Below are 55,297 nucleotides of genomic sequence, written 5' to 3' on the forward strand. Positions count from 1 at the left end.
GCGCAGCGACTTCACCTCGGTACCGGTCAGCACCAGACCGGCCTCGTAGGTGTCGATGATCGCGTAGTCGTGCCGCGCCTTCTTGTTCTGCGCGACGATCTTGCGCTTGCCGCCCTTCTCGCCGTCCCTGGCCTTGGCTGCCGACCCGCCCTTCTTGGGCTGGGCCTCCTTGGGTACGTACATTCCCTTGCTCATAGTGCCGTCCATTTTCGCACTACGGAGGGGGTCGGCGGGAAGCAGATTTCGGGGGCGGGGGCTACGTGGGTCCCAGTCCGCTCAGTACCGTCCCGGCCCGCTCCAGGGCCTGCTCCTCGACCTTCAGATCGGGCTTGATGCCCTGGCCGTCGACCTCGCGGCCGGAGGGGGTGCGGTAGTGCCCGACGGTCAGTTCGGCGACGGAGCCGTCGGGGAGCCGGCTCGGCATCTGCACCGAGCCCTTGCCGAAGGTGCGCGAGCCGACCACGACCGCGCGGCCGCGGTCCTGGAGGGCGCCGGTGACCAGTTCGGCCGCGCTCATCGTGCCGCCGTCGACGAGCGCGACCAGGGGTCTGGTGGTGTCGCCGCCGGGCTCGGCGTGCAGGGCGCGCTGGTCGCCGTCGACGTCGTAGGTGGCGACCAGGCCGCCGTCGAGGAAGGCGGAGGCGGCGGTGACGGCCTCGGTGACCAGTCCGCCGGAGTTGCCGCGCAGGTCGAGGATGATCCCGGCGCCGTCGGGGGCCTCGCGGACCGCGCTGCGGACGGTGTCGCCGGAGCCCTTGGTGAAGGAGTCGACGCGGATGACGGTGACCGCTCCGGCCAGCTTGTCGACGGTCACCGAGTGGGTGGAGAGGGTGGCCCGGCGCAGCGTGAGGCTCCACGCGCGCGTGCCGCGCTCCAGACCGAGCCGCACCTGCGTACCGGCCGCCGCGTCGGTGGCGTCACCGCGCAGTAAGGAGACGACCTCGGTGACGGGCAGCCCGTCGACCTTCTCGCCGTCGACGCTGCGCAGCCGGTCCCCGGCCCGGATCCCGGCCGAGGCGGCGGGCGATCCCTTGCCCACCTTGCTCACTTCGATACGGCCGTCCCGCTCGCGCCGCGCCCACAGGCCGACGCCGGTGTACCGGCCGTCCAGGGCCTTCTCGAACTCCTCGTACTCGCCCTCGGAGTAGATCGCGCCCCAGCGGTCGCCGCTGCGGCTGACCGCGCGCTCGGCGGCCTCCACGGGAGACTTGCCGTCGGCCATCGCCTCGGCGGCCGCGGCCGCGACCTGCTCGTGGCGGACGCTGGTGCTCGAACGGGCGGCATCGGAGGCGGACTTCCGTTCGGGTCCGGGCAGGGAGTCGGTCGCCGCCCCGGCGACCAGCACGCAGGCGAAGACCAATGTCAGGGCGGCCCCGCGGCGGATGCGACGGGGCTGGCAGAACAGGTCACGACCTGACATGCCGGTGAGTCTAGGACAACGCAAGGGGCCGTACGGTCCGTTGACCGGACGGCCCCTCTTGGTAAGAGTCACACCTTCAGGTACTTGCGCAGCGCGAAGAACGCGGCCAACGCGGGCATCAGCAGACTCGTGGCGAGGATGAGCGGCAGCTTGGTCAACACCGCGTCCCAGCCGATGAAGTTGATCAGGTTCAGCTTCTCGGACAGCGCGAGTCCGTGATCGATGATGAAGTACCGGGCCACCACCAGGAATCCGCAGGCGACGGCGCCGCCGATCAGTCCGGCGACCGCGGCCTCCATGATGAACGGCGTCTGGATGTAGAAGCCCGAGGCACCGACCAAGCGCATGATCCCGGTCTCGCGCCGCCGGCTGAACGCCGAGACGCGCACCGTGTTGACGATCAGCATGAGCGCCACGACCAGCATCAGCGCCATCATCGCGAGGGCGGCGATGTTCATGCCCTCCAGCAGCCCGAAGAGGTTGTCCAGGATGCCCTTCTGGTCCTGCACCGACTGCACCCCGTCGCGCCCGTCGAAGGCGGTCGCGATGACCTGGTACTTCTCCGGGTCGGTAAGCTTGATGCGGTACGACTCCTGCATCTGGTCCGGGGTGAGGGAGCTGGCCAGCGGGGAGTCGCCGAACTGCTCCTTGTAGTGCTTGTACGCCTCGTCCTGCGACTCGTACGTCACCGTGTCGACGACCGGCATCTTGTCGAGGTCGGCGAGGATCTCCTTCTTCTGGTCCTTGGTCACCGCGCCCTTGGCGCAGTTCGGGTCGGACTCGGCGTCGCTCTTGTTGCAGAGGAAGATCGAGACGTTGACCTTGTCGTACCAGTAGCCCTTCATCGTGTTGACCTGGTCGTTCATCAGGAGCGACCCGCCGAACAGCGCGAGTGACAGGGCGACGGAGACGATGACGGCGAAGGTCATCGTCAGATTGCGGCGGAGACCGACACCGATCTCTGACAGTACGAACTGGGCGCGCATGGCGTCTGCTTCAAGCCTTTCCGTGGAACTAGCTGCGGTCTCAGTGCTGGTAGCCGTAGACGCCGCGGGCCTGGTCGCGGACGAGGCGGCCCTTCTCCAGCTCGATGACGCGCTTGCGCATCTGGTCCACGATGTTCTGGTCGTGCGTCGCCATCACCACGGTGGTCCCGGTCCGGTTGATCCGGTCGAGCAGTTTCATGATGCCGACGGAGGTCTGCGGGTCGAGGTTGCCGGTGGGCTCGTCGGCGATCAGCAGCTTGGGCCGGTTGACGAAGGCCCGCGCGATGGCGACGCGCTGCTGCTCACCACCGGACAGCTCGCCCGGCATCCGGTCCTCCTTGCCGCCGAGCCCGACGAGGTCGAGCACCTGCGGCACGGACTTGCGGATCTCCCCGCGGGACTTGCCGATGACCTCCTGGGCGAAGGCCACGTTCTCGGCGACCGTCTTGTTCGGCAGCAGCCGGAAATCCTGGAACACCGTCCCCAGCTGGCGGCGCATCTGCGGCACCTTCCAGTTGGACAGGCGCGCGAGGTCCTTGCCGAGAACGTGCACCTGACCGTGGCTGCACCGCTCCTCGCGGAGGATCAGCCGCAGGAAGGTGGACTTTCCGGAGCCGGAGGACCCCACGAGGAACACGAACTCGCCCTTCTCCACTTCCAGGGACACATCCCTGAGTGCGGGGCGGGTCTGCTTGGGGTAGACCTTGGATACGTTGTCGAATCGGATCACGGATGCACCACGGGTCGCCGGGGGTAGATGAGCGTGACCATACGCGAGTCGGGTGCGGGAGTGCAGGCAGCGGTCGGGGTTGCGCCGGGGTTGTGCGTATTTGTTCCTGCCTGACGAGGTGCGGGAACCGCCCTCCGGGAGCGGGCCGCGCGCCATGTGGGGGAACCTGGCACAGTAGATAAGGGGAACGTTCTGCATCCCCGAGGCGTTCTCCCACTGCAACCACTGACAAGAAGGGCGAGGCGCATGACGTACGACCGGCTGGTGTGCGCGAACTGCGCGGCGCCCGTGAACGAGGGCCGCTGCCCGGTCTGCCGGGCGAACCGCGAGCGACTGCAGCAGGAGAACCCGCTGCTCGCGAATCTGACCCCGATGACGCTGATCGCCCTGCTCGCAGTGCTGATCGCGGCCGTGGCGCTGCTGGCGCACCAGACCGTGTAAGTACACCGCAGGACGTCCGAAGGGCCCGGAGCGCTGATCGCTCCGGGCCCTTCGTCACACAGTGTGTGCGCGGACGGCTACCGTCAGGCAGCGGCCCCGCCGCGGCCGCCGACCAGGCGCGGGAGCACCCGGAAGCCGATACCGCCGGCGATCATCGTCGCGGCGCCGATGATCAGGAAGGTCGTCTGCGCGGCACCGGTGTCGGCGAGCTCGTCGCCGCTGCCCTGGGCGGTGGTGTCCGCGCCCTCACCGGTCTCGGTCAGGGACGAGGAGCCCTGCTGCTGCGGAGACTGGCCGCCGTCGGGGTCGGCGTTGTTGCCGCCGCCGTTGCCGTTTCCGTTGCCATTCCCGTTGCCGCCGCCGTTCCCGTTGCCCGGGTTGGAGGGCTCCGTGGTGGGGTCGACCGGGTCCGGGTCATCGGTGGGCTCGGTCGGCTCGGGCTCCGTCGGCTCCGGCTCGGTCGGCTCGGGGATGACGGTCGGCTCGGTCGCAGTCGGGGTCGGCTCCGGCTCCGGGGTGGTCTCCGTCGGGTCGGGCTCCGGCGTGACACAGACACCCAGGTCTTCGCAGACATCGGCGGATGCGACGCCGGCGGCCGAGAGCGTGGCACCGGCCGCGATCACGGCACCGGCCGCGATCCGGGCGACACGGATCCGCGTCTTCTTGGTCATGTGGTTGCTACCCCCAGTAGCTCATCGTCAGTGAGGCGGCGCTCGGAGCGGTGATCGACGGAGGGTGGTAGCAGAACAACTCACGCCCCCCGGTTCACATGCGCCCCAGAGATACGCATGCCACGCTTTACCCTTCCGATTTTTCAAAGCAACGTCAAGGCCGTTGCGTACGCGATGTCCAAGTACGGGTTCTTTGCCGGGGGTTGGAGCCTGTGAGTGTGATGTAAAACCCAGACATCGCGGAACAGATGGGGAAGCGGCGGGGAAAGACAAAGGCAACTGCCGCCTCGGGGGTGGCAGTTGCCTTTGTCGACAAAACGCTTCGCTTACTTCTCCTGCTGCTTGCGCCAGCGAATTCCGGCCTCCAGGAAGCCGTCGATCTCACCGTCGAGCACGGCCTGCGGGTTGCCGACCTCGTACTCGGTGCGCAGGTCCTTGACCATCTGGTACGGGTGCAGGACGTACGAACGCATCTGGTTTCCCCAGGAGTTGCCGCCGTCGCCCTTGAGCGCGTCCATCTTGGCCTGCTCCTCCTGGCGGCGCCGCTCAAGCAGCTTGGCCTGGAGGACGTTCATCGCGGTCGCGCGGTTCTGGATCTGCGAGCGCTCGTTCTGGCAGGAGACCACGATGCCGGTCGGCAGGTGCGTGATGCGCACGGCCGAGTCGGTGGTGTTGACGCCCTGGCCGCCGGGGCCGGAGGAACGGTAGACGTCGATGCGCAGCTCGGACTCGTCGATGTCGACGTGGTCGGACTGCTCGACGACCGGGAGGACCTCCACACCGGCGAAGGACGTCTGTCGGCGGCCCTGGTTGTCGAAGGGCGAGATCCGCACCAGGCGGTGTGTGCCCTGCTCGACGGAGAGGGTGCCGTACGCGTACGGCGCCTGCACGGAGAAGGTGGTCGACTTGATGCCGGCCTCTTCGGCGTACGACGTCTCGATGAGCTCCGTCTTGTAGCCGTGGCGCTCCGCCCAGCGCAGGTACATGCGCTGGAGCTGCTCGGCGAAGTCGGCGGCGTCGACGCCACCGGCCTCGGCGCGGATGTTCACGAGGGCCTCGCGGGAGTCGTACTCCCCGCTGAGCAGGGTCCGTACTTCCATCTCGTCCAGCGCCTTCTTCACGGAGGCGAGCTCGGACTCCGCCTCGGCGCGGGTGTCCGGGTCGTCCTCCTCCTCGGCCATCTCGAAGAGCACGGCGAGATCGTCGATCCGCGAGCGCAGGGCTTCGGCCTTCCTCACCTCCGCCTGGAGGTGGGAGAGCTTGCTGGTGATCTTCTGCGCCTCGTCCGGGTTGTCCCACAGGGACGGCGCGGCCGCCTGCTCCTCGAGCACGGCGATGTCTGCCCTCATCTTGTCGAGGTCCAGAACGGCCTCGATCGACTCCATGGTCGAGGAGAGGGACTTGAGCTCTTCGGATACATCGACGACTGCCACGCCTCCAGCGTAACGGCTACCGCAACCGACCAGAGCCGACCGGTGCCACCGCAGTACCTCCGTAGCTGCGGGCAGTCGTGCCGCCGCCCTCACCCCGCAGCTGCGGGCAGTCGCGCCGCCGCATCCCCGTAGCTGCGGGCAGTCGTGCCGCTGGGGCGGCACGGGTGGGCGCAGCGGCACCCCGCGAGCGCGGGTAAGCGAAACCCCCGCCCCGCAGACCACCGGCGCAGGTCAGCTCACGGCGACGCCGGCGCCGAGTTCTTCGTGTCCCGCGGAGTCGCGTCCGCGTCGTCGTCCGACACCGCCACCCACGTACCGACCCCCACCGCCGCGACCAGCACCACAGCCGCCGTAGCAAGCGTCAGACGCCGCCGCCGCGTGGCCGCCCGATTACGGGCCGACCCCGGCCGGGGCGCACCCGCCGCCCGCGGCACCCGCGCCGTCCCGTGCGCACCCCCCGCCAGCTCGTCCGGCCCAGGAACCCGCATCGACGTATGCGTGTCCCGATTGGAGTCCGCCGGCTTCGCCCCCGGCACCAGCGGCACCGCCCCCCGCCGCACCGGCCCCGCGGCGGCCGGAGCCGACGGCACCGGCTCCTCCTCCACCGGCTCGGTGTCCGGCTCGTCCACGTCCAGCGGCGGCATCCCCGCCAGCAGCGGCAGCAGCTCCCGCAGCCGCGCCCCCAGCTCCGAGGCGCGCAGCCGGGACGCCGGGCCCTTGGCCAGGCACTGCACGATGAGCTGCCACAGCTCGTCCGGGATACCGGGGAGGGGCGCGACCGTCTCGGTCACATGGCGGCGCAGCACCGCCCCCGGATGACCCCCGCCGAACGGCGTGAACCCCGCCAGCAGCTCGTACAGCACGGTCGCCAGCGCGTAGATGTCCACCGCGGCCCGCGGCGGCAGCCCCTCCACGATCTCCGGCGCCAGATAGTCCGGCGTACCGATGATCTTCGTGGCCCGGGTCCGCTTGGGAGAATCGATCAGCTTGGCGACGCCGAAGTCGGTCAGCAGCGCCGGATGCGCGCCGCCCGGTCCCAGCGGCCCCTGCATGTCCAGCAGCACGTTCTCCGGCTTCACGTCCCGGTGGACGACCCCGGCGGCGTGCGCCGCGGCCAGCCCGTCGGCGACGTCCGCGACGATCGCCACCGCGGCCTCCGGCGCCAGCCGCTTGTCGCGGTCGAGCCGGGTACGCAGATCCGTGCCCCGCACCAGGTCCATGACCAGGGCGAGGTCGTTGCCGTCCACGACGAGGTCCCGGACCGAGACGACGTTCGGGTGCTCAAGCCCCAGCAGGGCCGTCCGTTCCTGCACGAAGCGTCCGACGAGCTCCTGGTCGGAGGCGAGATCCTCGCGCAGCATCTTGATGGCGACGGGCCCCTCGGGCCCCTCGCCCAGCCACACCGTGCCGGCGCTGCCCCGCCCGAGGATCTGGTGGGCGGTGTACCGGCTGCCGATCTTCCGTGCCAAGGCTGCTCCTACAGACGCGTGTTGCCGATAAAACTACGCGTCCGACGAGCCAACCTTCACCGCGGAGACGGAAATCACCCGCCAGGAGTCGACAAATCCACAGACTCACCGCAGGCAGGAGCCACGAGTGGCTACTTCCCCAGCGCGCTTCCGAGGTCGCCGATCCAGCCCGTCACTGTGCCGAACCAGTCGGAGAGCTGCGCCCAGTAGCCCTTTGTGGTGCCGATCCACTCCTGCAGCGGGCTCAGCTCCCACACCAGCCAGCCCGCCACGAACAGGATGATGATCGTGAACAGGCAGCCCTTGAGGCATCCGAGCCCGGGGATCCGCATCGGGTTGGCGCTGCGCTGCCGCGGCTGCCGGGGCTCGCGCTGCGGCGCCTGCGGCTGCTGCGGGGGCGGCGGCGCGTACCGCTGGGGCTGCGGCTGCTGGGGGCGCGGCTGCGGGGCGTACTGCTGCGGCTGCGGCTGTCCCTGCTGCGGATAGCCGTATCCGGGCTGGGGCTGCGGCGGCTGGGCCCGGCGCTGCGGCTGCGGCGGCTGCTGCTGCGGACGGGCGACCTGCCGCTGCGGGCGGCGCCGCAGCGGGTCCTGGTCGGGGTCGAGGTACTGGACCTGTGTCTGCTCGTTGCGGTCGCGCGCGGCCCGCAGCTGGCTCTGCCAGGGGTGCGGCTCCTCCGGCGCGGGCGGCCCCGGGGGTACCGGCGGCATGACCGCGGTCGGGTCGGCGGCGCCCCGGTTGGGCAGTACGGCGGTGGGGTCGGCGGCGTTGTTGGGGCCGCCGGTGTGCGGCAGGACGCTGGTCGCGGCGTTCGGGTCGAAGGAGCCGGCGCCCTGCGGCAGCACCTGCGTCGGGTCGGCCGAGCCCGGCACCGCGGCGGGCGCCGGGTCGGGCGCGAGCAGCGCGCCCACGTTCTCGGCGGCGGCGATCTGCGCGGAGGAGGCGTGCACGCCGATGCCGTCGGCGACGACTCTGAGGCCGCGCGCGAGATTCTCGGCGCTGGGCCGCCGGTCCGGGTCCTTGGACAGGCAGCGCTCGATGACCGTCCACAGCGGGTCGGGGACGGTGGAGGGGCGGCGCGGCTCGGCGCTCAGGTGCTGGTGGAGCACTTCGAGGGCGGAGCTGCCGGAGAACGGCGGACGTCCGGTGACCAGCTCGTACAGCAGGATTCCGGCGCCGTAGACGTCGACCGCGGAGGTCTGCGGGCGGCCCTCGGCTGACTCGGGCGCGACGTACGCGGGCGTGCCGACGAACTCATGGGTGCGGGTCAGACCCGGGGAGTCGGCCAGACGGGCGATGCCGAAGTCCGTGAGCATCGGGTGCATCTCGCCGCCGTTCTGCTTCAGCAGGACGTTGGCGGGCTTCAGGTCGCGGTGGACGACGCCGTCGGCGTGGCTGGCGGCCAGCGCGTCGGCGATCTGCGCGGTGAGCAGGGCGGCGGCGACCGGGGTGAAGGGGCCGTTCTCGCGCAGGTAGCGGTGCAGGTCGGGACCGTCGATGAGGTCCATGACCAGGGCCAGCAGTTCGCCCTCGACGACCAGGTCGCGGACCCGGACGATGTTCGGGTGGGTCAGCCGGAGCAGGACGGACCGCTCCCTCAGGAACCGCATCACGATGTCCGCGTCGCCGGCCAGCTCCTCCTTGAGGACCTTGATCGCGACGGTCTCACCGGGCTGACCGGGCACGGCCGCCTCGGCGCCCGCGGTCTCACGCTGGCGGGCTCGCCAGACAGTGCCTGTGGCACCGCGTCCGAGCGGCTCCTCAAGCAAGTACTTGCTGCCGACTGGCCGCACGTCACGCGCTCCCTGCTGATTGCCTGAAAGTGTTCCGATGTTCCGAACCACTGTAGTGCCGGGCCCATCGAAACAAAGGTTCGCAGGGAAGACGCTCGGTCCGTTCCGTTTGGTTGCCGAAGGCGGGCGTGACCGATCTCAAGTGATCGTCGGCAGGACAGGGATCAGGCATTTTTACGGGCAGAGCCGACCAATCAAGATCACTATTACCCGGGCGGCGGGCGAGCTGTCAGTGGCAGGTGCGAGGATGCCCTTCAGTACTGGCCGATGTGCTCGTGTGGCGGTGGGGGTAGTCCGCGGTGGGGGACCGCGGGGCGTCGTCCTCCCTACGCGGGTGCCCCGCGCAGAAGGGACCGCTGACGGCGATGCAGATCCGGCTGACCGTCGTAGACCCGCTGGGCCCGTCCCCCGCCGCCACGCGGGGCCGCGCCGGGAGCTGCGACGTGCTGGTCACAGCGCCCGCCGGCACCGCACTGGCCGCGGTGGCGTCGGCCCTCGCCTCGGCGGTCTCGGCGGACGGCTCCGCCCGCGCGGGCGAGTCCGAGCGCGGCGGCCCGGTGGTGGTGTACGCGGGCGGGGAGCGGCTGGACGGCGCGCGGTGCGTGCTGGGCGAGCCGCCGCTGATCGACGGCGCGGTGCTCTCGCTGGGCACCCCGGCCGAGCCCGAGGCACACCCCGAGGTCGACGACGCCCCGACCCAGCTCCATGTGGTGGCGGGCCCCGACGCGGGCGGCGTCCATCTGCTGCACGGCGGGCAGATCCAGGTCGGCCGCTCCGCCGACGCCGACGTCCCGCTCGACGACCCGGACGTCTCCCGGCTGCACTGCGCGGTGACGGTCGCCGCCGACGGCCGGGTCTCCGTCGCCGACCTGGGCTCCACCAACGGCACCACCATGGGCGGCACCCGCATCGGCTCGCGCCCGGTCCGCTTCCCGCCCGGCGCCCTGCTGCGCATCGGCGAGTCGGCCCTGCGGCTCGCCCCGGCGGGCGGCCCCGGCGCCCGGGTGCCGACGGTGCCCGACGGCGAGGGCCATCTGCGCCTCTCGCCCGCCGCCGAGCGCGCCGAGTCCCCCGAGGGCCCCGACGGCGAGACCCGGCACGGCTACGGCTCGGCCGGCTGGGGCGCCTCCTCGGCGGCGCCGGGGGCGCAGCAGCACGGCCCCGTGGTGCCCGGCCAGGGCGGCGCCCCGCGCATAGAGAGCAGCATCCCGCCGGGGGCCGGGGTCCCCGGCCAGCGGGGCGGGGAGACGCACGGGGGCGGGTTCGCGGCGGGCGCGGCGGCCTCCGGCGGCCGTGGGACGGACGGAGCCGGCATCGCGGGTGCGGTGGGTTCCGGTGCGCCCGGGTCCGGCGGGCACGCGCGTGGCGGCGCGGCAGGTTCCGGCGCGCCCGGATCCGGCGGGCACGCGCGTGGCGGCGCGGCGGGCTTCGGCGCGCCCGGGTCCGGCGGGCACGCGCGTGGCGGCGCGGCAGGTTCCGGTGCGCCCGGGTCCGGCGGGCACGCGCGTGGCGGCGCGGCGGGCTTCGGCGCCTCCGCGGCCGACGCGCAGGCGCGTGCGCGCGCCCCCGAACCCGGCGGCACCCGCAAGGACACCCCCCTCCACGGCACCGACGCCCCCCAGCCCGCCCGCAAGCGCGGCGGACTCGGCGCCTGGGCGCGCCGCCTCACCGGTGGCCGCCAGGAGCAGAGCCCGCCCGAGACCTACGCCGACCAGGGCGCCGAAGCCGCCCAGACCCCCGTGTCCACCGCCGCGCAGCACCTCCCGGAGACCTGGCCGGACCCCGCCGCGCTGCTGCTGACCGCGCTCGGCCCCGGCCCCCGGCTCTGGGAACGCGGCCCGGAGCACCCGGAGGCGCTGACCGTCCGGCTCGGCACCGCCGACCGCGCCGCCCCCGACGGCACCGGGCTGCTGCCCGCCGTCCCCGTGACCGCCGATCTGCGCGAGGCGGGCGCCCTCGGTCTCGCGGGCCCCCGCGCGCGGCTGACCGGCCTGGCCCGCGCGGTGCTCGCCCAGCTCGCCGCCCTGCACTCGCCGGACACCCTGGAGATCGTGCTGCTCGCGGCGGACCGGACCCGCCCGCTGGAGGAGCGCGCCCAGGACTGGTCCTGGCTCGGCTGGCTGCCGCACGTACGTCCGGCGCACGGCCAGGACTGCCGGCTGCTGCTGGCGTACGACCGGGAGCAGGCCACCGCCCGCGCCCAGGAACTGCTCCGGCGCCTCGACGACCTTCCCGAGCCGCCCCCGGCCGCCCCGGCGCCCGCCCGCCGCCCCTCCTGGGCCAAGGCCGACCCGGCCGAGCGCTTCCCGGGCCCGTACACCGTGCTCGTGGTGGACGGCGACCCCGGGGGCGCCGATGTACGGGAGGCCGTGGCACGGCTGGCCGCGCAGGGGCCGCGGGCCGGGATCCATGTGGTGTGCCTCGCCGAGACGCCGCCCGCCTCCCCGGCCTCGCCGGTCGCCGACACCTACCGCGAGGCCTGCGCCGTGGCACCGGCGTTCCGGGAGTGCGGCACGGTCGCGCTGCTCAGTGGCGATGTGGCGACCGCGCTGCGGCTGATGCGGGTCGCCCGCGCCGACGCCCCGCACGCGGAGCCGGCCCCGGTCGCCCCCGGCACCGTGGCCACGGTGGACGCCGTATCGCTGCCCTGGGCCGAGCGGTTCGCGCGGGCCCTGGCCCCGCTGCGGCCGGACACGGCCGGAGGGGAGCGGCAGCCGCGGGTGTCCGCGCCGCTGCCCCAGGCGGCCCGGCTGCTGGACGAGCTGGGCCTGGCCCGCGCCACCCCCGCCTCCCTGATGGCGCGCTGGGCGGACGCGGCCGACGACACCGAGGCGCTCGGCGGACGCGCGTGTGCCGTGCTCGGCGCCGGTCCTCGCGGCCCGGTCTGCGCGGACCTCGCCGCCGACGGACCGCATCTGCTGATCGAGGGCCCCGCGGGCAGCGGACGCACCGAACTGCTGCGCGCGCTGGTCGCCTCGCTCGCCGCCGCCGACCGCCCCGACCGGCTGACCATGGTCCTGCTGGACGGCCGGGACGGCACGGGCGGCAACGGCACCTCGGACGGGCTGCGGGTGTGCACGGACGTCCCGCACGTCACCACCCACCTCACCGCCAACGACCCGGTGCGGATGCGGGAGTTCGCCCAGTCCCTGAGCGCGGAGCTGAAGCGGCGCGCCGAACTGCTGGGCCGCTCCGACTTCACCGAGTGGCACGCGAGCCGGCTGCTGACGGACCGGATGGTCGCCCAGCGCTCGGCCGGACCGTCCGGCCGTTCCGGCGGCGCCGCGGATCTCGACGCCCCGCCCAGCTCCACCCTGCGCCTGCGCCCGGCCGCGTCCCGGCAGAAGACGGAGGCCGCGCCGCCGCTGCCCCGGCTGGTGGTGGTCGTGGACGACCTGGACGCGCTGGTCTCCCCCGCGCTGGGCTCCCCCGGCCGCCCGGCCGCCGGATCAGTGATACGCGCGCTGGAGGCGGTGGCCCGCGAGGGCGAGCGGCTCGGCGTGCATCTGATCGCGGCGACGGGCCTGGACGGCCGCACGGCCGCCTCGGAGACCGCGCGCCTGGCCACGCTGCGGGTCGCGCTGGACGCCCCGGCCGCCGGACCGGACGAACCGGCGCCCGGCCGCGGCCGGTTGACCTGGGCGGACGGCCGCAGCACCGCCTTCCAGGGCGGCCGGGTGACGGGCCGTATCCCGCGCACCGCGACCCTGCGCCCCACGGTCGTCCCGCTGGAGTGGCACCGCATGGGCGACCCGCCCGCCCGCCGCCCGGTCCGCGAGCTCGGCAACGGCCCGACCGATCTGGCCCTTCTGGCCAGCGCGTTGGAACGGGCGGCCAAGGAGGTCGCGGCGGCCGAGGTGCCCTCGCTGCTCTGAGCGCCCGCCGGAGCGGGAGTCGAGCCCCAGTCACGACGTGGTCACGATCGGCCACTTGACACTGCGGGCGCTCTTGCCGACCCCGGACACCGGGCGTAGACCAGAGCGCATAACAGGACAGCGCTGAACGTTCGACGAGGCAACGAAGCACGAAGAACGGGGCAGTGATGCGCAGCAAACGCACGATCCGGATCGCCATGGCCACGGTCGGCGCCCTCGCGCTGGCGCTCACCGGCTGCGGCGGAGACGACGACAACGGCGACGGCGGGGACAACGGCACCGACAACGGTTCCGCCTCGACCGTCCAACTCCCCAAGCTCGACGGGCAGACCCTGGAGGTCGCGGCCGTCTGGACCGGCCCCGAGCAGGACAACTTCACCAAGGTGCTGGACGAGTTCGAGAAGCGCACTGGCGCCAAGGTGAACTTCGTGCCCACCGGCAACAACACCTCCACCTTCCTGGGCACCAAGATCGAGGGCGGTCAGCCCCCGGACGTGGCGTTCCTGCCCCAGGTGGGGGTGCTCCACCAGTTCGCCGAGAAGGGCTGGGTCAAGCCCCTCGGCCCCGAGGTCCAGGAACAGCTGGACAAGAACTTCTCCACCGGCTGGAAGGAACTGGGCGCCTACGAGGGCAAGCAGTACGGCGTCTATGTGAAGGCCGCCAACAAGTCGCTGATCTGGTACAACACCGCCGCCTTCGAGGCCGCCGGGATCTCCGGGGAGCCGAAGACCTGGAAGGAGTTCATCGAGACCGCGCAGACGCTGTCCGACGCGGGCTCCCCGGCGGTGTCCATCGGCGGCGCGGACGGCTGGACGCTCACCGACTGGTTCGAGAACGTCTATCTCTCGCAGGCCGGCCCGGAGAAGTACGACCAGCTGGCCAAGCACGAGATCAAGTGGACCGACCCGTCCGTGAAGGACGCCCTGACCACACTCGCCGAGCTGTGGGGCAAGGACGAGCTGATCGCGGGCGGCCGTTCGGGGGCGCTGCAGACGGAGTTCCCGAAGTCGGTGACGCAGACGTTCTCCGGTGACACCCCGGCCGCCATGGTCTTCGAGGGCGACTTCGTCACCGCGAACATCAACGCCGACACCGACGCGAAGGTCGGCACGGACGCCAAGGTGTTCCCGTTCCCGGCGGTCGGCGACGAGCCCCCGGTGGTCAGCGGCGGCGACGTGGCGGTGGCGCTGAAGGACGGCGAGGGCGCGCAGGCGCTGATGACGTTCCTGGCCTCGACCGACGCGGCCGAGATCTGGGCGGCGCAGGGCGGCTTCATCTCCCCCAACAAGGAGATGGACCAGGGCACGTACAAGGACGACGTGACCCGCGATATCGCCAAGGCGCTGATCGCGGCGGGCGACGACTTCCGCTTCGACATGTCCGACCAGGCGCCGGCGGCGTTCGGCGGCACCCAGGGCGTGGGCGAGTGGAAGCGGCTGCAGGACTTCCTGAAGAACCCGAGCGATGTGGCGGGCGCCCAGCAGCAGCTGGAGGCGGACGCCGCCAAGGCGTACAAGACCGGCTGACGCGCCATGTCGGCCGTCGCGAACGAGAGTGCCGGCGCTCCGCCGGCACCGCGCAAGAGCGTGACGGGCACCAGGGTGTGGGTGGCGGTGCTGTTCCTGCTGCCCGCCCTGGTGCTGCTCGGCGCGCTCGTGGTCTACCCGATCGGGTACTCGGTCTGGCGCAGCCTCTTCGACGCGGGCGGGGACGGCTTCGTCGGCCTGGACAACTACGTCGACGTCTTCCGCGACGACGCCACGCTGACCGCCGTGCGCAACACGGCGATCTGGGTGGCGGTGGCGCCCGCGCTGGTGACCGCGCTGGGCCTGATCTTCGCGGTGCTCACCGAACGGGTGCGCTGGGGAACGGCGTTCAAGCTGATCGTCTTCATGCCGATGGCGATCTCGATGCTGGCGGCCGGCATCATCTTCCGGCTGGTGTACCAGGCGGACCCGGACCAGGGCGTGGCGAACGCGGTCGTAACCACGGTGCACGACACGTTCACGGACTCCTCGGTCTATCCGAAGGCCCGCCCCAACGCCCAGGTCAGTGACCTGAAACCGTCCGGCAACGGGTCCTTCACCAGCACCGGAACCGTCCAAGCGGGCACCCCGGCGCTGCTGCCCATGGTGGGCATCGCGCCCAACCGGCTGCCGGGCGAGCCGGAAGACGCCAGGGCCGCCACCGGCGACGGCGTCACCGGCACGGTCTGGCTGGACTTCAAGCTCGGCGGTGGCGGTGAGAAGGGCCGGGTCGACTCGGGCGAGAAGGCGCTGGAGGGAGTGAAGGTCGAGGCGGTCAAGGACGGCGACGTCGTCGCCTCCACGACCACGAAGGCGGACGGCACCTTCACGCTGCCCGACTCCGCCGAAGGGGCTCAACTGCGACTGCCGGGCTCGAACTTCGCGGCGCCCTACAACGGCGTCGACTGGCTCGGCCCGACCCTGGTCACCCCGGCGATCATCGGCGCGTACGTGTGGATGTGGGCGGGCTTCGCGATGGTGCTGATCGCGGCGGGGCTCGCCGGGGTCGACCGGAACCTGCTGGAGGCGGCGCGGGTCGACGGCGCCAACGAGTGGCAGGTGTTCCGCCGGATCACGGTGCCGATGCTGGCCCCGGTCCTGGTCGTCGTACTGATCACCCTGATGATCAACGTGATGAAGATCTTCGACCTGGTCTACATCATCGCCCCGCAGCCCACCCAGGACGAGGCGAACGTGCTGGCGCTGCAGTTGTTCCTGTCGTCCTTCGGCGGCGGCGGCAACTACGGGCTCGGCAGCGCGATCGGCATCATCCTGCTGCTGCTCGTGGTGCCGGTGATGATCGTCAACATCCGCCGGCTCAGGAAGGAGCGCGAGCGGTGAGCGCACTCGACACGCCCGTGCGCGGCAAGCGGTCCTGGGCGTCCCGGCTGGCGAGCGGGGCGGCGGGCGGCGCGCTGCGGGTCTTCCTGCTGCTGATGGCGCTGTTCTGGCTGGTGCCGACGTTCGGTCTGCTGGTGTCCTCGTTCCGCGAGCCGACCGACATCGCCGCCTCCGGCTGGTGGAAGGTGTTCTCGGCCCCGGCGCAGCTCACCACCGAGAGCTACCGCACCCTGCTGGAGAACGAGGACATCACCAACTCGCTGTTCAACACCGTCTGGATCACCGTCCCGGCGACCCTGCTCGTCGTCATCATCGGCGCGATGGCCGGATACGCCTTCGCGTGGATGGACTTCAAGGGCCGCGACTGGTGGTTCATGGTGGTGATCGCGCTGCTGGTGGTGCCGGTCCAGGTGGCGCTGATCCCGCTGTCCCAGCTCTTCGGCGACCTCGGGATCTTCGGCTCGATCACCGGAGTGGTGCTCTTCCACGTGGCGTTCGGGCTGCCGTTCGCCATCTTCCTGCTGCGCAACTTCTTCGCGGAGATCCCCCGGGAACTGCTGGAGGCGGCGCGGCTGGACGGCGCGGGCGAGGTCAGGCTGTTCGCGACGGTGGTGCTGCCGCTGGGCGCCCCGGCCATCGCCTCGCTGGGCATCTTCCAGTTCCTGTGGGTGTGGAACGACATGCTGGTGGCGCTGGTGTTCTCCGACTCCGGCTCGCAGCCGCTGACGGTGGCGCTCCAGCAGCAGGTACGGCAGTTCGGCAGCAACATCGAGGTGCTGGCGCCCGGCGCCTTCATCTCGATGGTCATCCCGCTGGCGGTGTTCTTCGCCTTCCAGCGGCAGTTCGTCTCCGGTGTGATGGCGGGCGCCGTGAAGTAGCGCGTACGAGGGGGGCCGGCCGGGTCGCTCCGGCCGGCCCCTCGGCGTGCCGTCCCCCGGATGCCGCAACGCTGCGTAACCAAGTCACCCCATCGGCCGTTCCGGGGCCAGGGCCTGCGGCCCGCCCGTCCCTGCTGACCGCGCCGACCCATGGATGTTCCCGTTGCCCAGGTTCAGTGTCATCGTCCCCGCGTACAAGGTTCAGGCGTACCTGCACGAGTGTCTGGAGTCGGTGCTCACGCAGTCGTACACCGATCTGGAACTCATCGCCGTGGACGACGCCTCACCGGACGCCTGCGGGGCGATCGTCGAGGAGTTCGCGGCCCGCGACGCGCGTGTACGGCCGGTGCGCCTCGCCCGCAGACAGGGCCCCGGCGCGGCCCGCAACGCGGGACTGGCCGAGGCGCGCGGCGACTACGTGCTCTTCCTCGACGGCGACGACACCCTCACCCCGGGCGCCCTCCGGGCGGTCGCCGACCGGCTGAAGGAGACCGGCGAGCCGGACGTCCTGGTCCACGACCACGCCGAGATCCCCTGGACCGGCGAGCCGCCCCGCTCCCCGGCCCGCGCCCAGTTGACCGAGCGGGGCCCGGCGCCGTTCCGCCCCGAGGACCGGCCGGGGCTGCTGCGGCTGCCGACGGCGCCCTGGACCAAGACCTGCCGCCGGGAGTTCCTGGAACGCGAGGAGCTGGCCTTCCCGCCCGGCAGTCACGAGGACACCCCCTGGACGTTCCACGTGCTGCTCACCGCCGAGTCGGTGGCGACCCTGGACCGGGTGTGCGTGCACCACCGGCTGCGCCGCGAGGGCGGCGCCCCGAGCCGCCGTCACTTCGACGTCTTCGAGCAGTACGAGCGGGTCTTCGCGTTCCTCGCCGAGCGTCCCGAACTCGCCCGCTGGCGGCCGGTGCTGTTCCGGCGGGCGGCCGACCATCTGACGGCGCTGTTCGCGCGCGGCGATCTGCTCCCGCGCGGCAGCCGCGCCGAGTTCCTGCGGCTGGCCCGCGATCTCCTGCGCCGCCACCGGGCGCCGGGCACCCCCGTCCCGCCCCTGCGCGAGCGGCTGCGGCACGCCCTGGTCCGGCTGGGCCTGCACCGCACCTACCGCGCCCTGCGCACAACGGCCGTCCTGGGCCGCAGGACCGGCAAGGGCGCCGTGAAGCTGGCGGGCGCCCTGCGCGCGGCGGCCCTGCGCCTGCACTACCGGATCCAGTTGCGGCTGCCCCTGCACCAGGACCGGGCGGTGTTCCGCGCGTACGGCGGCGCGGGGCACGGCTGCAATCCGGGCGCGCTGGAGGAGGCGTTCCGCACCCACGCCCCGCATCTGCGCACGGCGTGGATCGCCCACCCCGAGCACCACCACACCGTCCCGGTCGCGGCCCGCCGGATCACCCCGGGCTCGGCCGCGTACTGGACGGCGCTGGCCCGCTCCAAGTACGTCGTCGACAACGAGCCGCGCCCGCTGGTGAAGCGGCCGGGCCAGATCGTCGTGCAGACCTTCTCCGGCACCCCTCTCAAGCACATGGGCCTGGACCTGCTCGAACGCCCGGCGGCGGGCGCGGGCACCGACGTCGGGGAACTGCTGCGGGCGGCCGGCACCTGGGACTACGTCGTCTCCGCCAACCGGCACTCCACGCTGGTCCGGGAGCGGGTCCTGCCGGGCTCGTACAAGACACTGGAGTACGGCCAGCCCCGCAACGACGTGTTCCAGCAGGCGACCAAGGCGGACGTGACCCGGCTGCGCGAGTCGCTCGGCATCCCCGAGCACGCGGTGGCGATCCTGTACGCGCCGACCCACCGCGACTACCGCCGCACCCAGCTCTGCCCGCTGGACCTGGACGAGGTGGCGCGCAGGCTGGGCCCCCAGTTCGTGATCCTGGCCCGCGCGCACCGCCGGCACGGCGGCCCGCTCGCCCCCGAGGCCCTCTCGCCCCGGATCGTCGACGTCACCGGCCACCCGAGCGTGGAGCAGCTCTGCCTCGCCTCGGACGCCCTGGTCACCGACTATGCGTCGGTCATGTTCGACTACGCGGGCCTGGACCGCCCGATCGTGCTGCACCTGGACGACGAGGAGGCCTTCGAGGCGGCCCGCGGCACCTACGTCGACCTGCGCGCCTTCCCGCCGGGCGCGATCGCGCGCAGCGAGGACGAACTGGTCGACATCTTCACCACCGGCCACTGGCGCGGCTCCCGCTCCACCCAGCTCCGCTCGGCGTTCCGGGCCCGCTTCTGCCCGTACGACGACGGCCGCGCCGCCGAACGCGTCGTACGCCATGTGGTGTTCGGCGAACACGGGCTGCCGCCGGTCGTACCGCCCGCCGAGCGGCATCCGGTGCCCTCGGCGGCGGCCCGTACGCACGCGCCGCTGCCCGCGGTGCCGCGGCCCGCGGAGCCGCTGACGCTCACCGACCGGCTCTGACCGCCGTACGCACCGTTCTCACCAGGGGAGTTGCCATGCCCTCCAGCCCGTCGCGGCCGACCCCGAGCCGGCCCACCACCTGGCGTCCGGCAGGCCGGCCCGGCGGCCGGGGGGCCGTATGAGGCCGCGCACCTGGGTGCTGCTGCTGGCCGCGCTGTTCGCGGTGCTGCAACTGGCCAACGTCACCGGCCGGGACACCCCCGACTCGCGCAACTACCTCTCCTACGCGCTCGTGCTGCGCGGCGACAGCAAGCCGGAGGCGGCCGAGGCGACCATCGCGCACTACTGCGCGAGCCGGGCGTCGATCGCGCACCGCAGGCAGAACGTGAACGTGGTCCGCTTCCACCGTCCCGATCCGGCGCCGCTGGTCGAGGCGCGGTGCCGGGAGAAGGAGCTGTCGGAGGTCGAGCGGCGGCTGGAGGCGGGCGAGTCGTCCGGTCCGACGGTGCCGTTCTCCTCCGAGCGGTTCATGCGGATCTTCGAGGTGCGGCCGGGCTATCCCCTGTTCCTGGTGCCGTTCGTGACGCTGTTCGGGGTGATGTGGGGGCTGTGGGCGGCCGGGGTGACGGTCGCGGTCGCGGGCGGGGTGCTGGTCTTCCTGATCCTGCGCGCGATGAACCTGCCGGTGCCGCTGGCGCTGACCGGTCAGGTGCTGTACTTCGCCCTGCCGAGCGGGGCGATCGCGATGCGGCCCATGACGGAGGGCCTGCTGATGGCGCTGACACTGGCGGCCGTGTGGGGCTGTGCGCTGGTGCTGCGCGGGCGGCGGGCGGGGCTTGCGCTGGTCGCGGGTTCGCTGGCGGCCCTGTTCACGGTGAAGCACTCCCAGGCGCTGTTCCTCGGGGGGTGCCTGGCGGCGGCGGGCGCGGCGGTGACCGTGGCGCGGTGGCGCAAGGGCGGGGCGCCCGGCCGGGACCTCGCGGCGATCGCGGGGATCGCGGGGATCGGCCTGGGAGCGGCGGTGGGCACGTCGGTGCTGGCGCGGCTGCTCGGCTATCCGACGGTCGCGGAGAGCCTCCAGGACCTGCTCGCCGACCACTTCACCCGGCCGGACCGGGAGCGGCCCTGGGCGGAGTTCTGGCAGTTGTCGGGGAACTTCTGGATGGAGTGGGCGCGCCGGCAGTTCTGGGAGCCGTTCTTCCTCGCCGCGGTGGCGGCGGGGGTGTGGGGGGCGCTGCGCAGGCCGGTGTTCGGGGCGTTCGTGATCGCCGCCGGGGCGACCGGGTTCCTGACCCAGGCCGGGCATCCGGACATCAACATCTGGGGCGGGCGGCTGCTGGCGCTGGCCTGGCTGCTGCCGGTGCTGGGGGTGCCGATGCTGCTGGAGCACCTGGTGCGCGACCGGGTGTCCCTGCCGGCGCAGGGACACGCCGATCGCGCCCGGTCGTCGACCGCTCGATGAACCGGCCGGCGGCCCGATGAACCGATCGACGGCTCCATGAACCAGCCGATGACCCGCTGAACTACTCGATGACGAGGTCCACGTCGATGTTGCCGCGGGTGGCGTTGGAGTACGGGCAGACCTGGTGGGCCTGCTCGACCAGCTTGCGGCCGGTCGGCTCGTCCACCGTGTCGGGCAGCTCGACGCGGAGGGTGACCTTCAGGCCGAAGCCCGCGCCCTGCTTGCCGATGCCGACCTCGCCGGTGACGGCGGCGTCACTCACGTCCACCTTGGCCTGCCGGCCGACCAGGCCGAGGGCGCTGGCGAAGCAGGCCGCGTAACCGGCGGCGAAGAGCTGCTCGGGGTTGGTGCCCTGGCCGTTGCCGCCCAGCTCGACCGGCGGGGCGAGCTGGAGGTCGAGCTTGCCGTCGGAGCTGATGGCGCGGCCCTCGCGGCCGTGGGTGGCGGTGGCGACGGCGGTGTAGATCGCGTCCATGAAGGTTCCGTTCCTGTTCGAGGAGTCGGGGCTCGCTGACGCCCACAAGTAGAGCACACAATTCAGTTGTGCACAACTAAATGGCGAGCAAGAGCTACCCTGGACCCATGAACCGGACCGGGACACCCCACCCGCACCAGGAGGAATGGCTCCGCCTGGACCGCCAGATCTGCTTCTCCCTGCACGCGGCCGCCCGCGCCTTCAACGGCGTCTACCGCGTGATCCTCAAGGACCTCGGCCTCACCTACCCCCAGTACCTGGTCATGCTGGTGCTCTGGGAGCAGGGCACCCTCCCCGTCAAGAAGCTCGGCGAACACCTCCGCCTGGACTCCGGCACCCTGTCCCCCCTGCTCAAACGCCTGGAGGCAGCCGGCCTGGTACGCCGCGAGCGCAGCGCTCGCGACGAACGCTCGGTGGAGGTCGGCCTCACCGAGGAGGGCGCCGCCCTGCGCGAACGGGCCCTGGAGGTCCCCCGCCGGATCGCCGCGGCGACGGGCTTCGAGGTCGAGGAGATCAACGACCTGCGCACCCGCCTGGACGCGCTGACGTCGGCACTGGACGCGGCGGCACTGTCGGGGGCGTAGCGGAAGCGGCGCCGTCCGGGGCATGGCCGAAGCGGCGCCGCCCGGGCCGTAGCCGAAGCGGCCGTTTCTCTTTCATTCTGGGCAAATCGGAGTGGCTATGCTCCAGCACGGGCCAACTGACGAGGGGACGGCCATATGACCTGGCTGATCACCGGCGGTGCCGGGTACATCGGGGCGCATGTCGTGCGGGCGATGTGCGAGGCGGGCGAGCCGGCCGTCGTGTACGACGATCTGTCCACCGGTATCTCCGAGCGCGTGCCCGACGGTGTGCCGCTGGTCGTGGGCTCCACGCTGGACGCCGAGCACGTGACGCGCGCGCTCGTCGACCACCAGGTCAGCGGGGTCGTCCATCTCGCCGCGAAGAAACAGGTCGGCGAGTCGGTGCAGCGGCCGCTGGTCTACTACCGGGAGAACGTCGAGGGTCTGCGCGTCCTGCTGGAGTCGGTGACCCGGGTCGGCGTCCCCTCCTTCGTCTTCTCCTCCTCCGCCGCGGTCTACGGCATGCCGGACGTGAACCTCGTGACCGAGGAGACCTCGTGCGTCCCGATCTCCCCGTACGGCGAGACCAAGCTGGCCGGCGAGTGGCTGGTCCGGGCCACCGCCCGGGCGACGGGGCTGTCCACGGCCTGCCTGCGCTACTTCAATGTCGCGGGCTCGGCCGCCCCGGAACTGGCCGACGTGGGCGTCTTCAACCTGATCCCGATGGTCTTCGAGCGCCTCACCGCGAACGACCCGCCGCGCATCTTCGGCGACGACTACCCCACCCCGGACGGCACCTGCATCCGCGACTACATCCACGTCGCGGACCTGGCCGAGGCCCACGTGGCGGCGGCCCGCACCCTGCGCACCTCCCCCGGCCGCGACCTCACCCTGAACATCGGCCGCGGCGAGGGCGTCTCCGTGCGCGAGATGATCGACCGGATCAACGCCATCACCGGCTACGACCGCCCCCCGACCGTCACCCCCCGCCGCCCCGGCGACCCCGCCCGCGTCGTCGCCTCCGCCGACCGCGCCGCCACCGAACTGGCCTGGAAGGCCAAGCACGACGTCCAGGACATGATCACCTCGGCCTGGGAGGGCTGGGTACGGCTGCACCCGTCGGCGGCGCGCGGGTGAGTACGGGCGACCGCGACCGGCTGGACCGCGCCCTCGGCGCCGTCATCGGCTCGGCCGTCGGCGACGCGCTGGGCGCGCCCTTCGAGTTCGGCCCCGAGGGCGCCTTCTCCGCCCGCTTCCCCGCACCCGGCACGGGCGGCGAGATGTGCGGGGGCGGGGGCTGGGACCCCGGCGAGGCGACCGACGACACGCAGATGGCGGTGCTGGTCGCCGAGTCCCTGCTGGAGCAGGGCGGACTCGAACTCCCGGACGTCTTCCGGCGGTTCCGGCGCTGGGCGGCGTCCGACCCGAAGGACATCGGCCTCCAGACGGAGGCCGTGCTGACCGGCGGCGACCCCTGGGACACGGCGGCCGCACTGCACTTCCAGGTCAGCCAGCGCGCGGCGGGCAACGGCGCGTTGATGCGGGCCGCGCCCTCGGCCGTGTACTTCGCCCCGCGGGGCCGCGAGGCCACCATGGACGCGGCCCGCCGGCTGTCCGCGCTCACCCACGGGGACCGGGCGGCCTGGGAGGGCACCGCCGTCCTCCACGAACTGATCCGCGTGGCCCTGACCGGCGAGGACCCCCTGACCGCCCTCCCGGGCACCCTGGCCGCCCTCCACCCGGACCACCGCCCCCGCTACGCCACGGTCCTCTCCCCCGACTGGCACCCCGACGACTCCACCGAGTTCAACGGCGCGGTCTGGCCCTGCCTGGGCTCCGCGGTCTGGGCGGTGCGGACCACCGGCACCTACGAGGCGGCGGTCCGCGCCGCCGTCGACCTGGGCGGCGACACCGACACCGTCGCCGCGGTGACCGGCGCCCTGGCCGGAGCCGTGCACGGCATCGGCGCCGTACCGACCCGGTGGACGCGGGCCCTGCACGTACCCCTGCCGGGGTTTGGCGACCGCGTACTGGACGCCGAGGAGCTGGCGCGGCTGACGCGGGGGCTGGTCACAGCGCCCTGAACACACCCCGGCCCCGGTCAGCCGAACACGCAGAGGACACCGAGGACCTGCCGGAGCCGCCACACGAACCGGTCACAGCGCCCTGAACACACCCCGCCCCAGGCCAGCCGAACACGCACAGGACACCGAAGACCTGACGGAGCCGCCACACGAACCGGTCACAGCGCCCTGAACACACCCCGCCCCAGGCCAGCCGAACACGCACAGGACGCCGGGGACCCGGCGGAGCCGACCCGCCGACTCGTCACAGCGCCCTGAGCGCTCCCGCCGTGGCGCGGGCCAGGGACGCCAGGTAGTTCTTGGGCAGCTTGGGGCTGCGGATGACCACCGAGCGCCAGTACAGCGGGCCCGAGATCAGGTCCAGGGCCAGGTCGTGGTCGATGCCCGCGCGAAGCTCGCCGCGCCGCTCCGCCGCCGCCACGATGCCGCTCGCCACGCCGTCCTGCCCCTCGCGCAGGGCCTTCTGCAGGGCCTCGGCGATCTCCGGGTTCCGGGCCGCCTCCGCCTGGAGGTCCGGGAGGATCTGCGAGGCCACGGGGTGGCGCAGGGCGCGGGAGGTCACCTCGTAGAGCAGGCGCAGGTCACCCTCCAGCGTGCCGGTGTCCGGTGCCGGCAGGCCCTGTACCGCCAGCGCCGAGACCACGTCCAGCACCAGGTGGAGTTTGGAGCGCCAGCGCCGGTACACCGCTGTCTTGCCGACACCCGCGCGCCGCGCGATGCCCTCGATGGACATCCGCGCGTACCCGACCGCCGCCAGCTCCTCGAACACCGCCGCGCGGATCGCTTCCGTCACATCCGCCCGCAGCACCGCCGCCCCCGCGGGGGCCCGGCGGCGCGGACGCGGCTGGGGTCCGTCGGCGTTCGTCGTCATGCCGCACAGCATAGGGCGTGACGACGAAACGGTTGCGTTCCGACGTCACATCGGCCTACGCTCCCGTTGCGACGATACGGTTCCGTCCCGACGTAAGACGGGCCAGCCTCACCCGGAACCGGCCGCCGCGCCCCCACCCCCGACCGAAAGCAGCGGATGTGAGCCAGGTCCTCGACACACCGCCCCCGACGACGACGGCCCCACCCGCCGACGTCGACCTCGCGGCCCTCGCCGCCCGCCACGGCCTCGCGGTCAGCGGCGCCCGCCCCTCCCTGCCCGAGTACGTCCGCCAGCTGTGGGCCAGGCGCCACTTCATCTCCGCGTTCGCCACCGCCAAGCTCACCGCCCAGTACAGCCAGGCCAAGCTCGGCCAGCTCTGGCAGGTGATGAACCCGCTGCTGAACGCGGCCGTCTACTTCCTGATCTTCGGTGTGCTGCTGGGCACCAGGGACGGCGTGCCGGACTATGTTCCGTTCCTGGTCACGGGCGTGTTCGTGTGGACCTTCACGCAGAGCTCGATCCTCGCCGGCACCCGCGCGATCTCCGGCAACCTCGGCCTGGTGCGCGCCCTGCACTTCCCCCGCGCGGCCCTGCCGATCTCCTTCTGCCTCCAGCAGCTCCAGCAACTGCTGTTCTCCATGGCCGCCCTGGTGGTCATCCTGCTCGCCTTCGGCGTCCCGGTCGCCGCCTCCTGGCTGCTCGCGGTCCCGGTCCTGGTCCTGCAGTTCACCTTCAACGCGGGCGTCTCCCTGGTCATGGCCCGGATCGGCGCCAAGACCCCGGACATCGCCCAGCTGATGCCGTTCGTGCTGCGCACCTGGATGTACACCTCCGGCGTGATGTGGAGCATCGAGCACCTGCTGACCAAGCACCAGGACTGGCCGTCCTGGGTGGGCACCGTGCTCCAGGCCAACCCGCCCGCCGTCTTCATCGACCTCATGCGCTTCGCGCTGATCGACAGCTTCCGCGCGAGCCAGCTCCCGCCGCACGTGTGGGCGCTCGCCACCGGCTGGGCGCTGCTCGCCGGCGTCGGCGGATTCATCTACTTCTGGAAGGCAGAGGAGACGTACGGCCGTGGCTGACCACACCGACCAGCGGGTCCCCACCGTCGTCGCGGACCGCGTCGACATCGTCTACCGCGTCAACGGCACCGGCGCCGGGCGCGGTTCGGCGACCGCCGCCCTCAACCGCATCCTGCGCCGCGAGCGGGCCGAGAAGGCGTCCGGCATGCGCATGGTGCACGCCGTGAAGAAGGTGTCCTTCGTCGCGTACCGGGGCGAGGCCATCGGCCTCATCGGCACCAACGGCTCCGGCAAGTCCACCCTGCTCAAGGCCGTCGCGGGCCTGCTGCCGGTGGAGAGCGGCGCCATCTACACCGACGGCCAGCCCTCCCTGCTCGGCGTCAACGCGGCCCTGATGAAGGACCTCACCGGCGAACGCAACGTCTACCTCGGCGGGCTGGCGATGGGCATGAGCCGCGAGGAGGTCAAGCAGCGCTACCAGGAGATCGTCGACTTCTCCGGGATCAACGAGAAGGGCGACTTCATCACCCTGCCGATGCGCACCTACTCCTCCGGCATGGGCGCCCGGCTGCGGTTCTCCATCGCCGCCGCCAAGGACCACGACGTCCTGCTCATCGACGAGGCCCTCGCCACCGGCGACCGCTCCTTCCAGAAGCGCTCCGAGGCCCGTATCCGCGAACTGCGCAAGCACGCGGGCACGGTGTTCCTGGTCAGCCACAACAACAAGTCCATCCGCGACACCTGCGACCGCGTCCTGTGGCTGGAGCGCGGCGAACTGCGCATGGACGGCCCCACCGAGGACGTCCTGAAGGAGTACGAGGCCTTCACCGGCGAGAAGAAGCCCCGTAAGAAGGTCGCCGCCTAGCCCCTACGACGCTTCCACGACACGACAGGGCGCCCCGAGCCGTCACGGCCCGGGGCGCCCTGGTCGTCGTACGACCGCCTACGAGTGCGTGCGCAGCAGGGTGCGCATCGTCCGCATCGCCACCGACAGGTTGGCGAGGTCGAACGTCTCCGAGCCCTGGATCTCCTCCAGGGTGGTGCGCGCCCGGCCGAGGATCGCCGCGTTCTTCTGCTCCCAGGCCTTGAACCGCTCCTCCGGGGTGGAGGTGCCGTTGCCGACCGCGAGGACGTCCGAGGTCAGCGCCGCGTGCGCCGCGTACAGGTCCTCACGGATCGAGGCGCGGGCCATCGACTGCCAGCGGTCGTTGCGCGGCAGCTCGATGATGCGGTCCATCAGCTGGGAGATCCGCAGCCGGTCGGCGAGGTCGTAGTACACCTCGGCGACGTCCAGCGGCTCCTTGCCCATGCGGTCGGCCACCGAGACGATGTCGAGCGCCGGGAAGGCGGAGGAGAACCCGGCCACCCGCGTGGCGAGCTCGTCCGGGACACCGGCGGCCGACAGCTCGTCGAAGATCTGCTGGTACCAGTCCAGGTCCGCGCCCTTGAGCAGCTTCGGCAGCTGCGACCAGACCTGTTCGACCCGCTCGGTGAAGAAGTCGACCGTCTCGGCGAGCTCCAGCGGCTGCGGCCGGTTGTTCAGCAGCCAGCGCGTGCCGCGCTCGACCAGTCGGCGCGAGTGCAGCCGGATACGGGTCTGGACATCGGCCTCGACCTTGTTGTCCAGCGCCTCGACCGCGTCCCACACCTCGGAGGACTTGAAGATCGCGCGGGCCACGGTCTGCGCCCGGACGATCTCCTCCAGCGAGGCCCCGGTCTCCTCCCGCAGCCGGTGCAGATAGGTCGTACCACCGGTGTTGACCGTGTCGTTGACCAGCACGGTCGTGGTGATCTCGCGCCGCAGCGGGTGGCTGACCAGGTACTCCGGGAACCGCTCGCGCAGCGCGCTCGGGAAGTACGCGTGCAGCAGCGTGCTCAGGTACGGGTCGTCGGGCAGCGAGGTGTGCAGCAGCTCATCGGCGACCGTGATCTTCGTGTACGCCAGCAGGACGGCCGTCTCCGGGCCGGTCAGACCGTGCCCGGCGGAGATCCGCTCGCGGATCTGGCGGTCGGTGGGCAGGAACTCCAGCGCCCGGTCCAGATGACCCTCGCGGACCAGGTGGCGCAGGTAGCGCGCCTGGGCGTGGAGCATGTCCTTGGACTGCGCGAGGGCGTTGGCGATGGCCGTGTTCTGCGCGTAGTTGTTGCGCAGCACCAGCCGGCCGACCTCGTCGGTCATCTCCGCGAGCAGCTTGTTGCGCTGCTTGACGGTCATGTCGCCCTCGGCGACCAGCTGGTTCAGCAGGATCTTGATGTTCACCTCGTGGTCGGAGGTGTCCACGCCCGCGCTGTTGTCGATGGCATCGGTGTTGATCTTGCCGCCGTGGCGGGCGAACTCGATCCGGCCGAGCTGGGTCAGCCCCAGGTTGCCGCCCTCGCCGACGACCTGGACGCGCAGGTCGGCGCCGTCGACACGGATGGCGTCGTTGGCCTTGTCGCCGACATCGGCGTGCGACTCGGTGCTCGCCTTGACGTAGGTGCCGATACCGCCGTTCCACAGCAGGTCGACCTGCGCCTTGAGGATCGCCTTCATCAGCTCGGCCGGCGTCATCTTCGACACCTTCTCCTCGATACCGAGGGCCTCGCGGATGTGGGCGTTGACCGGGATCGCCTTCGCCGTACGTGGGAAGACGCCGCCTCCGGCCGAGATCAGGTCGGTGTTGTAGTCGGCCCAGCTGGAGCGGGGCAGCTCGAACAGGCGGCGGCGCTCGGCGTAACCGGTGGCCGCGTCCGGGTTCGGGTCGATGAAGATGTGCCGGTGGTCGAAGGCGGCGACCAGGCGGATGTGCTCGCTGAGCAGCATGCCGTTGCCGAACACGTCACCGGACATGTCACCGATGCCGACGACCGTGAAGTCCTCGGACTGGGTGTCCACGCCCAGCTCCCGGAAGTGCCGCTTGACGGACTCCCAGGCGCCGCGGGCGGTGATGCCCATGCCCTTGTGGTCGTAGCCGGCCGAGCCGCCGGAGGCGAAGGCGTCACCGAGCCAGAAGTTGTAGCTCTCGGCGACCTCGTTGGCGATGTCGGAGAAGGTCGCGGTGCCCTTGTCGGCGGCGACCACCAGGTAGGTGTCGTCCTCGTCGTGCCGGACCACGTCGACCGGGGGCACGACCTCGCCGCCGACCATGTTGTCGGTGATGTCCAGCAGCGCCGAGATGAACGTCTTGTAGCTGGCGATGCCCTCGGCCAGCCAGGCGTCCCGGTCCACGGACGGGTCCGGGAGCTGCTTGGCGACGAACCCGCCCTTGGCGCCGACCGGCACGATGACGGTGTTCTTCACCATCTGCGCCTTGACCAGGCCCAGGATCTCGGTGCGGAAGTCCTCACGCCGGTCGGACCAGCGCAGACCACCGCGGGCGACCTTGCCGAACCTGAGGTGCACACCCTCCACCCGCGGCGAGTACACCCAGATCTCGTACGCCGGACGCGGCGCAGGCAGGTCCGGGATGGCCTGCGGGTCGAACTTCATGGAGACGTAGTCGTGCGGCCGGCCGCCCGCGGCCTCCTGGAAGAAGTTGGTGCGCAGGGTCGCCTTGATGACGGTGAGGAAGGAGCGCAGGATGCGGTCCTCGTCCAGGCTCGCCACCTGGTCCAACGCGGCGTCGACCTCTTCGAGGAGCGCGTCGACGATCTCGTGGCCCGCGCGCTGGCGGTCCGGCGACATCCGCGCCTCGAACAGCGAGACCAGCAGCCGCGTGGTGTGGACGTTGTTGCGGAGGGTGTCCTCCATGTAGTCCTGGCTGAAGGTCGACCCGGCCTGGCGCAGGTACTTGGCGTACGCGCGCAGCACCATCGCCTGCCGCCAGGTCAGCCCGGCGCTCAGCACGAGGGCGTTGAAGCCGTCGTTCTCGGCCTTGCCGGTCCAGGTGGCGGCGAAGGCCTCCTGGATCCGCTCGCGGGCGTCATCACCGGCGTAGTCGACGCTGCCGCTCGGTGTCTTCGGCATCCTGAGGCCGAAGTCGTAGATCCACGCCGTCGTACGGTCCGAGCAGCGCAGTTCGTAGGGCCGCTCGTCGATGACCTCGACGCCGAGCCGGTTGAGCACCGGCAGGACGGCGGACAGGGAGACGGCCGCGCCCTTGCGGTAGATCTTGAAGCGGCGCTCCTCGGGGGCGGCGCCGACCGGCTCGTACAGGCTCAGCGAGAAGTCGTGCTCCTCGCTGAGCTGCTCGATGTGGACCAGGTCGGAGACGGCCGAGCGCGGGGTGTGGTCGGCCTTGTAGCCCTCGGGGAAGGCGTTGCCGTAGCGGCGCAGCAGTTCCGCGGCGCGCTCCTCGCCGAGTTCGGCGTTGAGGGCGTCGGCGAAGCCGTCGGCCCAGGAGCGGGCGGCCTCGACCAGGCGGGCCTCGATGCGCTCCTTGTCCTGGTCGCTGAGCTGCGGCAGCTCGGTGCCCTGCGGGACGCGGACCACGAAGTGCAGCCGGGACAGGATCGACTCGGTGTTCCAGGCGGTGAAGTCGACGCTGGTGCCGCCCAGCTCCTCCTTCAGGATGTCGATGATCCGCAGCCGGACGCCGGTGGTGTAGCGGTCGCGCGGCAGGTAGACGAGGGCCGAGTAGTAGCGGCCGTACTCGTCCTGGCGCAGGTACAGGCGCAGCCGGCGGCGCTCCTGGAGGTAGAGCACGCTGGTGACGATCGCCTGGAGCTCGGCGACGGGCGTCTGGAAGAGCTCGTCGCGCGGGTAGGTCTCCAGGATCTGCAGCAGGTCGCGGCCGTCGTGGCTGTTGGGCGAGAACCCGGCGCGCTTGAGGACGTCCTGGACCTTGCGCCGGATGACCGGGACGCGGCGGACGGACTCGGTGTAGGCGGCGGAGGAGAACAGGCCGAGGAAGCGGCGCTCCCCGATGACGTTGCCGTCCTTGTCGAACTTCTTGACGCCGATGTAGTCCAGGTACGAGGGCCGGTGCACGGTGGCGCGACTGTTGGCCTTGGTCAGCACCAGCAGCTTGTGCTCGCGGGCCTTGGCGCGGGCGTCGGCGGGCAGCCGCTCGAAGGAGGGGCTGACGGGGTGGGCGTCCTGGCCGGAGTGGTGCGGGTCCGAGCGCAGTATCCCGAGCCCGGTGCCGGGGACGGCGGCGAGGGAGTCGTCCTCGCGCAGCTCGTACTCGCGGTAGCCGAGGAAGGTGAAGTGGTCGGCGGCCAGCCACTGCAGCAGCTCGCGGGCCTCCTCGACCTCCGGTCCGGGCAGGTCGCCGGGGATCGGCTCGTCGGCCAGGCCCTCGGACAGGCGCATCGCCGCGTCCCGCATCTTCTCCCAGTCCTCGACGGCCTCGCGGACGTCGGACAGGACGCGCAGCAGGTCGGCGGTGATCTGCTTGAGGTCGGCGCGGTCGGTCTCGCGGTCGATCTCCACGTGGATCCACGACTCGACGTGCGCGTCGTGGGGGCGCTCGTCCGCGGCGGGCGGGTTGCTGAGCACCTCGACGAGCTTGCCGGTGACGTCGCGGCGGACGACGACCTGGGGGTGGATGACGACGTGGATGCCGCGGCCCTGGCGGGTCAGCTCGTTGGTGACGGAGTCGACCAGGAAGGGCATGTCGTCGGTGACGACCTCGACGACGGAGTGGCTGCAGGTCCAGCCGTTCTCCTCCACCGTCGGCGTGTGGACCCGCACATTGGCCGTGCCCTGCGGGCGGACCTCGGCCAGCCGGTAGTGCGAGAAGGCGGCTCCGAGAACGTCGACCGGGTCTCGGTCGGTGAGGTCCTCCGGGGCGGTGTGCAGGTAGTAACGCTGGAGGAACGAGAGCACGGTGTCCCGGTCCGGGGTGCCTTCGCCCGTGGTCCCAGTCGGTAGGTGCCCCCCGACCGGGCTGTTCTCAGCTACCCGGGCGGCCCTTTCGAGCAGCTCGGCCTTGGCTTCGTCCAGCTTGGTCTGCATTGTCCTCTGGCTCCTGTCGCGCGCCGTTGCGTGACGTAGAAAGAAGTACGGTCTCGTCCCCTTCGACGTAACGTCGCGACGCGGGGTGTCCGGTCTTCTTCGACGCTATGCCGGGAGATGAGATGAGCGGGGGGATATCAGCCAAAATCGCCGCGCCCGACGGGTGTGACACTGCTCTCCGCATTGCCGTCACCGAGGGGTTGCGCGCCATCGCGGGGACCCTCTCGTCCCCGCCCCGCCCGCGAAGACCAGCGACCGCCACCCGGCCACGGATGTCATCCGTGCTCACCGGGCGCAGGGCAGGGACCACGATGTCCCCGCGAGCTATCGCGCTGATCACGCCACAAGGCTATCGCTGATTACCGGTGCCCCGTCATGAGCCGTATGTGTACAAAACCCGGGGTGGAAGTTTGACGTTCTGCACAGTACGAACAGCCCCACTGCCAGCTAGACCCACGCAGCTGCGGGCAGTCGCCCTCCCCTGCCCTCCCCCGGAACTGCGCGCAGTCGTGCCACCGCTCTCCCTCGTGGCTGCGGGCAGTCGTGCCGCTGGGGCGGCGCCCACCCAGGCAGTCGGCACGGCCGAACCGCCCTAGCTGCGCGCAGCCGTACCCCAGGGGCGGGCGCCCACCCAGCCAGTCGGCACCGCCCAACTCGCGCAGCTGCGGGCAGTCGTGCCGCTGGGGCGGCACGGGTGGGCTGGGGGTCCCCCCTCTGGGGGAGGCACCCCGCCAGCGCGGGCGAGCGAAACCCACCCCCACGCGAGCCGAGGCGAACGGTGACACCCTGGCCGCAGGCCCTCTTGGCAACCCGTACCAACCGAGGCACGTTGGCCAGGAGAGGCCAAGAAGTCGCAGTCCCCGGCAACACCACAGGAGCCGACATGACAGCGAAGATCCTCATCGTCACCGGCGACGCCGCAGAGTCCCTGGAGGTCCTCTACCCCTACCAACGCCTCCGCGAAGAGGGCTACGAGGTCCACATCGCCGCCCCCACCCGCAAAACGCTCCAGTTCGTCGTCCACGACTTCGAACCCGGCTTCGACACCTACACCGAGAAACCCGGCTACACCTGGCCCGCAGACCTGGCCTTCGACGAGGTAACCCCCACCGACTACGCCGCCGTAGTGATCCCCGGCGGCCGAGCCCCCGAATACCTCCGCAACGACCCCGAACTCCGCAAGATCCTGAAGTCCTTCATCGACGCCGACAAACCCATCGCCCAGATCTGCCACGGCCCCCTGCTCACGGCCGCCATCGACGGCCTACGAGGCCGCCGCGTCACGGCGTACCCCGCCCTGGAACTGGACATGCAGCAGGCCGGCGCCACCTTCCAGGACACCGAGGCGGTGGTCGACGGCACCCTCGTCTCCTCCCGCGCCTGGCCCGACCACAGCGCCTGGATGCGCGAGTTCCTGACGGTCCTGAGGGCAAAGGCCCCGGTGACGTAGAACCACCCCCGAGAGAACCTACGCAGCCAGCCTCTCCGCCACCGCGACCGCCTCCGCCAACGAGTCCACCACCGGCACCCCCACGCCCTCCAGACTGGCGCGGCTGTGCGACCCGCCGGTGTACAGCACGGCCCGCGCCCCCACATGCAACGCCGCCACCGCGTCATCGGCCGCGTCCCCGATCACCACGGTCCGCTCCGGGTCCACCCCGCCCAGCGCCCCGAGGTGCCGCACCATGTGCTCGGCCTTGCTGCCCCCGGACGGCCCGGTCCGCCCGTCCACCCGTATGAAGTGCGACTCGATCCCGAGCCTCCGCACCAACGGCACCAGCTCGTCATGCGTGTACATGCTCAGCAGGGACTGGCTCCGCCCCGCCGCTCCCCACCCCGCGAGCAGCTCGGCCGCCCCCGCGGTCAGCCCGCACCCCACCCGGTGCTCGGCGTAGTACCGGTGGAAGGTCGCGTCCATGACCTCCCACTCGGCGTCGGTCGGCAGCCGCCCCAGCAGCCGCTCGTAGAACTTCGGCACCGGCACGCAGTACAGCGCCCGGTACTTCTCCAGCGTGATCGGCTCCAGACCCAGCTCGGCGAAGGCCGCGTTCGTCGCCCCGATGATCGCGTCATTGTCGTGGAACAGCGTCCCGTTCCAGTCCCAGACAATGTGCGCCCCAGCTCGCTTCCCCATGCCAAAAACCGTACCCGCCCCCACTGACAATCATGAGACCCGCAGGTCAGGCGGGGTAGAGCAGAGGAAAGGCGGCCGGTCTCACCCGCCGAGCCCCACCAGGTTCGCAATCTCCTGCGTCGCGAACCACAACAGCTCGTGGTCCTCGGCCCCGTCCACGACGAACTGCGCGTCGTCGTCCCCGGCGTCCGCCGCCGCCAGCGCCTGCGCCGCCGCGGCCACGTCCGTCTCCGCGTCCCCGCCGTCGACATGCACCGAGGCCGCCTTGCCCAGCGGCACCGGCCCCGCGATCCGCACCTCGCCCAGCGCGCCCGGCTCAAGACCCCGGTCGGGGTCGACGGTGGCGGCCTTGTCGGCGACGTCCACGGCCACCACGACCCGGCGCCGCGGCGCCCCGGAGTCCTCGGCCAGCAGCCGCAGCGAGGCCAGCGCGGCCCGGTTCAGCGCCGCGTACTCCAGTTCCTCGATGTCGTCGGAGAGGTACCACTCCCGCAGCGCGGGCGTCACGGCATAGGCGACGAGCGCCTCGGCCCCCAGTTCGCCCGTCTTGTACGCCTCGGCGAGACCGGGAAGGGTCAGGGGGACGTAGACGCGCATGGCTGGCCGCTTTCGTGGTCGGAGGCTCCGCAAACAGCCCCGGGAGCGGGTGTTCCCGCGTCTCCCGAAGGGCCTTCAGGATACGTGCGGGCGTCCCCTTTCGAGTCCCCGCCCACACCCCGGAGACCGGCAACCCGCGTCCGGGAATTCACCCGCCCCGCCCCCGGACTTCCGGGCCTCGGCACCCCAGAAGTCATCCGGATAGGTGAACTTTTCTACCCCTCCGACCAACCCCGGCACGTACTTGAACCCGGCCCGCGGACCCCGTACAAGATCACCGACCACGAAGTTACTGCCCGGTACTTCCCGGGCCGACCCATCGGGGGCACCCATGAACAAGGTCATGACCAGGGCTCGCAACCACCCCGGCGCCCGCCCGCCCGGCCGCCGCGACACCCGCCGCCCCGGCGCCGCCCCGTCCCGCACCCCGAGCGCGGCCAGGCCTCGCGACACCCGCCCGCCCACAGCCCGCTCCGCCGTCTCGGTACCGCCCCAGACGCCGCGCCGCCCCGTCTCCCCGGCCGTACCCCAGCCCCGCCCCACCGACGTCTTCGCCGACCGTCTGCTCGCCGTCCTGACCGGCCGGCGCCCGGTCCACTACATGCTCCGCCACACCGCGGGCCGCGCCTACGACGACCTCGCCTGGCTCGCCGAACGACACCCCCTGCGCACGCGGCACGGCGCCCTCCCGGTCGTCAGGGACATCGGCTACTACGTCCCCTCCCCCGGCGCCATCGAGGCCTTCGCCCGCATCAGCGCCGGTGACCGGCTGCGCGCCATGGCCTTCCGGCTGGAACGGGGCCAGGACCTGCGGTGGCGCTGTACGGCGGTGGAACTGGGCGGCCCCGCCCGCCCACGCGCACAGGACGACTGAAACCGTCGTACGGCCGGGCCCGCACGCACGCCGAAGGGCCGGCCACCACCAGGGTGACCGGCCCTTCCACAGCGTGTCCGGCTGCCGCCGCGCCTTACTTCCTACGGCGCCGGCCGCGCGACTGCTTGCGCCGCTCCGCGCGGGTGAGGCCGTCCGCCTCCGAGCGCACCGGCTCGTCGTCGTCCGTCCAGTCGCTCTCGATGGTGCCGCCCGCACCGTCCACGGTCGGCGCCGTCAGGTGCAGGTTGCGCCGCTGCGGGGCTTCGAGGCCCTTGGCCCGGATCTCCGGACGGGAGCCCGCCTGCGCCGGAACCGCGTCCTGCGGGCCCTTCTCCATCGAGGGCTTGGCGTCCTCGACCGGGACCTCCTCGACCTGCTGCTCGACCTGGACCTCCAGGTTGAACAGGTAGCCGACGGACTCCTCCTTGATGCCCTCCATCATCGCGGTGAACATGTCGAAGCCCTCGCGCTGGTACTCCACCAGCGGGTCCTTCTGCGCCATCGCACGCAGGCCGATGCCCTCCTGGAGGTAGTCCATCTCGTAGAGGTGCTCGCGCCACTTGCGGTCCAGCACCGACAGCACGACCCGGCGCTCCAGCTCACGCATGATCTCGGAGCCGAGCTGCGCCTCGCGCGCCTCGTACTGGGCGTGGATGTCCTCCTTGATGGACTCGGCGATGAACTCGGCGGTCAGACCCGCGCGGTCACCGGCCGCCTCCTCCAGTTCCTCGATGGTCACCTTCACCGGGTAGAGCTGCTTGAAGGCGCCCCACAGCCGGTCCAGGTCCCACTCCTCGGCGAAGCCCTCGGCCGTCTCGGCGTTGATGTACGCGTCGATGGTGTCGTCCATGAAGTGCTGGATCTGCTCGTGCAGGTCCTCGCCCTCCAGGACACGGCGGCGCTCGCCGTAGATGACCTCGCGCTGGCGGTTGAGGACCTCGTCGTACTTCAGGACGTTCTTGCGGGTCTCGAAGTTCTGCTGCTCGACCTGCGACTGCGCGGACGCGATCGCGCGCGTGACCATCTTGTTCTCGATCGGCACGTCGTCCGGGACGTTCGCCATCGACATCACGCGCTCGACCATCTGCGCCTTGAACAGCCGCATCAGGTCGTCGCCCAGCGAGAGGTAGAAGCGGGACTCGCCCGGGTCGCCCTGACGGCCGGAACGACCGCGCAGCTGGTTGTCGATACGGCGCGACTCGTGCCGCTCGGTGCCCAGCACGTACAGACCGCCGAGCGCCTCGACCTCTTCCTTCTCGGCCTTCACCGCGGCCTCGGCACGCTTGAGGGCCTCCGGCAGGGCCGCGGCCCACTCCTCGATGTGCTCCTCGGGATCGAGGCCGCGCTGGCGCAGCTCCGCCTCGGCGAGATCCTCGGGGTTGCCGCCGAGCTTGATGTCCGTACCACGGCCGGCCATGTTGGTGGCCACGGTGACGGCGCCCTTGCGGCCGGCCTGGGCGACGATCTGCGCCTCACGGTCGTGCTGCTTGGCGTTCAGCACCTCGTGCTGGATGCCGCGCTTGCTGAGCTGCTGCGAGAGGTACTCGGACTTCTCGACCGAGGTGGTGCCGACAAGGATCGGCTGGCCCTTGCGGTGCTTCTCCTCGATGTCGTCGACGACCGCCTCGAACTTGGCGACCTCGGTGCGGTAGATGAGGTCCGACTGGTCCTTGCGGACCATCGGCCGGTTCGTCGGGATCGGCACCACACCGAGCTTGTAGATCTGGTGGAACTCGGCGGCCTCGGTCATGGCCGTACCCGTCATGCCGCACAGGCCCGGGTATTCCTTGCCCTTGTGGTCGTAGCGCTTGTAGAGGCGGAAGAAGTTCTGCAGGGTGATCGTGGCGAGCGTCTGGTTCTCGTCCTTGATCGGCACCCCTTCCTTCGCCTCGATCGCCTGGTGCATGCCCTCGTTGTAGCGGCGGCCGGCGAGGATACGGCCGGTGTGCTCGTCGACGATCATGACCTCGCCGTCGATGACGACGTAGTCCTTGTCCCGCTTGAAGAGCTCCTTGGCCTTGATGGCGTTGTTCAGGTAGCCCACCAGCGGGGTGTTCACCGACTCGTAGAGGTTGTCGATGCCCAGCCAGTCCTCGACCTTGGCGACACCGGACTCGTGGATGGCGACGGTGCGCTTCTTCTCGTCGACCTCGTAGTCGCCGGTCTCCTCGATGCCCTTGAGCGGGTTGCCGGGCTCGCCGCGCTTGAGGCGGGTGACCAGCTTGGCGAAGTCGCCGTACCACTTGGTGGCCTGGTCGGCCGGGCCGGAGATGATCAGCGGCGTACGGGCCTCGTCGACGAGGATGGAGTCGACCTCGTCGACGATGGCGAAGTTGTGGCCGCGCTGGACGAGCTCGTCCTTGGACCACGCCATGTTGTCGCGCAGGTAGTCGAAGCCGAACTCGTTGTTCGTGCCGTAGGTGATGTCGCACGCGTACTGCTCACGGCGCTGGGCCGGCGTCATGTTGGCGAGGATGCAGCCCACGCTCAGACCCAGGAACTTGTGGACGCGACCCATCATCTCGGAGTCGCGCTCGGCCAGGTAGTCGTTGACCGTGATGAGGTGAACGCCCTTGCCGGCCAGAGCGTTCAGGTACGCGGGCAGGGTGCCGACGAGCGTCTTGCCCTCACCGGTCTTCATCTCGGCGACGTAGCCGAGGTGCAGGGCCGCGCCACCCATGATCTGCACGTCGTAGTGACGCTGGCCGAGGACGCGCTTGGCGGCCTCGCGGACGGTGGCGAACGCCTCCGGAAGAAGGTCGTCGAGGGTCTCACCGTCGGCGTAGCGCTGCTTGTACTCCTCGGTGAGGGCCCGCAGCTCGGCGTCGGAGAGGTCCACGAAGTCCTCTTCGATGGAGTTGACCTGGTCCGCGATGCGGTGCAGCTTGCGCAGGATCTTGCCTTCGCCTGCACGCATGATCTTCGAGAGGACGGACACGGGGGTTGGTCTCCTTGCCGGTCGGGCCTGGGACGGTCGGTTTCCATTTGACTTGACTGAGCAACGGCCATCGTATGCGAGGACCCCACCGCGCCGGGAGGTCTGCCGATACGGCGAACGTCCGCTGCTCCACATCTCCTCGCATTGCACAACGGACGGGGTCGGCGGATAGTGCCGCACGCGGCTGACGAATTGCGCGAATTGTGATCGCCCGCTCACCCACGGCTAAATATCTGGCGCCCCGAACGCCGTCCCAGCAGAATCGCCCGATGGACCCCGTGACGCTGACCACCGACCGCCTTCTGTTGCGCACGGTCGGCCCGCGCGACACCGATGCCGTGTTCCGGGCCGTCCAGGACCCCGACATCCTGCGCTGGACCACGATTCCCTCGCCCTATCTCCCCGAGCACGCCCGGAGCTTCACCGAGCAACTCGTCCCCGACGGCTGGGCGGACGGCTCGATGTTCACGTTCGGTGTCTTCCTCCGCGAGGGCGAGGAACTGGCGGGGATGCTGGGCCTGACGATGCGCGCCCCGGGCGTCGCGGAGGTCGGCTTCTGGACGGCGAAGGAGCACCGCCGCAAGGGCTACACCACCGAGGCGGTCCTCACCGCCGGCCGCTGGGCCTTCACCCACGCCTCCATCGACCGGATCGAATGGCGGGCCGAGGTCGGCAACCACGCCTCCCGCGCGGTGGCTACCCGAGCCGGCTTCACCCACGAGGGCACCCAACGCTCCGCCCTCAACAACAACGGCACCCGCAGAGACTGCTGGGTGGCCTCCCTACTCCCCTCAGACCTGGGCCTCCCCTCAACGGCGCCCTACCTGCCGTCCCGAGATCCGGCGTAGCTACAAGCAGTCGCACCGCTGAAACGGCACCCACCCAGGCGGACAACGCTGCTCAGTCGCCGTAGCCGCAGGCAGCCGCACCGCCGGGACAGCGCCCACCCAAACAGGCAGCACCACCGAACCGCCGTAGCCGCGGGCAGCCGCACCGCTGGGACGGCGCCCACCCAAGCAGACGGCACCGCTCCATCACCGCAGCTGCGGGCAGCCGCACCGCCGGGACGGCGCCCACCCAAGCAGACGGCACCGTCCAACCCACGTAGCTGCGGGCAGTCGTGCCGCAGGGGCGGCACGGGTGGGCGCAGCGGCACCCCGCAAGCGCGGGCAAGCGCACCCACCCCCACGGCAACCCCCAGCGGTCGGCACCCGCACAAGTGCCGCCGCACAAACCCCCAGCTCACCCCTCACTGTCACACCCACCCCCTATCGTGCGAGCCATGACCACCCCGCGCCCCACCGAACTCTCGGCGGACGAGGCCCGCCGCATCGCCCTCCGCGCCCAGGGCTTCCTAGGCGCCCCCAACCGAAAGTCCGGCGTCCGCGGCATCCTCCGCCACCTCGGCGCCGTCCAGCTCGACACCATCTCGGTCCTCGCCCGCTCCCACGAACTCATCCCGTACGCCCGCCTGGGCGCGGTAGGCCGCACAACGGTCGAGCAGGCGTACTGGACGGACACCCACGCCTTCGAGTACTGGTCCCACGCCGCCTGCATCCTCCCGGTGGAGGAGTGGCCCCACTTCGCCTTCCGCCGCCGCGCATACCGCAACCGCCCCATGTGGGGCCACGACCTCCCCGACGGCGCCTACGACCAGGTGATCAAGCAGCTCACCATCGAAGGCCCCCTCACCGCCACGGAGTTGGGCGGCGCGAAGAAGACCAACGACTGGTGGGACTGGTCCGGCTCCAAGGTCGCCGTGGAACGCGCCCTGATGTACGGAGAGGTCGTCTGCGTGGAGCGCCGCGGCTGGAAACGCGTCTACGACCTGGCGGAACGCGCGATCCCCAGCGACCTCCTCCACGACGAGCTGGACGACACCGAGTGCCTGCGCCGCCTGGTCCGCCTGGCGGGCCAGTCCCTCGGCGTCGGCACCCGCGCGGACATCGCCGACTACCACCGTCTCAAGGGCGAGCAGGTCGACGCGGTGATCGCCGACTCCGGCCTGGTCCCGGTCACCGTGGAGGGCTGGGCCAAGCCCGCCTGGGCCGACCCGGCGGCCCTGGCCACACCACCCCGCGGGCGGCACCGTACGACCCTGCTCTCCCCGTTCGACTCCCTGATCTGGGAGCGGGCGCGCACCGAGCGGATCTTCGGCTTCACCCACCGCCTGGAGGCCTACGTCCCCAAGCAGAAGCGCGTGTACGGCTACTTCGCGATGCCCGTCCTGTCCGGCGGCCGACTGGTCGGCCGAGTGGACCCGGCCCGCGAGGGCCGCACCCTGGTCGCCAAGCAGGTCACGCTGGAGAACAAGAAGGCGGTCCCGGCGACGGCCCAGGCCCTGCTGGAGGCGGCGAGTTGGGTGGACTGCACGAACGTCCGCGTGGAGCGAGTGGACGCACCGGAACTGCGCGCGCCCCTGACCCAGGCGGTCAACGCCCTACTGTCCTGAACCAACCACCTGGGAGACGGAAGACAGAGACGGGAGACGGAAACGGGGAACTGAGACGGAAGACCTACCGGATCTCCAGGATCTTCTCCCGCATCGCGTAGACCACGGCCTCCATCCTGGAGTGCAGTTGCAGCTTCTCCAGGATGTTGCGCACATGGTTCTTCACGGTGTTCTCGGAGATGAACAACTCCTTGGCGATATCGCGGTTGTTCATCCCCGTGGCGACCAGCTTGAGCACTTCCAGCTCACGGTCCGTCAGCCGCGGCGCCGGAACCAGCCGCCGCTCGTCGGTCCGCTGGATCATCGACTTGAACTCGGTGAGCAGCTTCGACGCCATGGACGGGCTGATCTGCGACTGTCCGTCGGCCACCGCGCGGATCGCGGTGGCCACCTCGTCCGTGGAGATCTCCTTCAGGAGATAGCCCGTCGCCCCGGCCTTGATCGCGTCGTAGAGGTCGGCTTCCTCGTCGCTGATCGTCAGCATGATGATCTTCGCGCTGGGTGCCACCTCCTTGATGGAGGTGCAGGCCTCGATCCCGCCCCGCTTCGGCATTCGCACATCCATCAGCACGATGTCGGGCAGCAGATCGGCGGCCTTGTCGACGGCCTCCGCGCCGTCGCCGGCCTCTCCCACGACCTGGATGTCCTCCTCGGCCGCGAGCACGATCTCCAGTCCACGACGGAAGAGGGCGTGGTCGTCCACGACGAGGACTCTGATCGGCTCCTTGCGTGAGGAGCCCGCGTCCGGGCTCATACCGACGACATCGTCGGCGTCCTCGTCCCGCATCGGTCCGAAGGTGTCCGCCATCGTTCCTCCCCCTGAAGGCTGTGGCTGGTCAGGTGCCATCGCCAACCCAAGGCAGCGGCCCACCGGTTGGGCCGGTGCGGCCATGATTTCATGCCCGGACGGCACCGGGGTGACAGAGCGGGGCGCGAAGGGGTCGCACACCGGTGCCCCTGGGGGCGCACGCGCGCTCCAGGGGCACCCGCTTGCTCGTCAGCCGGGCGGATCAGCCGCCCAGCGTGCCACCGGCCGCCTGGTTGTCCCCCTCAGCGACCATCGGGTCGGTGTTGAGGTGGATCACGCCGTAGTCGTAGGCGTGCCGCCGGTAGACGACACTCGGTTCCTTGGTCTCGGAGTCGATGAACAGATAGAAGTCGTGCCCGACCAGCTCCATCTCGTAGAGAGCCTGGTCGAGGGACATCGGGGAGGCGACGTGTGTCTTCTCGCGTACGACGAGAGGGCCTTCGCCCTTCACTTCCAGCGAGCCGATCTTCTTGGTGGGAACGCCGTCCGGCTCTTCCTCCTGGAAGGTGTGGCCGTTCCCGTTCAGCGTCGCCGCGCCCGGGACGTGGTCGGGGACCTCGGCTGCCGTGAGCCGTCGTGCGCCCCGGCGCGAGTAACGCTTGTCGTGCTGCTTGCGCAGTCGTGCGTCAAGCTTCTCCGCCGCCAGGTCCAGCGCCGCGTACGGGTCGCTGGCCGACGCCTCCGCCCTGATCACCGGACCGCGGGAGCGGAGCGTGATCTCCACTCGGTCTGAGCGGTCGGCCTGTCGGGGGTTGGGCTCCTTGGACACCTCGACGTCGAGGCTGATCACCTTGCCATCGAGCTTCTGGATCTTCTCCAGCTTCAGCTTCTCGGCCACGTGCTTGCGGAACCGCTCGGGCACCTCGGTCTTGCGGCCCTTGACGACGATGTCCACGCAGAACTCCGTTCCCGGATCGCTCCGCTCCAACGGCGGAGCATCTCCCTTTTGCACCAGGTTCCGGTGAACCCCGGAACCTCGGACTCGGTGACTTCCACCTCCTCCTCCCCCGCGGGCAAGATCTCCACCCCGCCGGCTCGGGTGAATACGAAAACCCGCAGCACGGCATTCAGATATGAGAGGGATGGCCTGCGCCTTTCTCTCACAACCGAACATATCTCGCCCGGACGGATGTCGTCACCCTCTACCGCGGCGTACCTCCGTTCAGGTGAATTGGCCCTCTCATAACCTGCAACGATGCAAGTCAGGCGTCAGTTCCGGTTTATTTCGAAAGCATCCGGAGAAGCCGCGACGACCGCCGCGCGGAGCCCGTCACCTGCACGGACACGGCCCGCTGCGACCGCCTCGACCGGCACCCCGTACCTGCGCACCGTTGCCTCCACTGTCATTCGTGTACTCACTTCCCCTGTCTCTTCCCGACCATCCGTCCCGCACACCGCCTCTGCCCCCGCGGCACGCCCCGTCAGCCGCACCGCACGCGCCGCCTCCGCCAGCGAGGCACCGGTGGTCATCAGATCGTCGACCAGCACCACCCGCCCCTCGCCCAGCAGCCGCCGCGCGCCCGGTACGACCTCCAGCGCGCCGGCCAGATTGTCCTGCCGCTGCCGGGAGTTGAGGCCCGACTGGTCGGCCACGGCCCGCCGCTGACGCAGCGCGGCGAGCACCCGCGCCGGGGTGCCGGTGCGCCGCAGCTCGGCCGCCGCCGTGAGCGCGATCCGCCGCACCGGATCATGCCCCCGCGCCCGCACGGCCCCGCGCGCCGACGGCACGGGCACCAGCAGCACCGCACCACCACCCGTACGGAAGCCCGTACCGCCACCCGTGGCCAGCCCCGCCCGTACGGCCCCCGCCAGCGCCACGCCGAGCGGTGCCGCCAGCGCCAGGGCGCCGCGCTCCTTGTGGGCCAGCAGAGCGGCACGGACCTGGTCCGCGTACCGGGCGGCCGCGTGCACGACCGGCAGCCCGGGCGGCTCCGGATCGGGCCGCACCCGGCACGGCTCGGCCCCGCTCAACGCCGTACGGCACCTCGGGCACAGCACCGTACGAGGCCTCCCGCAGCCGCCGCACTCGGACGGCAGCACCAGATCCGTGAGATCACGCCACCACCGCCGCATGTCCACCACTGTGCCCGCCCGGCCGCCCACCGGCCACCCCTGTGGAAAACCCCCTGTGGACAACTCCGCCGAAGCCGCCGCACGGCCGCACAACGGCCTCTCCAACCCCCTCCGACATGCGAAAACGGCTGCCCCCAACGGAGACAGCCGCTCACACCGGCCCGGGACACGGCCCGGCCCCTCACCCCGGATAGACCGGCGCCGTCCCGTCCGTCACGACCTTCTGCCACTGCCCGCCCGAATGGAGCCGCACGATGCCGTCCTCCGAATAGGCCACCAGCGGAACCCGGTCGTCCTCGGTCGCGGCGATCGCCTTCACACCGGTCAGCGCGGCGGGCGCGGGCCCTTCCGGAGTGGAGCCGTCGGCCTGGACGTACCGCAGCGTCTGGACGCCGTTCGGCTCCCGCCCGACCACCACGAGCCGGCTGTCGCCCGCCCAGGACACGGTGGTGACCTCCTCCAGGCCCGGCGTCGCGGACCGCAGTTCCATCACCGAGACGACCGGCCGCTCCTCGCCGGGCTTCACCTCCCGCTCGATGCGCCCGATGTACAGGGACGACGTGTCGCCCTTGGCCACCACGAGCGCGATCCGCACGCCGTCCGCAGCCACCCGCACCGACTCGATCCGCCCGTCCAGTCCCGGCGTCCGCACCTCAAGGGGCTTGCCCGCGCCGTCCTCCAGCAGGAGCAGCCTCGGGTCGTCGGGGTTGCGGTCGGCGATCCACAGGTTGTGCTGCGCGTCCCAGCTCGGCGTCGTCAGCCGGTCGCCCTCCGACTTGCCCGCACTGCGCAGCAGGGGCTCGCCGAGCGACCCGCCCGACACCAGCGAGCCGACGAACAGCTGCTTGCCGTCCCGGCTGACCCCGGCCCCCATCTGCTCGTCCCGAGAGACGGCCGCGGCCCGCAGCTGCGTCTGCCCCTCGCCCAGCGCGCCCGGCACCGCCTCCGGCGTCCGCGAGCCCTCCTGGGCCGCCATCCGCACGAGCTGGTGCTCCTCGTCGATGAAGTACAGGTGCTCGGCCTGCTCCGTGGCCCCCCGCGCGGCCGTGGCCTCGGGTCCCTCGGTCAGCGAGCACAGCTGTCGGTCCCCGGACTCCAGCGCGACCTCCTCGATCGACGGCGAGAGGCTGCGCAGGGTGAACAGCAGCTGGGCCGCCATCTCCGTGCACTTGTTGAGGCCGACCCGGGCCGCCTTGTCGTTGAGCGGCACGGTCAGCTTGTTCTGCTCGTCGGGCGTCAGCGTGGTGACGCCCTTCGCCAGCGCGGTACCCGTGGGGAAGGCCGTCCTGACGACCGGCCCGAGCAGACTGGTGGGCCCCTTCAGCAGGGAACGCACCATCTGAGTCATCGGATCGACGCGCTCACGGACGTAGACGGGATCGGCGACCGCCGCCGGCTGACGGCTGCTCCCGGGCACACCGTTCGAGGCGAAGAAGTACTTGTTGACCGCCGTGTAGTTGCGCTCGAAGTCGCCCTGCCCCATGACTACGCCCTGGGGCAACTTGTCGATGCGCCACTGCTTGGTCTTCGGGTCCCGGGACAGGTGCAGCAACGCCTCGTAGCCGCCCTCCGCGGGGGCGTACGACTGCTGCTCGTCCACCGTGGCCACCTTGGTGCCGCTCAGCGCGAACGACGTCTCCCCGGTCTCCTCAGGACCCCGCTGCTTGGACACCTCGAAGGCGTCGGGACCGTCCGCGAGGACCGTCGTCCCCGCCTTGGGCCGCCACGCCTTCGCCGCGTCCTCGGTCAGGTACTGGCTGGCCATCTCGTAGTTCGGATCGTCGCTGGTCAGCGCCTCCAGGAAGCCCTGTACGAGCTGGGTGGGCGTGGCGTCCTCCGGGGGCGGCACCGCGAACACCTGGACCAGGGTGTCCTGCCCCGGTGTGGAGTCCACGCCGCTGAGATCCCCGCTGTCGGGCATCGAGGCACACCCGGCCAGCAGTACGACGCCGCAGGCGGCGAACGCCACCGCGCGCCTCGGCCGCCGCCGGGTACCCCCGTCGCGGTCAGCGCCCACGAGATGCCTCCCCTTGCCTGCTCGGTCCCTCCGCGGGCCCGGCGTCCTCACCGCGCGCCCCCTCCCCGGCGGACGCGTCCTCCTGTCGTCGCGGCACCGCGGCGGGCCGGGGCACCACGCGCGCGCCGTTGCCCGGCAGCGCCGTCGGGTCGGCCGTGGGGGCCGCCCCGGACAGCCTCGGCCCGATCGGGTCACGCGTGCGCAGACCGGTCCCCTCACCCGTCGGCTGCGCCGGGACCGTCGCGCTCTTCTCCCCGCGCGGGAGACCGGCGTCGTCGAGGCCGCGGTTGCGGCGTGAGTCCTTCGGCTCCAGGGGTATCGGCGAGCCCCTGAGCGGCTCGTCCGCGGTCCGCGGCAGTGTCAGCCGGAACTGCGAGCCACCGCCCGGCTCACCCCAGGCCTGGAGCCAGCCGCCGTGCAGCCGGGCGTCCTCCAGGGCGATGGACAGCCCCAGACCCGTACCGCCGGTGGTACGCGCGCGTGCCGGGTCGGCACGCCAGAAGCGGCTGAACACACGGGTCGCCTCGCCGGGCTTGAGCCCGACGCCGTAGTCGCGCACCGCGACCGCGACCGCGCCGCCCGCCGCGGCCAGCTTGACCACGACGTCCCGGCCCTCGCCGTGCTCCACGGCGTTGACGACGAGATTGCGCAGCACCCGCTCCACACGCCGGGCGTCGGCCTCGGCGACCACGGGCTGCTGGTCGCCCACCACCCGTATCGTCGTGCCCTTGCGCTCGGCGAGCGGCTCGGCGCCGGTGACCACCCTGCGCACGACCTCCCGCAGATCGATAGGCTCGGCCTCCAGGGCCGCCGCGCCCGCGTCGAACCGGCTGATCTCCAGCAGGTCCGCGAGCAGCGACTCGAACCGGTCCAGCTGGTCGGCGAGCAGCTCGGCCGACCGCGCGGTCACCGGGTCGAAGTCCTCGCGCGCCTCGTGAATGACATCGGCGGCCATCCGTACGGTCGTCAGCGGCGTCCGCAGCTCGTGCGACACGTCCGACACGAACCGCCGCTGCATCCGCGACAGGTCCTCCAGCTGCTGGATCTTCAGTTGGAGGTTCTGCGCCATCTTGTTGAACGCCTCGCCCAGCCGGGCGATGTCGTCCTCGCCGGTGACCTTCATACGTTCCTGAAGGCGCCCGGCGGACAGCCGCTCGGCGATCCCGGCCGCCATCCGCACCGGCGTGACGACCTGCCGCACGACGAGCCAGGCGATCGCCCCGAGGAGGACGACGACGAACAGCCCGGCCGTCGCCAGCGTGCTCCTGACCAGGCTCAGCGACTTCTCCTCCTGGGTGAGCGGGAAGAGGTAGTAGAGCTGGTACGGGGCGCCGTTGGGGTCGTTGACCTGCTTGCCGATGACCAGCGCGGGCTGCGACTCCTTGCCGTTGCTGTAGACGATCCGCGTGTAGCTCTGCGCCGCACCGGTACCGCTGTCGATCCGCTCCCGCAGGTTCACCGGCACGCTGGCCGGGTCGACGTAGTTCGAGACACGCGGACCGCGCCCGCTGCCGCTGTCGCCGCCGGAGGGCAGCGTGACGACCTCGAAGGCGCCCTGGCCGCCGCTGGCGAGGGTCTGCACCAGGTCGCTCATCCACTGGATGACGTTCTGCTCGGAGCGGCCGTCGGCTCCCGTGCCGCCCTCGCCGGCGCCGGACGCCGACTCCTCGTCGGCGGCCTGCTTGGCCGCGGCGAAACCACCGGTGGCCTGGCTCTGCGCGGCCTTCACCTTCGCGTCCAGCAGGCCGTTGCGCACCTGCCCGATCACGACGAAGCCCAGCAGCAGGACCACGCCCAGCGACATCAGCAGGGTGGTGACCACGACCTTGAGCTGGATGTTGCGCCGCCACAGCCGCATGACGGGCAGCAGCGGCCTGCGCACCCAGCGCATGAACAACCTCAGGACCGGGCTGCCCTGGACCCCTCCCTGGAGCAACCCGCCCTCCAGGAACCGTCCCCAACGGGAGCCTGTCGTCCCCCGGCCGACAGGCCGCCCCCCGCGTGCCCCGGACCGGCCGGGCGCCGAAGCGGCACTGTCACCGGACATGTCAGCTCGGCCCTGCCTTGTATCCGACACCTCGGACGGTCACCACGATCTCCGGCCGCTCGGGGTCCTTCTCTACCTTGGAGCGCAGCCGCTGCACATGGACATTGACCAGCCGGGTGTCCGCCGCGTGCCGGTACCCCCACACCTGCTCCAGCAGCACCTCGCGGGTGAACACCTGCCAGGGCTTGCGCGCGAGCGCGACCAGCAGGTCGAACTCCAGCGGGGTCAGCGCGATCGACTGACCGTCCCGCTTCACCGAATGCCCGGCCACGTCGATGACCAGGTCACCGATGGCGAGCTGCTCCGGCGCCGGCTCCTCGGACCTCCGCAGCCGCGCCCGGATGCGGGCGACCAGCTCCTTGGGCTTGAACGGCTTCACGATGTAGTCGTCCGCGCCCGACTCCAGGCCCACGACGACATCGACGGTGTCGCTCTTGGCCGTGAGCATCACGATCGGCACACCCGACTCGGCACGGATCAGCCGGCACACCTCGATGCCGTCCCGTCCGGGCAGCATCAGGTCGAGCAGTACCAGATCGGGCTTGGTCTCACGGAAAGCGGCCAGCGCCTTGTCGCCGTCGGCTACGAAAGACGGCTCGAAACCTTCACCACGCAGCACAATGCCGAGCATCTCGGCCAGTGCGGTGTCGTCGTCGACGACAAGGACTCGTCCCTTCATAAACGACATCATCCCATTCTCGTAACAGTGACCGGGGCGCTGGTGAGAAGGGTCACTGGCCTGTGACGATAGTCGTATGGGGTCGCTACTGTCTGCCCTCGCCCACCGATCTTGAGGCGGACGGGCACCCCGGCGCCCCGCGCCGCAGGGGTCACCCGCGCACCACGATCACCCGGCGTCAGTCGACCGTCACCTCCCGCGACCGGCCACACACCTCTGCCAGCGCCTCCGCCGTCACCGGCGACACCACACCCTCCTCCGTCACGATGGCCGTCACCAGCTCCGGCGGCGTCACATCGAAGGCCGGGTTGTACGCCTGCGTCCCCAGCGGCGCCACCGGTATCCCGCCGCCCGGCCCGGCCACCGGCACCTGCGGCGCGGTCACCTCCGTCACCTCGAACCCGGCCCGCTGCTCCACCTCGATGGCCGCCCCGTCCGGCGTGTCCGGGTCCACCGTCGTCACCGGCGCCACCACGATGAACGGCACATGGTGGTACCGGGCCAGCACCGCGAGCGGATAGCTGCCCACCTTGTTCGCCACCGACCCGTCCGCCGCGATCCGGTCCGCCCCGATCAGCACCGCGTCCACCTCACCGGCCGCGAACAGCGAACCCGCCGCGTTGTCCGTCAGCAGGGTGTACGCCATCCCGCTGCGCGCCGCCTCGTACGCCGTCAGCCGCGCCCCCTGCAGCAGCGGACGCGTCTCGTCCACCCACAGCCGCCGCAGCTTCCCCGCCCGGTGCGCCGCCAGCGCCACCGCGAACGCCGTGCCCTCACCGCCCGACACCAGCGAACCGGTGTTGCAGTGCGTCAGGACCCGGTGCCCACCGCCGGGCAGCAGCTCGTCGAGCAGCGCCAGCCCGCGTTCGGCCATCCGGGCACTGGCCTCGGCGTCCTCCCTGTGCAGCTTCCGCGCGGCCGCCAGCGCCGCCAGCGCCGCCTTCCCCTCGTCCCCGCTCCTGGCCAGCTCGGCCCGGTAGGCGTCCTGCGCCCTGCGCACCCCGACCGCGAGGTTCACCGCGGTGGGACGGGCCCCCGCGAGCGCGTCCGCCGCGTCGTCCACGTCGAAGCCCCGCGCGGCGGCCAGCGCGACACCGTAGGCCCCCGCGATCCCGAGCAGCGGCGCACCGCGCACGGCGAGCGAACGGATGGCCTCGACCAGCACCGGCGCATCCGTACAGACGAGTCCGACCTCCTCCGCGGGCAGCCTCGTCTGGTCGAGCAGGACCAGGACGGGGCCTTCGGGCGGTTCCTCCCAACGGATCACCGGTATCTCCGTCGGCCGCTTGTCCTCGCCGGATTGCGCGTGCTGATCAGCCATGCCGTCAGTCTGCCCGTAATCCGGCGGACAATTGAAGGTGCGCAGCCCATACCGCGGCCGGTCCGCGGATGACCACCCCATGGCACGATGGCTGCCAACCTGCCGCCGCGACCCGCGGACGGGCACCGTGAAGGAGCGATGATGAACGACACTCCGGGCTGGGCCTCGCCCGGATCCGCCCCGTCCGACGGACAGGAGCCGGGAACCTCCGGCCCTGACCGGCCCGCCGACCGCCCGGGCCCCGAGCAGCCCGCGGACCAGCCCGGCCCGCAGCCGCAGGGCCACGGCTCTAAGTGGTCCAAGGAGCAGCCGCCACCGGCCCAGTGGTCCGCGCCCACCGGCGCTCCGGCACCGGGGCAGGCACCGCCTCCGCCGCCGCCCGGCCCCGGCTGGGGCAACCGGCCCCCCGCCACCGGCGGCTACGGCGGTCACGGCTCCTGGGGCGGCGGCTGGGGCGGCCCCCCGCCCGCAGCGAAGCCCGGCGTCATCCCGCTGCGCCCGCTCGGCGTCGGCGAGATCCTCGACGGCGCCGTCTCCACCATGCGCGCCTACTGGCGCACGGTCCTCGGCATCGCACTCACCGTCGCCGTACTCACCGAGATCGTCGTCGTCCTGCTCCAGGGCTTCTTCCTGAACGACACCTTCGACACCATCAACGATCCCGACGTCACCTTCGACGAACTCATGCGCGCCATGGGCGACACCATGATCAGCTACGGAGTCCTCTCCCTGATCTCGCTGATCGGCACGGTCCTCGCCACCGCCCTGCTCACCACCGTCACCAGCCGCGCCGTCCTCGGCAGGCCGGTGACCACCGGCGAGGCCTGGCGCGACGCCCGCCCGCAGGTGGGCAAGCTGTTCGGACTCATCTTCCTGCTGCTGCTCATCGCCTTCGGCATCGTCGCCGTCGGTGTCCTGCCCGGCATCCTCGTGACCGTCGCCGGAGGGGGCGGCGCGGGAGCCGCGCTCACCGTCCTCGGCAGCCTGGGCGCGGTCGTCGTGGCTCTCTGGCTGATGATCCGCTTCTCCCTCGCCTCCCCTGCCCTGATGCTGGAGAAGCAGGGCATCGTGAAGTCGATGAGCCGCTCCGTGAAGCTGGTACGCGGCTCCTGGTGGCGCGTCTTCGGCATCCAGCTGCTGGCCATGCTGATCGCGAGCATCCTCGCGTCCATCATCGCCATCCCGTTCGCCTTCCTCGCCGACGCCTTCAGCGGCGACAGCGTCAGCGGCCTCCTCGACGGCACCGGCGGCAGCCTCAGCTGGACCTTCCTGATCATCAGCGGCATCGGCTCGGTGATCGGCTCCATGATCACCTTCCCGATCTCGGCGGGCGTCACCGTCCTCCTCTACATCGACCAGCGCATCCGCCGCGAGGCCCTCGACCTGGAACTCGCCCGCGCCGCCGGCGTCCAGGGCTACGGAACCGACACCCCGGGGAGCTGAACCGGTGATCCTGGCGGGGGGAGTTCTCACCGCGGCGCAGGCACTGCCACGCGCCGCGCAACGGATGTCCGTGCGCGCCGGCGACACCCCCGCGCTGTCGACGCTGCGCTCCGACGACGACCCGCCGCTGACGATCCCCCGCGATCCGGCGCAGGACGCCGCCCGCCGGGAACTGTCCAAGCGGATGTACCACGAGAACGACCCCGGCTTCTTCGAGCGCGCCCTCGACGCCTTCTGGCGCTGGGTCGACGACCTGTTCAGCAGCGCGTCCTCGGTGACCCCCGGCGGACCGGTCGGCCTGGTCGTCGTCCTCGTGGCCGTCCTCGCCGTACTCGGCGCGCTCTGGTGGCGCCTCGGCACCCCCCGCCGCGAACCGGCCTCCGCCGCCGCCCTGTTCGACGACCGCCCCCGCAGCGCCGCCGAACACCGTGCCGCCGCCGAGGCACACGCCGCCCAGGGCCACTGGAACCAGGCCGTCCAGGAACGCATGCGGGCCCTCGTCCGCTCCTTGGAGGAACGCGCCCTCCTCGACGCCCGCCCCGGCCGCACCGCCGACGAGGCGGCCGCCGAAGCCAGCCGCGCCCTGCCCGCCCACACCGACCGACTCCACACCGCCGCACGCCACTTCGACGACGTGACATACGGCGGCCGGACCGCGACCGAAGCGTCGTACCGGCACCTCGCGGACCTTGACCACGACCTGGAACGCACCAAGCCCCAGCTCACCACCACCAGCGCCCACAGCGCGGACCACAACGCCCGCCCGGGAGCCGCCGAATGACCAATGGGGCCACGCTCCCGCCCACCTCGGTCTCGCCCACTGCCCGCCAGGTGTGGACCCGCACCCGAGGCATCGCCCTCGCCCTGGCCGTCCTGATCGCGGGCGCCCTCGCCATCGCCGTGATCCGCTCCGACACCAAGCACGGCACTCTCGACCCGCGCTCCGCCGACCCCCAGGGCAGCCGCGCCGTCGCCGAACTCCTCGCCGACCGCGGCGTGTCCACGCGCGTGGTCACCGCCCTCGACGAGGCGCGCTCCGCGATTGCCCCTGACACCACCCTCGTGGTCGCCGCCCCCGACCTTCTGACGAAACGTCAGCAGACCGCCCTGCACTCCGCGACCAGCGGCTCCGGCGGCCGCACCCTCCTCGTCGCCCCCGGCGTCTGGTCCGTCGAACGACTCGTCCCCGGCGTCCTCGCCGACCCCGCCAAGAGCCTCGACTCCACCCTCCAGCCCGATTGCGACCTTCCCGCGGCCAGGCGCGCGGGCGCGGCCGACACCGGCGGCATCCGCTACACCACCACCCACCTGATGGCCAAAGCCTGCTACCCGAGCGAGCGCCTGGCCACCCTCCTCCTCGTCCCTGACCCCTCCGGGGACGGCGACACCGTCGTCCTCGGCGCGCCCGACATCCTCACCAACGACCGCCTCGACGAGCAGGGCAACGCCTCGCTCGCCCTCCAACTCCTCGGCTCCCGCCCCCATCTGGTCTGGTACCTCCCCTCACTCTCCGACTCCACCGCCGCCGGCCCCGAAGGCGAACGCGGCCTGCTCGACCTGCTGCCCTCGGGCTGGCTGTGGGGCACACTCCAGCTCTTCATCGCGGCAGCCCTCGCCGCCCTGTGGAGGGCACGCCGACTGGGCCCCCTCGTGCCCGAACAACTCCCCGTGGCGATCCGCGCCTCCGAAACCGTCGAAGGCCGCGCCCGCCTCTATCGCAAGGCCAACGCCCGCGATCGCGCGGCCGCCGCTCTTCGCTCCACCACCCGCACCCGCCTCGCCCCCCTCGTAGGCATCCCCGTCGCCCAGGCACACGCGCCCGAAGCCCTGCTCCCCGCCCTGTCCACCCACCTCCACGGCGACGGACAGTCCCTGCACCCCCTGCTCTTCGGCCCGCCGCCCCACGACGACGCAGCCCTCATCTCGCTCGCCGACCAACTCGACGCCCTCGAAAGTGAGGTACGCCGTCCATGATGGACCCGACCACTGACAACGCCGGGCAGAGCGGAGACCGGACCGATGCCCGGGCCTCCCTCGAAGCCCTGCGCGCCGAGATCGCCAAAGCCGTGGTCGGCCAGGACCCCGCCGTGACCGGCCTCGTCGTCGCCCTCCTCTGCCGCGGACACGTACTACTAGAAGGAGTCCCCGGGGTCGCCAAAACGTTGCTCGTCCGCGCCCTCGCATCCGCACTCGAACTCGACACCAAGCGGGTCCAGTTCACCCCCGACCTCATGCCGAGCGACGTCACCGGCTCCCTGGTCTACGACACCCGCACCGCCGAGTTCTCCTTCCAACCCGGACCGGTCTTCACCAACCTCCTCCTCGCCGACGAGATCAACCGCACACCCCCGAAGACCCAGTCCTCCCTCCTCGAAGCCATGGAGGAGCGCCAGGTCACGGTCGACGGCACCCCGCGCCCGCTCCCCGAGCCCTTCCTGGTCGCGGCCACCCAGAACCCGGTCGAGTACGAGGGCACCTATCCCCTTCCCGAGGCCCAACTGGACCGCTTCCTCCTCAAACTGACGGTCCCTCTGCCCTCCCGCCAGGACGAGATCGCGGTCCTCACCCGCCACGCCGAGGGCTTCAACCCCCGCGACCTGGCGGCCGCGGGCGTACGACCCGTAGCAGGCGCCGCCGACCTCGAAGCCGCCCGCGCCGCCGTCGCCAAGACCACCGTCTCCCCCGAGATCACGGCCTACGTCGTCGACATCTGCCGCGCCACTCGCGAATCGCCGTCCCTCACCCTGGGCGTCTCCCCCCGCGGCGCAACGGCCCTCCTGTCCACCGCCCGCGCCTGGGCCTGGCTGACCGGACGCGACTACGTCATCCCCGACGACGTCAAAGCCCTCGCCCTGCCCACCCTCCGCCACCGCGTCCAACTGCGCCCCGAGGCCGAGATGGAGGGCGTGACCGCCGACTCCGTCATCAACGCGATCCTCGCCCACGTCCCGGTCCCCCGCTGATGGCACTCACCGGACGCACCGCACTATTCGCGGCTCTCGGCTCCCTCCCCGTCGGCATCTGGGAACCCAGCTGGACCGGCATCCTCGCCGTCAACGCGCCCCTGGCGGTGGCCTGCGCCTGCGACTTCGCACTCGCGGCCCCCGTACGCCGCCTCGGCCTGACCCGCTCCGGCGACACATCGGCACGCCTCGGCGAAGCCGCCGACGTCACCCTCACGATCACCAACCCCTCCAACCGCCCTCTACGCGCCCGGCTCCGGGACGCCTGGCCACCGAGCAGCTGGGCCCCGGGCACGGAGATCGGCTCCTCCCGCCACCGCCTGACCGTCCCACCGGGCGAACGCCGACGCGTCACCACCCGTCTGCGCCCCACCCGCCGAGGCGACCACCAGGCCGACCGCGTGACGATCCGCTCCTACGGCCCCCTCGGCCTCCTCACCCGACAGGGCACCCACCAGGTCCCCTGGACGGTACGCGTGCTGCCGCCCTTCACCAGCCGCAAGCACCTCCCCTCCAAGCTCGCCCGCCTGCGCGAACTGGACGGCCGCACCAGCGTCCTCACCCGAGGCGAGGGCACCGAGTTCGACAGCCTGCGCGAATACGTCCCGGGCGACGACACCCGCTCCATCGACTGGCGTGCCACGGCCCGGCAGTCCTCGGTAGCGGTACGCACCTGGCGCCCCGAACGCGACCGCCACATCCTCCTGGCCCTGGACACCGGCCGAACCTCCGCCGGCCGCGTCGGCGATGCCCCACGCCTGGACGCCTCCATGGACGCGGCCCTCCTCCTCGCCGCCCTGGCCTCCCGCGCCGGCGACCGCGTGGACCTCCTCGCCTACGACCGACGCGTACGCGCCCTGGTCCAGGGCCGTTCCGCCGGCGACGTCCTCCCGGCCCTGGTCAACGCCATGGCCACAGTGGAACCCGAACTGATCGAGACGGACGCCCGCGGCCTGACAGCGACAGCGCTGCGTGCGGCGCCCCGCCACGCCCTCATCGTGCTCTTCACCAGCCTGGACGCAGCCCCCATCGAGGAAGGCCTGCTCCCGGTGCTGTCCCAACTGACCCAGCGCCACACGGTGCTCGTGGCCTCGGTGGCCGACCCGTACATCGGCCGCATGGCCAAGGCCCGCGGCAACACGGATGCCGTCTACGAGGCAGCGGCGGCGGCCCAGGCCCAGAGCGAACGGCACCGTACGGCGGACCAGCTCCGGCGCCATGGGGTCACGGTGGTCGACGCGACACCGGACGAACTCGCGCCTGCGCTGGCGGATGCGTATTTGGCGCTCAAGACGACGGGGCGTCTCTGACAACTCCGACAACGAAGAGGCGAGAGAAAAGAGTGGGAAACGCAGAAAACCCCCGTACCGAATAAACGATACGGGGGTTTTCCATCAATAATTGTTCGGCGGCGTCCTACTCTCCCACAGGGTCCCCCCTGCAGTACCATCGGCGCTGTGAGGCTTAGCTTCCGGGTTCGGAATGTAACCGGGCGTTTCCCTCACGCTATAACCACCGAAACACTATGAAACTGACAACCGGCACACCCCAAACGGGGCGGGTTGTTCGTGGTTTCAGAACCAACACAGTGGACGCGAGCAACTGAGGACAAGCCCTCGGCCTATTAGTACCGGTCAACTCCACACGTTACCGTGCTTCCATATCCGGCCTATCAAC

42 protein-coding genes and 1 rRNA gene (1 of these 43 cut by a window edge) are annotated in these 55,297 nt (G+C 71.5%); 21 read left to right on the forward strand and 22 right to left on the reverse strand.

Features of this window, described 5'->3' with window-relative positions; translation table 11 throughout:
- The 4 genes from smpB to ftsE form a co-directional block, all read right to left on the reverse strand.
- Nucleotides 1-183: the start of an SsrA-binding protein SmpB gene (gene smpB, locus ACZ7L7_RS06285; protein WP_285511282.1), read on the reverse strand. It extends 360 nt beyond the left edge of the window; the window shows 183 of its 543 coding nt (coding positions 1-183); its start codon is at nt 181-183; the stop codon falls past the left edge of the window.
- 73 nt (nt 184-256) lie between these two features.
- On the reverse strand, nt 257-1,420 hold the full coding sequence (locus ACZ7L7_RS06290) for a S41 family peptidase (protein ID WP_285510770.1): 1,164 nt from the start codon (nt 1,418-1,420) through the stop codon (nt 257-259).
- Between the two features lie 68 nt (nt 1,421-1,488).
- Entirely contained in the window at nt 1,489-2,406 is a 918-nt protein-coding gene (gene ftsX, locus ACZ7L7_RS06295) for a permease-like cell division protein FtsX (protein ID WP_285510769.1), read from the reverse strand.
- Nucleotides 2,407-2,446: 40 nt separating this feature from the next.
- Entirely contained in the window at nt 2,447-3,136 is a 690-nt protein-coding gene (gene ftsE, locus ACZ7L7_RS06300; RefSeq protein WP_004000799.1) for a cell division ATP-binding protein FtsE, read from the reverse strand.
- Between the two features lie 246 nt (nt 3,137-3,382).
- Between ftsE and ACZ7L7_RS06305 the strand changes: the two genes are divergently transcribed.
- Entirely contained in the window at nt 3,383-3,577 is a 195-nt protein-coding gene (locus ACZ7L7_RS06305) for a hypothetical protein (RefSeq protein ID WP_285436865.1), read from the forward strand.
- Nucleotides 3,578-3,660: 83 nt separating this feature from the next.
- Here the strand turns inward: ACZ7L7_RS06305 and ACZ7L7_RS06310 are convergent, their stop codons facing one another.
- The 4 genes from ACZ7L7_RS06310 to ACZ7L7_RS06325 all read right to left on the reverse strand — a co-directional run bounded on the left by ACZ7L7_RS06310 (nt 3,661) and on the right by ACZ7L7_RS06325 (nt 8,943).
- The gene (locus ACZ7L7_RS06310; RefSeq protein WP_285510768.1) at nt 3,661-4,248 is read right to left on the reverse strand and encodes a hypothetical protein; all 588 of its coding nucleotides are present in this window, start codon (nt 4,246-4,248) and stop codon (nt 3,661-3,663) included.
- Nucleotides 4,249-4,574: 326 nt separating this feature from the next.
- The gene (gene prfB / locus ACZ7L7_RS06315) at nt 4,575-5,681 is read right to left on the reverse strand and encodes a peptide chain release factor 2 (protein WP_285510767.1); all 1,107 of its coding nucleotides are present in this window, start codon (nt 5,679-5,681) and stop codon (nt 4,575-4,577) included.
- 236 nt (nt 5,682-5,917) lie between these two features.
- Nucleotides 5,918-7,150: a serine/threonine-protein kinase gene (locus tag ACZ7L7_RS06320; protein ID WP_285510766.1), complete on the reverse strand. Its 1,233-nt coding sequence runs from the start codon at nt 7,148-7,150 to the stop codon at nt 5,918-5,920.
- 131 nt (nt 7,151-7,281) lie between these two features.
- On the reverse strand, nt 7,282-8,943 hold the full coding sequence (locus tag ACZ7L7_RS06325) for a serine/threonine-protein kinase (protein ID WP_285510765.1): 1,662 nt from the start codon (nt 8,941-8,943) through the stop codon (nt 7,282-7,284).
- A 365-nt stretch (nt 8,944-9,308) separates the two neighbouring features.
- Here ACZ7L7_RS06325 and ACZ7L7_RS06330 point away from each other — a divergent pair, with 365 nt between their 5' ends.
- The 6 genes from ACZ7L7_RS06330 to ACZ7L7_RS06355 all read left to right on the forward strand — a co-directional run bounded on the left by ACZ7L7_RS06330 (nt 9,309) and on the right by ACZ7L7_RS06355 (nt 20,381).
- Nucleotides 9,309-12,818, forward strand: coding sequence for an FtsK/SpoIIIE domain-containing protein (locus ACZ7L7_RS06330; RefSeq protein ID WP_472075073.1), 3,510 nt, complete (start codon nt 9,309-9,311; stop codon nt 12,816-12,818).
- A gap of 167 nt (nt 12,819-12,985) precedes the next feature.
- Nucleotides 12,986-14,344 carry an ABC transporter substrate-binding protein gene (locus tag ACZ7L7_RS06335; protein WP_285510763.1) on the forward strand — a complete coding sequence of 453 codons (1,359 nt, stop codon included), beginning with the start codon at nt 12,986-12,988 and terminating at the stop codon, nt 14,342-14,344.
- Nucleotides 14,345-14,350: 6 nt separating this feature from the next.
- The gene (locus ACZ7L7_RS06340; RefSeq protein ID WP_285510762.1) at nt 14,351-15,685 is read left to right on the forward strand and encodes a carbohydrate ABC transporter permease; all 1,335 of its coding nucleotides are present in this window, start codon (nt 14,351-14,353) and stop codon (nt 15,683-15,685) included.
- Entirely contained in the window at nt 15,682-16,563 is an 882-nt protein-coding gene (locus ACZ7L7_RS06345; protein ID WP_285510761.1) for a carbohydrate ABC transporter permease, read from the forward strand. Before ACZ7L7_RS06340 ends, ACZ7L7_RS06345 begins: the two co-directional genes overlap by 4 nt.
- A 163-nt stretch (nt 16,564-16,726) precedes the next feature.
- Complete coding sequence (locus tag ACZ7L7_RS06350; protein WP_471591535.1) at nt 16,727-18,979, forward strand: bifunctional glycosyltransferase/CDP-glycerol:glycerophosphate glycerophosphotransferase; 2,253 nt, start codon at nt 16,727-16,729, stop codon at nt 18,977-18,979.
- Nucleotides 18,980-19,097: 118 nt separating this feature from the next.
- Nucleotides 19,098-20,381 carry a hypothetical protein gene (locus ACZ7L7_RS06355; RefSeq protein WP_471591536.1) on the forward strand — a complete coding sequence of 428 codons (1,284 nt, stop codon included), beginning with the start codon at nt 19,098-19,100 and terminating at the stop codon, nt 20,379-20,381.
- Between the two features lie 61 nt (nt 20,382-20,442).
- On the opposite strand, the gene ACZ7L7_RS06360 is transcribed toward ACZ7L7_RS06355, so the two are convergent.
- On the reverse strand, nt 20,443-20,856 hold the full coding sequence (locus tag ACZ7L7_RS06360) for an organic hydroperoxide resistance protein (RefSeq protein ID WP_093723415.1): 414 nt from the start codon (nt 20,854-20,856) through the stop codon (nt 20,443-20,445).
- Between the two features lie 107 nt (nt 20,857-20,963).
- Here ACZ7L7_RS06360 and ACZ7L7_RS06365 point away from each other — a divergent pair, with 107 nt between their 5' ends.
- The 3 genes from ACZ7L7_RS06365 to ACZ7L7_RS06375 all read left to right on the forward strand — a co-directional run bounded on the left by ACZ7L7_RS06365 (nt 20,964) and on the right by ACZ7L7_RS06375 (nt 23,503).
- Nucleotides 20,964-21,440, forward strand: a complete 477-nt coding sequence (locus tag ACZ7L7_RS06365; protein WP_285510758.1) for a MarR family winged helix-turn-helix transcriptional regulator — start codon at nt 20,964-20,966, stop codon at nt 21,438-21,440.
- A 135-nt stretch (nt 21,441-21,575) separates the two neighbouring features.
- Nucleotides 21,576-22,556, forward strand: coding sequence for a UDP-glucose 4-epimerase GalE (gene galE, locus ACZ7L7_RS06370; RefSeq protein ID WP_471591537.1), 981 nt, complete (start codon nt 21,576-21,578; stop codon nt 22,554-22,556).
- Nucleotides 22,553-23,503, forward strand: a complete 951-nt coding sequence (locus tag ACZ7L7_RS06375; protein WP_471591538.1) for an ADP-ribosylglycohydrolase family protein — start codon at nt 22,553-22,555, stop codon at nt 23,501-23,503. Before galE ends, ACZ7L7_RS06375 begins: the two co-directional genes overlap by 4 nt.
- A 244-nt stretch (nt 23,504-23,747) precedes the next feature.
- Here the strand turns inward: ACZ7L7_RS06375 and ACZ7L7_RS06380 are convergent, their stop codons facing one another.
- On the reverse strand, nt 23,748-24,374 hold the full coding sequence (locus tag ACZ7L7_RS06380; RefSeq protein WP_453603622.1) for a TetR/AcrR family transcriptional regulator: 627 nt from the start codon (nt 24,372-24,374) through the stop codon (nt 23,748-23,750).
- A gap of 158 nt (nt 24,375-24,532) precedes the next feature.
- Here ACZ7L7_RS06380 and ACZ7L7_RS06385 point away from each other — a divergent pair, with 158 nt between their 5' ends.
- Nucleotides 24,533-25,456: an ABC transporter permease gene (locus tag ACZ7L7_RS06385; RefSeq protein WP_285510754.1), complete on the forward strand. Its 924-nt coding sequence runs from the start codon at nt 24,533-24,535 to the stop codon at nt 25,454-25,456.
- Nucleotides 25,449-26,261 carry an ABC transporter ATP-binding protein gene (locus ACZ7L7_RS06390; protein WP_285510753.1) on the forward strand — a complete coding sequence of 271 codons (813 nt, stop codon included), beginning with the start codon at nt 25,449-25,451 and terminating at the stop codon, nt 26,259-26,261. The genes ACZ7L7_RS06385 and ACZ7L7_RS06390 overlap by 8 nt, the downstream gene beginning before the upstream one ends.
- A gap of 78 nt (nt 26,262-26,339) precedes the next feature.
- Here the strand turns inward: ACZ7L7_RS06390 and ACZ7L7_RS06395 are convergent, their stop codons facing one another.
- Nucleotides 26,340-31,274 carry an NAD-glutamate dehydrogenase gene (locus ACZ7L7_RS06395; protein ID WP_472075079.1) on the reverse strand — a complete coding sequence of 1,645 codons (4,935 nt, stop codon included), beginning with the start codon at nt 31,272-31,274 and terminating at the stop codon, nt 26,340-26,342.
- 883 nt (nt 31,275-32,157) lie between these two features.
- Between ACZ7L7_RS06395 and ACZ7L7_RS06400 the strand changes: the two genes are divergently transcribed.
- A complete protein-coding gene (locus ACZ7L7_RS06400) occupies nt 32,158-32,724 on the forward strand; it encodes a DJ-1/PfpI family protein (RefSeq protein WP_285510751.1) in 567 nt (188 codons plus the stop codon).
- 18 nt (nt 32,725-32,742) lie between these two features.
- Here the strand turns inward: ACZ7L7_RS06400 and ACZ7L7_RS06405 are convergent, their stop codons facing one another.
- Both ACZ7L7_RS06405 and ACZ7L7_RS06410 read right to left on the reverse strand, forming a co-directional pair.
- Nucleotides 32,743-33,408 carry an HAD family hydrolase gene (locus ACZ7L7_RS06405; protein ID WP_472075081.1) on the reverse strand — a complete coding sequence of 222 codons (666 nt, stop codon included), beginning with the start codon at nt 33,406-33,408 and terminating at the stop codon, nt 32,743-32,745.
- Between the two features lie 81 nt (nt 33,409-33,489).
- Nucleotides 33,490-34,005, reverse strand: a complete 516-nt coding sequence (locus ACZ7L7_RS06410) for a DUF6912 family protein (RefSeq protein ID WP_285510749.1) — start codon at nt 34,003-34,005, stop codon at nt 33,490-33,492.
- Nucleotides 34,006-34,336: 331 nt separating this feature from the next.
- Between ACZ7L7_RS06410 and ACZ7L7_RS06415 the strand changes: the two genes are divergently transcribed.
- Entirely contained in the window at nt 34,337-34,879 is a 543-nt protein-coding gene (locus tag ACZ7L7_RS06415) for an Rv3235 family protein (protein ID WP_285510748.1), read from the forward strand.
- A gap of 94 nt (nt 34,880-34,973) precedes the next feature.
- Here the strand turns inward: ACZ7L7_RS06415 and secA are convergent, their stop codons facing one another.
- Nucleotides 34,974-37,817, reverse strand: a complete 2,844-nt coding sequence (gene secA / locus ACZ7L7_RS06420; protein ID WP_285510747.1) for a preprotein translocase subunit SecA — start codon at nt 37,815-37,817, stop codon at nt 34,974-34,976.
- Between the two features lie 269 nt (nt 37,818-38,086).
- Between secA and ACZ7L7_RS06425 the strand changes: the two genes are divergently transcribed.
- Together ACZ7L7_RS06425 and ACZ7L7_RS06430 are read left to right on the forward strand one after the other, a co-directional pair.
- Complete coding sequence (locus ACZ7L7_RS06425) at nt 38,087-38,665, forward strand: GNAT family N-acetyltransferase (protein ID WP_285510746.1); 579 nt, start codon at nt 38,087-38,089, stop codon at nt 38,663-38,665.
- A gap of 434 nt (nt 38,666-39,099) precedes the next feature.
- The gene (locus ACZ7L7_RS06430; protein WP_285516818.1) at nt 39,100-40,269 is read left to right on the forward strand and encodes a winged helix-turn-helix domain-containing protein; all 1,170 of its coding nucleotides are present in this window, start codon (nt 39,100-39,102) and stop codon (nt 40,267-40,269) included.
- 64 nt (nt 40,270-40,333) lie between these two features.
- On the opposite strand, the gene ACZ7L7_RS06435 is transcribed toward ACZ7L7_RS06430, so the two are convergent.
- The 7 genes from ACZ7L7_RS06435 to mtnA all read right to left on the reverse strand — a co-directional run bounded on the left by ACZ7L7_RS06435 (nt 40,334) and on the right by mtnA (nt 49,214).
- Nucleotides 40,334-41,077, reverse strand: a complete 744-nt coding sequence (locus tag ACZ7L7_RS06435; RefSeq protein WP_285516819.1) for a response regulator — start codon at nt 41,075-41,077, stop codon at nt 40,334-40,336.
- Nucleotides 41,078-41,279: 202 nt separating this feature from the next.
- Entirely contained in the window at nt 41,280-41,972 is a 693-nt protein-coding gene (hpf, locus tag ACZ7L7_RS06440; RefSeq protein WP_374213548.1) for a ribosome hibernation-promoting factor, HPF/YfiA family, read from the reverse strand.
- 314 nt (nt 41,973-42,286) lie between these two features.
- Nucleotides 42,287-43,150, reverse strand: a complete 864-nt coding sequence (locus tag ACZ7L7_RS06445; protein ID WP_285516820.1) for a ComF family protein — start codon at nt 43,148-43,150, stop codon at nt 42,287-42,289.
- A gap of 181 nt (nt 43,151-43,331) precedes the next feature.
- The gene (locus ACZ7L7_RS06450) at nt 43,332-45,167 is read right to left on the reverse strand and encodes an LpqB family beta-propeller domain-containing protein (protein ID WP_285516821.1); all 1,836 of its coding nucleotides are present in this window, start codon (nt 45,165-45,167) and stop codon (nt 43,332-43,334) included.
- Nucleotides 45,157-47,214, reverse strand: coding sequence for an MtrAB system histidine kinase MtrB (gene mtrB, locus ACZ7L7_RS06455; RefSeq protein ID WP_285516822.1), 2,058 nt, complete (start codon nt 47,212-47,214; stop codon nt 45,157-45,159). The genes ACZ7L7_RS06450 and mtrB overlap by 11 nt, the downstream gene beginning before the upstream one ends.
- Nucleotide 47,215: 1 nt before the next feature.
- Complete coding sequence (mtrA, locus tag ACZ7L7_RS06460) at nt 47,216-47,905, reverse strand: two-component system response regulator MtrA (protein ID WP_015659998.1); 690 nt, start codon at nt 47,903-47,905, stop codon at nt 47,216-47,218.
- A gap of 166 nt (nt 47,906-48,071) precedes the next feature.
- Nucleotides 48,072-49,214, reverse strand: coding sequence for an S-methyl-5-thioribose-1-phosphate isomerase (gene mtnA, locus ACZ7L7_RS06465; RefSeq protein ID WP_285516823.1), 1,143 nt, complete (start codon nt 49,212-49,214; stop codon nt 48,072-48,074).
- A 141-nt stretch (nt 49,215-49,355) separates the two neighbouring features.
- Between mtnA and ACZ7L7_RS06470 the strand changes: the two genes are divergently transcribed.
- The 5 genes from ACZ7L7_RS06470 to ACZ7L7_RS06490 are packed head-to-tail and all read left to right on the forward strand — an operon-like array spanning nt 49,356 to nt 54,930.
- Complete coding sequence (locus tag ACZ7L7_RS06470) at nt 49,356-50,657, forward strand: DUF7847 domain-containing protein (protein WP_453603633.1); 1,302 nt, start codon at nt 49,356-49,358, stop codon at nt 50,655-50,657.
- Nucleotides 50,658-50,661: 4 nt separating this feature from the next.
- Nucleotides 50,662-51,438: a DUF4129 domain-containing protein gene (locus tag ACZ7L7_RS06475; protein WP_472075087.1), complete on the forward strand. Its 777-nt coding sequence runs from the start codon at nt 50,662-50,664 to the stop codon at nt 51,436-51,438.
- On the forward strand, nt 51,435-52,631 hold the full coding sequence (locus tag ACZ7L7_RS06480) for a DUF4350 domain-containing protein (protein ID WP_472075089.1): 1,197 nt from the start codon (nt 51,435-51,437) through the stop codon (nt 52,629-52,631). The genes ACZ7L7_RS06475 and ACZ7L7_RS06480 overlap by 4 nt, the downstream gene beginning before the upstream one ends.
- A complete protein-coding gene (locus ACZ7L7_RS06485; RefSeq protein ID WP_285516827.1) occupies nt 52,631-53,620 on the forward strand; it encodes an AAA family ATPase in 990 nt (329 codons plus the stop codon). Before ACZ7L7_RS06480 ends, ACZ7L7_RS06485 begins: the two co-directional genes overlap by 1 nt.
- A complete protein-coding gene (locus tag ACZ7L7_RS06490; RefSeq protein ID WP_472075091.1) occupies nt 53,620-54,930 on the forward strand; it encodes a DUF58 domain-containing protein in 1,311 nt (436 codons plus the stop codon). The genes ACZ7L7_RS06485 and ACZ7L7_RS06490 overlap by 1 nt, the downstream gene beginning before the upstream one ends.
- Before the next feature lie 93 nt (nt 54,931-55,023).
- Here ACZ7L7_RS06490 and rrf read toward each other — a convergent pair.
- Nucleotides 55,024-55,140: ribosomal RNA gene (rrf, locus tag ACZ7L7_RS06495) — 5S ribosomal RNA — on the reverse strand.
- Between the last annotated feature and the right edge of the window lie 157 nt (nt 55,141-55,297).

The sequence above is a fragment of the Streptomyces sp. NPDC110618 genome, from assembly GCF_055657065.1.

Bases quoted from the DNA above. Each gene is read 5' to 3' on its own strand.
- ACZ7L7_RS06305 (WP_285436865.1), top strand. From the start codon at position 3,383: ATGACGTACGACCGGCTGGTGTGCGCGAACTGCGCGGCGCCCGTGAAC.
- ACZ7L7_RS06415 (WP_285510748.1), top strand. From the start codon at position 34,337: ATGAACAAGGTCATGACCAGGGCTCGCAACCACCCCGGCGCCCGCCCG.
- ACZ7L7_RS06290 (WP_285510770.1), bottom strand. From the start codon at position 1,420: ATGTCAGGTCGTGACCTGTTCTGCCAGCCCCGTCGCATCCGCCGCGGG.
- ACZ7L7_RS06445 (WP_285516820.1), bottom strand. From the start codon at position 43,150: ATGCGGCGGTGGTGGCGTGATCTCACGGATCTGGTGCTGCCGTCCGAG.
- ACZ7L7_RS06485 (WP_285516827.1), top strand. From the start codon at position 52,631: ATGGACCCGACCACTGACAACGCCGGGCAGAGCGGAGACCGGACCGAT.
- ACZ7L7_RS06340 (WP_285510762.1), top strand. From the start codon at position 14,351: ATGTCGGCCGTCGCGAACGAGAGTGCCGGCGCTCCGCCGGCACCGCGC.
- ACZ7L7_RS06360 (WP_093723415.1), bottom strand. From the start codon at position 20,856: ATGGACGCGATCTACACCGCCGTCGCCACCGCCACCCACGGCCGCGAG.
- ACZ7L7_RS06330 (WP_472075073.1), top strand. From the start codon at position 9,309: ATGCAGATCCGGCTGACCGTCGTAGACCCGCTGGGCCCGTCCCCCGCC.
- ACZ7L7_RS06335 (WP_285510763.1), top strand. From the start codon at position 12,986: ATGCGCAGCAAACGCACGATCCGGATCGCCATGGCCACGGTCGGCGCC.
- ACZ7L7_RS06405 (WP_472075081.1), bottom strand. From the start codon at position 33,408: ATGGGGAAGCGAGCTGGGGCGCACATTGTCTGGGACTGGAACGGGACG.
- mtnA (WP_285516823.1), bottom strand. From the start codon at position 49,214: ATGGCTGATCAGCACGCGCAATCCGGCGAGGACAAGCGGCCGACGGAG.
- ACZ7L7_RS06400 (WP_285510751.1), top strand. From the start codon at position 32,158: ATGACAGCGAAGATCCTCATCGTCACCGGCGACGCCGCAGAGTCCCTG.
- ACZ7L7_RS06490 (WP_472075091.1), top strand. From the start codon at position 53,620: ATGGCACTCACCGGACGCACCGCACTATTCGCGGCTCTCGGCTCCCTC.
- ACZ7L7_RS06310 (WP_285510768.1), bottom strand. From the start codon at position 4,248: ATGACCAAGAAGACGCGGATCCGTGTCGCCCGGATCGCGGCCGGTGCC.
- ACZ7L7_RS06380 (WP_453603622.1), bottom strand. From the start codon at position 24,374: ATGACGACGAACGCCGACGGACCCCAGCCGCGTCCGCGCCGCCGGGCC.
- ACZ7L7_RS06470 (WP_453603633.1), top strand. From the start codon at position 49,356: ATGAACGACACTCCGGGCTGGGCCTCGCCCGGATCCGCCCCGTCCGAC.
- ACZ7L7_RS06365 (WP_285510758.1), top strand. From the start codon at position 20,964: ATGAACCGGACCGGGACACCCCACCCGCACCAGGAGGAATGGCTCCGC.
- galE (WP_471591537.1), top strand. From the start codon at position 21,576: ATGACCTGGCTGATCACCGGCGGTGCCGGGTACATCGGGGCGCATGTC.
- ACZ7L7_RS06480 (WP_472075089.1), top strand. From the start codon at position 51,435: ATGACCAATGGGGCCACGCTCCCGCCCACCTCGGTCTCGCCCACTGCC.
- ftsX (WP_285510769.1), bottom strand. From the start codon at position 2,406: ATGCGCGCCCAGTTCGTACTGTCAGAGATCGGTGTCGGTCTCCGCCGC.
- ACZ7L7_RS06395 (WP_472075079.1), bottom strand. From the start codon at position 31,274: ATGCAGACCAAGCTGGACGAAGCCAAGGCCGAGCTGCTCGAAAGGGCC.
- ACZ7L7_RS06435 (WP_285516819.1), bottom strand. From the start codon at position 41,077: ATGGCGGACACCTTCGGACCGATGCGGGACGAGGACGCCGACGATGTC.
- ACZ7L7_RS06430 (WP_285516818.1), top strand. From the start codon at position 39,100: ATGACCACCCCGCGCCCCACCGAACTCTCGGCGGACGAGGCCCGCCGC.
- ACZ7L7_RS06410 (WP_285510749.1), bottom strand. From the start codon at position 34,005: ATGCGCGTCTACGTCCCCCTGACCCTTCCCGGTCTCGCCGAGGCGTAC.
- mtrB (WP_285516822.1), bottom strand. From the start codon at position 47,214: ATGTCCGGTGACAGTGCCGCTTCGGCGCCCGGCCGGTCCGGGGCACGC.
- ACZ7L7_RS06355 (WP_471591536.1), top strand. From the start codon at position 19,098: ATGAGGCCGCGCACCTGGGTGCTGCTGCTGGCCGCGCTGTTCGCGGTG.
- ACZ7L7_RS06425 (WP_285510746.1), top strand. From the start codon at position 38,087: ATGGACCCCGTGACGCTGACCACCGACCGCCTTCTGTTGCGCACGGTC.
- mtrA (WP_015659998.1), bottom strand. From the start codon at position 47,905: ATGATGTCGTTTATGAAGGGACGAGTCCTTGTCGTCGACGACGACACC.